Here is a 57,671-nt window from a genome sequence, read left to right as displayed (position 1 = left end):
CTTGTGGTGGCGACCTATCTGTACAAGCTGACCAACAAGCTCGGCACGCCGTCCTATCACCTGATGGCGGCCGTCGCGGTCTGCCTGGTCGCCGTCACCGTGCCGCTGGTCCTGTGCCAGCGCTGGCTGCTCAAGACGGCCAACAAGTATGTCTCGATCAAGGGCAAGGGCGCGCGCCAGAAGCCGCTGCCGCTGGGGCAATGGAAATGGATCGCATTCGGGCTGATCGCCGTCTGGCTGCTGCTGACCATCGTCGTGCCCCTGTCGGGCATTGCGCTGCGCGCCTTCGTCGCCTACTGGGGTGAAGGCGTGAATCTGCTCGACGTGCTGACCATACAGCACTTCACGGACATTCTGGACCAGCCTTCGCTGCTGCGCGCCATCCTCAACACGGTGCTGATCGGCGTGGTCGGCGGCGGACTGGCCGTCGTGTGCTATTCGGCGATTGCACTCGCGATGCACCGCAAGCCGGACGGCATCACCCGCTTTCTCGATTACAGCGTGCTGATTCCGCGTGCCGTTCCCGGCCTGCTCGCCGGCCTGGCGTTTCTGTGGGTCTTCCTGTTCGTGCCGTCCACGCTCGACGGCATGCTGAAGGGCATGGACAACAGCGTCGCGCAATGGCTGTCGGAGAATCTGATTCCGCAATTGCGCGAGCTGCGCTCGACCATCTTCTCGGTCTGGCTGGCCTACTCGGTGGTGTGGCTGGCCTACGGCTTGCGCCTGATCTCGTCCGCGCTGCTGCAGGTCGGACCGGAATTGGAAGAAGCGGCGCGCGCCGTCGGCGCCCGGCGCGGACAGGTCACGCGCGACATCACGCTGCCGCTGGTGCGTTACGGCATGCTCGGCGCCTGGCTGATGGTGTTCCTGATTTTCGAGCGCGAATATTCCACCGGCGTGTACCTGCTGTCGCCCGGCACCGAAGTGATCGGCGCAATGCTGGTCTCGATGTGGGGCTCCGGCGCGGTCGACCTGGTCGCGGCGCTGTCCTTCATCAACATCATCCTGGTCGCCATCGGCCTGGGCATCGCCTTGCGCTTCGGCGTGAAACTGCACGATTAAAGGTAAGGAACCATGAAAGAACTCTCGGTCGATAATCTGTATCTCGATTACGGAAGCGGTGCCGCGGCCAACGCAATCCTGAAGGGCGTTTCGATGGAATTGCAGCGCGGCGAAGTGGTCGCGTTGCTCGGCCCTTCCGGCAGCGGCAAGACGACGCTGCTGCGCGCGGTGGCGGGCCTGGAAAGCCCGAAGTCCGGCAAGATTTACATCGGCGAGCGTGCCGTGTTCGATCACGAACGCCGACTGGACACGCCGGCCGAGGAGCGCAACCTGGGGCTGGTATTTCAATCCTATGCACTGTGGCCGCACAAGACCGTGTACGACAACGTCGCCTACGGTCTCAAGCTGCGCAAGATGCGCGGCAGCGAGATCGCCGCGCGCCTGGACAAGGTCCTGCCGCAGCTCGGCCTCGGCCAGCTGGCGCAACGTTATCCGCACCAGTTGTCCGGCGGGCAGCAGCAGCGTGTCGCGATTGCACGCGCGCTGGTGTACAACCCGCCGGTCATCCTGCTGGACGAGCCCTTGTCCAACCTCGATGCGAAACTGCGCGAAGAGGCGCGCGCCTTCCTGCGCGAGCTGATCGTGCGCCTCGGGCTGTCGGCATTGATGGTGACGCATGACCAGAGCGAAGCAATGGCGATCGCCGACCGCATTCTGTTGCTCAACAACGGCAAGATCGAGCAGCAAGGTATTCCGCAGAGCATGTATGAAACACCCGACACCTTGTTCGCCGCCGAATTCATGGGCAGCAACAATCGCCTGCCGGGACAGGTGCTGCAACGGGACGGCGCACGCGTGAGCCTGCGGTTGGACGGCGCCACGCTGCACGGCACGGCGCGCGGCACCAATACCGGCCCCGAAAGCACGACCGTGATCCGGGTCGAGCAGGTGCTCGTAGCGGCGACGCAGGTCGACAACGCGATCCGGCTGCCGCTGCTAACCTGCATGTATCTCGGCGACCGCTGGGAATGCCTGTTTCATCGCGGCGGCACCAACGAAATCAAGCTGCGCGCCTATACCTCGCAGAAGCTGGAAGCGGGCGAATACTGGCTGCAACTGCCGGAGGACAAGTTGTGGGTCTTTTGACAGCTTCCTGAAACGAGCCTGCCCCTTCTTCCGCGCCATTGCATTTGTTTGATCTGGCCGGTGGACTTCCAGCGCTCCTTGCGAGCAAGCTTAAGAGAGCCTTAAGCTGGAGCTGCGATAAAGGAATCACGATTGGACAAGGGAGAAGGGCATGCGTCTGCTGCTGGTTGAAGACGATCCACTGCTCGGTGACGGCATCGAGAGCGGACTGAAACAGGCGGGCTTCACCGTCGACTGGGCCAGGGACGGCCATGCGGCGCAGCTTGCGCTCGACACTACCGAGTATGAGCTGGTCGTGCTCGACATCGGCTTGCCGCGCGTGTCCGGCCTGGACGTCCTGCAGCAGCTGCGCAGACGCGGCAACGATCTGCCGGTGCTGCTGCTGACGGCGCGCGACACGGTGCGCGACCGCGTTGCCGGCCTGGACGCGGGAGCCGACGATTACCTGGTGAAACCCTTCGACCTGAGCGAACTCGTGGCACGCGTACGCGCCTTGCTGCGCCGCGCGCACGGACGCAGTGCCGCGGTGATCCGCTACGGCGACATGGAACTGTCGCCGGATACCATGTGCGTCACGCGCGGCAGCGAACAGATCCAGTTGTCCGCGCGCGAATGCGCGGTGCTCACCGATTTGCTGGAACATCGCGGCACCGCCCTGTCGCGCGCGCGCCTGGAAGAAAGCCTGTACGGCTGGAACGAGGAAGTGGAAAGCAATGCGGTGGAGGTCCACGTCCACAACCTGCGCAAGAAGCTCGGCAATGAGCTGATCAAGACCATCCGTGGCGTCGGCTACCTGATCCGGAAGGAGACGCCGTGAAGCCATTCTCGATACGGCGCCGCCTGCTCGGACTGCTGCTCGGCAGCCTGGTGCTGGTGTGGACCGCCATGCTTGCGTACGGCTATGTCGAATTGCGCGAGGAAGTCGGCGAACAGGCCGACGCGCGCATGGAGCAGAGCGCGCGCACGCTGCTCCTGCTCGATCTGAAGCGGCTGCATGCGCTGGTCGGCCGGGACCGGGAACACAATGGCAAGCATGAGGACGGCGATCATGACGACAAGCATCCGAAGTATGTCGACTTCCAGGTGTGGAGCGGCGAGGGCGAATTGCTGCTGCACGCGCCCGGTGCGCCCGACGCCGCCTACGACCCGCATGTCGGGCACGGATGGGTGAGCGTGGGCGGCAGCGAATGGCGCACCTTTGCCTTGCCCGACCCGAAGCGCGGCTACCAGGTGCGGGTGTTCGAGACGCACGGCGCCCGCACCTATCTGGTCAACAAGCTGGCCTTGCGCATGGCGCAGATGTTGCTGATCGCACTGCCCTTGCTCGCGCTGCTGATCTGGCTCAGCATCCGCCGCGGCCTGATTCCGCTGACGACCATTTCGCGCGCAATTGGTTCACGCAGCGCCGACAATCTTCAGCCGCTCGATCTCGCCAGCGTGCCGACCGAGGTGCAGCCGCTGGTCGATTCATTGAACAAATTGCTCGAAAGGTTGTCGGAATCCATCGACAGGGAGCGCTCATTCACCGCCGATGCTGCCCATGAATTGAGAACGCCGCTGGCAGCGATCAAGGTGCAGGCCGAAGTCGCACTGGCCGCCGGGGACGAAGATCAACGGCGGCACGCGATCCAGCAAGTCATCGCCGGTGTCCAACGCACCACATATCTCGCGCAACAGCTGCTGCTGCTGGCGCGGCTCGACCATGTCGACGCGGCGCAACTGCAAGCGGTCGATCTCGGCCGGCTCGCGGCGGACAGCGCGGCGCGTTATGCGGATGCGGCCGAAGACAAGGGCATCGAGCTGGAGGTCGACGCGCAGGACGCCTGCAGCATGCAGGGCGATCCGGTTGCGCTCTCGGTGCTGGTCGATAACCTGCTCGACAACGCGATCAAGTATGGTCGCGACGGCGGACATGCGGTCCTGAAGGTCTGGCGCGAAGCGGGGCAGTTGGTGTTGCGCGTGCAGGATGACGGACCGGGTGTGGCAGTGCCCGAGCGCGCGCGTCTGACCGATCGCTTTTTCCGGGTGGCGGGCAGCGGTGTGGCCGGCAGCGGGCTGGGTCTGTCGATCGTTGACAGGATTGCCAGAAGACACGGCGGACGGATCAGTATCGGCGACGGCCTCGATGGAAAAGGCCTGGGCGTGACGGCGCGTTTTCCTGTTTGAAATGTCAATGTCAAGGTGGAAATTCGACGAAAAAAACATGGCGCGACGCGGCATGATTTGGGGATGCTTTGTCGGCACGAATCGTTTACAGTGTGCTGAATTCGCGTCCGACAAACGGGCCTCGCATACGTCGAAGGACGCGTCGAATATCGTTTTGAAATCAGCAGCATCGTTTTGTTTTATCGCTTCCTTATTTGCTCATGAAACCCGTTGCACCCGGCACTGTCATCTTCCATCGCTTTCGCGGCTATGGCGTCATCACCTCGGTCAATCTGCTGACCGGCTGGGTGTCTGCGCGCTTCGGCGATGAAGTGCGCAGCCTCGATCTGAATTTGTCGCATGACGATCTGCAGCACGCGGACGGCGAACCGATCCACTTCCGGCGCGACCCGCCCGACCGCATGCCGCATGCGCGGCTGATGGCGATGGTGCGCGAACTGCATCGCGCCGGCTATCAGCGCTTGTACCTCTACAGCTGGCCGAAGCCCTCGGGCTTGCACTGGCGCTGGCATCTGTTCACCGGCCGGCGCAACTGGATGGATCGCCCCTGGCGTGAAGGCTGGTATGGCTCCGGCGCGGATTACAACTTCAATCCCATCCTCGGCTGGGGCGACCAGCCCGCCGCCACGGCGAAGGAACTGGTGCGTTCGCTCGCGCAGTTCGATCCGCAGGGATTGGCACAGGCCTTGAGCCGAGATGAAGACCACACGAAGTGGTTCGATGAGATTTGCGAGGCCTTGCTGCCGAACTATGCCTACACGCTGGGCTGGGATGTGCGCGACGGCCGGGTGCCGGATCATCTGCCGGTCATTCCGGTACGGCGCGGCGTGCCCGCCTATGCCGGACCGTCGCTGCCCTGGCCTCCGGGCTGGACGCGCATGTGGACCGGCGGCAGCGCGCTGGTGAGCATGCGCTTTAAAACAGATCCCGCTGACGCCCCGTCCGGCGTCGCTCGTTGATCCGCGCGATCGACGTCTCGCGCGGGCCGGCGATCAGGGTTACCGCATCGCCGGCCTGCAATTCGCCGGGTTCGACCACGCGCAGGTAAAAGCCGGTAATCCCGGCTTGCACCATCATCTTCGCCGCGTGCGCAAAATCCATCCGTGCATTGAACTTGTAGCAGGGCTGGCGCGGTTCCGTCACCTCCAGCAGCGCCGTGCCGATGCGCAGGCGATCGCCCATGCACACATCCGATTCCCGCACTCCCTGCAGGGTCAGGTTCTCGCCCATGGAGCCGGGCGGCAGCGGCTCGTCGCGCTTCAACGCGGCAAGGCGCTGCGCTTGCCAGAATGGATAGTGTTCCGATGGATAGGCATACACCGCCTTGTTCAATCCGCCGTGCACGCTGAGGTCGGCCTGCTCGTCGCCGACAAAGCCGAGTTTCTTCAGCTGTTGCGGTCCTTGCACCGCCTGCTTGTGGATACCGCTGACGATGCGGCGCGTGCGATCCGACTGCGCAACGAACAGTTCGCCTATCGTCCCGAGGTTGACGCTCAGCACTTGCATGCGACTTCCGCGAGATGCTTCCGTTTCGAGAGATTGGCCGCGAACAGCGAAACCGCGATGCCTGCCGCCATCGGCAGCGCACCGAAGAAGGACAGGTTGGCCGTTCCCTGGGTCGATACGATCAGGCCGCCGATGAAAGCGCCGGTCGCCTGCCCCAGGTAGATCGCGGACGAATTCATCGATACCGAGGCCGACGCCAGTTGCGGCGCCATCGATACCAGCCGCGCCTGCTGCGCGCCGTTGACGGCGAAACAGCCCAGGCCCCAGATCAAAATGACGACGACAGTCACCGGCAGCGAGCCGCGCGTGAGCGGCCACAGGACGATGGCCGTGAGCATGCAACCCATCGCGGCGACGCCGACGCGCACCGGACCAACGCGGTCCATGACGCGCGCGCCGATCACATTGCCGGTCACGCCGGTGATACCGAAACAGAGAAACAGCAAACTGATGACGGTCGGCGTGGCGCCGATGAAATCCTTCAGCAGCAGAGCCATGTAGGAAAACACGGTGAACATGCCGAGCGCCTGGATGGCCGTCACCGAAATGGCCAGCAGCAAGGGGGTATTCGCGAACAGCGCTTTCCATGCCGCGCGATCCATCGGCGCGATGAACAGTCCGGACGGGATCTGCTTCCAGACGCCTGCCGCGAACAGTGCGGCGAGCAGTCCGACCATTGCCATGGTCGGACGCCAGCCGATATGCGCGCCGAGGAAGGCGCCCATCGGCGTGCCGACCACGGCGGCAATCGACCAGCCGAGGAACACCAGCCCGATCGCCTTGCCACGCGTCTCCGGCGGCACCATCAGTCCGGCGGTGGCGGCCGCCTGCGCGGTGAAAATCGCGGCGCCGATGGCGGTGACCATGCGAGCGACGAGCAGCGTGCCGTACTCCGGCGCGAAGGCGGCGACCAGGTGCATCACCGCATACAGCAACAGCGAGGCGACCAGCAGCTTGCGGCGGTCGATCGCGCTGGTCCAGCTCGCGAGAAACGGCCCGGTGATGCAGATCGTCATGGCGAAAGCGGAAATCAGCATGCCGACCCGCGCCGGGGCGATGGCAAGGTCGGCGCTCAATTCATTGAGCATGCCCGGCACGATCATGACGCCGGTGCCGATGGCGAAGTTGCCGAGAGTAAGTGACCACAATCTGGGTTGCATGGAGGCTCCGAAATAGAACCCTCCAGTGTAGCGAAAGACGAACGACCGTGCTGAAGCCGGCTTCCGGCTTCGACGGGAATCAGCGCGGTGCCTGCGGATTCAGCACGTTCTTCGGCGTGCCGTTGGCGAAGTCGACCACGTTCTGGAACGCCGCGCGGAAGTACAACTCGTAACTGTCCTTCTCCACGTAGCCCAGGTGCGGCGTCGCCAGCACGGTGGGAATGCGCAGCAGCGGCGCATCGGCGGGCAGGGGTTCGCTTTCGAACACGTCGAGCGCGGCAAAGCCGGGCCGGCCGCGCTGCAGCGCCGCCTCCAGCGCACCGGCCGCCACCAGTTCGGCGCGGCTGGTATTGACGAACAGGGCATCGGGCTTCATGCGCGCCAGGTCGGCCTCGGTGACGAGGTTGCGCGTGGCATCGGAGAGGCGCAGATGCAGGGTCAGGACATCGGCTTGCTCGAAAAAGCGTTCGCGGCTCGGCGCGGCCGCATGACCGTGACTGCTTGCCGCTGCCCGGCTGGCTTCGCTCCCCCAGACCATCACCTGCATGCCGAACGCCTTGGCGTAGCCGGCCACCAGCCGGCCGATGCGGCCGTAACCCCAGATGCCGAGCGTGCGGCCCTTGAGCACGCGCCCCAGCGTGTTCAGCTCGGGATTGATGGACGCGGTCTGCCACAGGCCGTCGCGCAGATTGGCGGCGTACTGCGGGATCTTGCGCGAGGCCGCCATGATCAGCGCCCAGGTGAGTTCGGCCGGCGCGGTCGGATCGCCCACGCCTTCCACGATGGTGATGCCGCGCTCGGTGGCCGCCTGCACATCGACGTGGCCGCTGACCTTGCCGGTCTGGGAAATCAATTTCAGCTTCGGCAGCTTGTTGAGCAGAGCAGCCGACAGGCGGGTGCGCTCGCGGATCAGGACCAGCGCATCGAACTCCGTCAGCCGGACCGCGAGTTGCCCGATGCCACGGGCACTATTCGTGAAAATCTGGACTTCGTGGCCTGCGAGCAAGGAAAAACAGTCCAGATTCCGTACACAGTCCTGATAGTCGTCAAGAATCGCAACTTTCATACGAATTTTTCAATCAATAGAAGGATTTCGTAAAAAAACGACGTTAACCGGGAGCATCAAAATGGCATACTACATTAGTCAACAATTATTACTACAATTTCTTGAGAATCATTGAGTTACGTACGCACGCCGTGTACAATCGGCGACTTATTTTCTGAAAATTTTGGTGAAATTTGCAGGCCTACCGGCCCGGGCATTATTCCATTTTTCGGGTTATGCGGTCACTACCCGACCGCCTTCGACAAGACCGCCGTACCGCTAGCGTGAGACAACTAGCCGAGCCAAAAGCTGACGACGATCCTGCCGCACAAGGACAAGACAGAATTCTTAATTGGCAATGGAGGTAGTTTATGAATCAGCCCGTTATGGGAGGTATCGCAGCTTTGAACGCGCCAACTTACGTCAAACAGCGCAAGCTGATCAGCTGGGTGGCCGAAATTGCCGCCCTGACCAAGCCGGACCGCATTCACTGGTGTGACGGCTCGCAGGAAGAATACGATCGCCTGTGCGCGGAAATGGTCGCCGCCGGCACCATGAAGCGGCTGAACGAGGCCAAGCGCCCGAACAGCTACCTGGCCTGCTCCGACCCGTCGGACGTGGCGCGCGTCGAAGACCGCACCTTTATCTGCTCGGCCAAGCAGGAAGACGCCGGCCCGACCAACAACTGGGTCGCCCCCGCCGAAATGCGCATCACGCTGAACGCGCTGTTCGACGGCTGCATGCGCGGCCGCACCATGTATGTGGTGCCGTTCTCGATGGGTCCGCTGGGTTCGCCGATCGCGCACATCGGCGTCGAACTGTCCGATTCCCCCTACGTCGCCGCCAACATGCGCATCATGACGCGCATGGGCAAGGCCGTGTTCGACGTGCTGGGCGCCCATGGCGAGTTCGTGCCTTGCGTGCACTCGGTCGGCAAGCCGCTGGCTGCGGGCGAGCAGGATGTCGCCTGGCCGTGCAATTCGACCAAGTACATCGTGCACTATCCGGAAACCCGCGAAATCTGGTCCTTCGGCTCCGGCTACGGCGGCAACGCGCTGCTGGGCAAGAAGTGCTTCGCGCTGCGCATCGCCTCCAACATGGGCCGCGAGCAGGGCTGGCTGGCCGAACACATGCTGATCCTCGGCGTCGAATCGCCCGAAGGCAAGAAGCATTATGTGGCGGCCGCTTTCCCGTCGGCCTGCGGCAAGACCAACTTCTCGATGATGATCCCGCCGGCTGCCTTCAATGGCTGGAAGGTCACCACCATCGGCGACGACATCGCCTGGATCAAGCCGGGCGCCGACGGCCGCCTGTACGCGATCAATCCGGAAGCGGGTTACTTCGGCGTCGCGCCGGGCACCAACACCGCAACCAACTCCAACTGCATGGCCTCGCTGACGGCGAACACCATCTTCACCAACGTCGCACTGACCGACGACGGCGATGTATGGTGGGAAGGCATGACGAAGGAACCGCCGGCACACGCGATCGACTGGCAGGGCAAGGACTGGACGCCGGAAATCGGCAAGGAAACCGGCCGCAAGGCGGCGCATCCGAATGCGCGCTTCACCGTCGCCGCGACCCAGAATCCGGTAATCGACCCGGCCTGGGACGATCCGGCCGGCGTGCCGATCTCGGCCTTCATCTTCGGCGGCCGCCGCTCGACGACCGTGCCGCTGGTGACCGAAGCCCGCAACTGGGTAGAAGGCGTGTACATGGCCGCGACCATGGGCTCCGAAACCACTGCTGCCGCAGCCGGCCAGATGGGCGTGGTGCGGCGCGATCCGTTCGCGATGCTGCCGTTCACCGGCTACAACATGAGCGACTACTTCCAGCACTGGCTCGACATGGGCAAGAAGATCGCCGCGTCGCCCGCAGAGCTGCCGAAGATCTACTGCGTGAACTGGTTCCGCACCGATGAAAACGGCAAGTTCGTATGGCCGGGCTTCGGCGACAACATGCGCGTGCTGAAGTGGATGCTGGACCGCCTGGCAGGCACGGCGGGCGGCGTCGAGAACATCTTCGGCATCTCGCCGCGTTACGAAGACCTGAAGTGGGACGGCCTCGCGTTCTCGCAGGAGCAGTTCAACACGATCACTTCGATCGACAAGGCGGCATGGGAAGCGGAACTCAAGCTGCATGCCGAACTGTTCGACAAGCTGAAGTATCACTTGCCGAAGGAATTGGCAGCCGCCAAGGAGCAGCTGGAGAAGCGGCTGGCGGCCTAAGCCGAAACAGCCATCTTCCGCTGAAGCGGCAGGACAGGAACAGCGCGGCAGGGCGACCTGCACGCGCTGTTTTTTTGCCTTGCGGGCAGGAATCAATTAGAAGCTTTCTTCATCGGCATTTCCAAGCACCTTGTCCCCCAATAAGATCGATTTCCACCGTTAATAAAAATGCAATAACGGCACGGGAAAATCCAATCCACACGGGAGACAACATGAAAACATCCGGATTCCTCGGCTTCGCCTCGCTGCTGTTCGCGTCCGTCCTGGCGCACGCCGAACTGGTCGCGACCAATGTCAGCAATGCCGAAAACACGCTGCAAACCAGCAACCAGCGTCTGTTCGCCTCCTCGCAGGGGGCGTTTTACGAAATCACGCTGGGCAGCAGCGGCTGGAGCAAGACGCCCCTGCCGGTCCGCTTCCGGGACGGATCCGCCCGCTCCTGCTATTTCCTCGGCATCACCGAGAGCGCCGGCATGGTCTATACCGCCTGCACCGAGGACTCGCTGAATCCGCTGGCGAAGAAGCATTTGTTCGGCCTCGACATCTTCCAGCCGGCGCCGCAGTTGACGGAAGTCGGCGAACTGCATGGCATGGCGCTGCCGAACGGGCTGGCGGCCGATGCCAGCGGCAATCTCTATGCCGCCGATAGCGGTTGGCCGCTCCTGCCCGGGACGATACAGAAGATCACCCTTGCCAGCGCCTATACGATCGCCAGCCAGACCACCTTCCACCGTTTCTTCGCCTGCAAGCCGAACGGGCTGCGCTATGCCGGCGGCAAGCTGTACGTCACGGTCAACCCGTTCAGCTATGTGGGCGTGTCGCAATTGCTGCGCTACGACCTCGGAGCGGGCGGACTCGGCAATCAGGTCTCGCTGTACAACTCTCTGGCCTTCCTGGACGATTTCGCGCTGGTGAATGGCGGCGCGGTGCTGGCGGAATACTTGGGCGGACGCATCGTGCATATCAGCGAGCAGGGCCATGAGTTGCATCGCGCCGGCTTTTCGCAGCCGACGTCGGTCAGCTTGCTGACTGCCTCGGCATTCGGTCCCGGCAGTCTGCTGGTGACCGAACGCGGGGCCGGCAACGTGCAGCATTTCGTCAACGACTGGGGACTGCAGCCGCGCCATTAAGCGAATTCTTGCAATTCAGCTAATGGCGTAACGATTCATTACAAAATAAATCTTGCCGTACGGCAATATTGTGGGAAAATAAGATGACTGTCCCGCATCATTAGAATTGTTTTTTCCGGGTGGCAGAATTCGACTGAAGATCTGCACCGCGCGAAAAAATCCTTCAATATTGCGGTCCGCTCGTTAACCTACATTTAAGCAGCAAGGAAATGGCATCCCCCTCGTCTGAAGACGCCCGCGCCAACCCGGTTCCCGCAGAGATGCGGACCGAGATCCTGCAGGAGCTCGTCGAAATCGCTTCCACTGTCGCCAATGCGCAGATTGAAGGATTTACGGAGCGCCTGTCGGATGCCTTGCTGCGCGTGTCGCAGGCGTGCGTCGACCGGACCGAGGCCAAGCTTCATCTGGATGCCGCCAACCTGCTCAAGCAGAACCGCTACCCGTTTTTCTTCGTAGTGTCCTCGCGCCTGGCCGCGGCCCTGCAGCAAGAAGTGCAAGCGCTGGAGAACGCCGCCGAGGCACGCCATGCACCGGTCGTCGCACCCAGCACCTTGCCGCCGGACATGGAGATCGACAAGAAGCTGTGCCTGATCAAGGCCGGCCGTTCCATCGAAAGCGAACACAGCGAGCGGATGGCCGCACTGAATACCCGGCTGGCACGCCTGCTAGGCCGCGAGCAGCTGAACAATGCGCACAACCCGTTCCGCCCGCATGTTTTCCTGTCGGTGATCCACGACGCCTGGTGCGAATTCCAGCCCGACCGCAGCCTTCATCACCTGGTATTCCCGCTGTTGCAGCCCAAGCTGTCCTTCGACATGGCGCCGATCCTGCATGCGATCAACTCGGCCCTGATCAAGCGCGGCATTGTTCCGACCCTGGCGCAATCCTCCCAGCCTGAAGCTGCCGTGCCAATCAAGGCAGCGGCGCAGGAAGAGCCGGTAGAAGAAGATGCGCTGACGCAGCAACTGCGCCGCCTGTTCCCGCCCGAAGAACCTGTTGTCGCGAAAAGCAGCAGCCGTCCGCTGGACGACGCCTTTCCGGTGCTGTTCCAGGAAGAGGCCGTGCATGCGGCGGCCGCGCGCAATGAATTGCTCGAATACCTGAGCAGCCTGCAACAGGCGGAATCGGAAATGCGTTCGCCCGTCGCCGGCGCCGAACAGCCGAATCTCGCCACGCTCGACGAAATGAAGCGCCGCATGCCGCATGGCATGCTCAGCCCGACGGATGAACATACCTTCGAGCTGGTCGCCAAGGTGTTCGACGTGCTGTTCGAGAACAAGAACATTCCCGCCGAGATGAAGGAATTGATCGCGCAGTTGCAAGTGCCCGCCTTGAAGGCGGCCTTGATCAACAAGGATTTCTTCTTCAAGGAATCGTTCCCGGCGCGGCGCAGCATCGAGCTGCTGGCCAGGATCAGCGTCGGCTGGGATGCGACGAAGGGCAGCAGCGATCCGCTCTACCTGCTTGTCCAGCGCAGCGTGCAACGCATCCTGCAGGAAGCCGACCACCGGATTTCCGTTTTCGCCGATGTGGCCGGCAGCCTCGAAGCCTTCATCAATCGCGAAGAAACCGCCACCGCGCAAACGCTGTCAAACACGATTTCCCATGCCTTGCAGCAGGAAAAACTGCAGCAGGCCGCCAAGGCCGCCAAGCATGAAGTGGCGCTGCGCATCGGCACCGGTGAAGTCGTCGCTTTCGTGGAAACCTTCCTGGAAGACAAGTGGGTGCCGGTGCTGACGCTGGCCTACACGGTCAAGGAAGAAAAGCCGGAAGCCGTCGACAGCGCGATCAAGACCATGGACGACCTGTGCTGGAGCGTCAAGCCCAAGATCACCATGGCCGAGCGCAAGGAATTGCTGGCCAAGCTGCCGCCGATGCTGGCGATGCTGAACAAATGGCTGGACCTGATCAAGTGGGATGAGGCCGAGCGCACACGCTTCTTCGCCGAACTCGCGCGCTGCCATGCGTCCATCGTGCGCGCGCCGCTCGAACTGTCGCCGGAACGGCAGATGCAGATCGCTCTGCAGGTCGCCAAGCGCGCAGCGGAACGCCGCCTCATGCGGCAAGCACGGCAGAAGCCGGAACCGCAACTCGACGAATTCGACGAACAGGTCGCAGGACTGCAGCGCGGCACCTGGGTTGAATTCAGGCGGCTCAACAGCGTGGCGATGAAAGTCAAGCTGGCATGGGTCAGTCCGATGGGCAGCCTCTTCATATTTGCCACCCGCGACCGCCAGGAAGCCCTGTCGATGTCGGCTGAAGAACTCGCGCAAAGCTTGCGCACGCAGCGCGCGCGCATCCTGTCGGTTGCCGGCCTGATCAATGGCGCGCTGACCGCGGCGCTCGGCATCGATACCGCGGGTAATGACGACGCGCAATCGGCGGCATAAGACCGCTTAGCAGGCTGTTGAAAAACGTAGCGAGCGGGCCGAGACTGGAACCGAGGAGCGCACGCGTACACCTGTACGCAGAGCACCGCAGGCCCCAGGATCGGCCCGCGCAGTAGTTTTTCAACAGCCTGTTAGGCTTGCCAAGTCTCGCTTAAGGCTACAAAGGCCTGTTCCCATCCGCTTCACCGAGTCGGCTTTCGCCTGGAAGCGCGCGCAATGCCTTGCCGCATTTCGCGCCGCGTCATCCATTTCCGCAACCGCACAAAAAACCGGGCACAAATCGGCCGAAACGTTGTCAGATTTGTTTGATGTCCTGCTTCACCTCCCTTCAACTACCTGGACTCCTTGCACGGAGTTCGACTGGCGCATGAAGATAGCCCAAGTATCCCCCATCTTTGAGAGTGTGCCGCCGAAAGCCTATGGCGGCACGGAACGCGTCATTTCCTACCTCACGGAGGAACTGGTCAAGCAGGGACATGAAGTCACCTTGTTTGCGTCCGGCGATTCCGAGACCGCGGCGCGCCTCGTTTCTCCCATTGCAGAAAGCCTGCGTCCCGATGTGTTGCGCCCGGCCTGGCTGGCCTACCATATCATCCAGATGGATCAGGTTTCCGAGCTGGCCGACAGTTTTGATGTGATTCACTTTCACACCGACTACCTGCATTTTCCACTGGCCAAGAGCCTGGGCAGGCCGTATGTCACGACCTTGCACGGGAGACAGGATCTGCCGGAACTGCAGCCGCTGTACCGGCACTTCCATGATGTGCCGCTGGTGTCCATTTCGAATCACCAGCGCACACCCTTGCCCGAGGCCAACTGGTGCGAAACCGTGTATCACGGCTTGCCATCGGACCTGCATTCATTCCAGGAAAGCCCAGGCGACTACTTCGTCTTCATCGGCCGCATTTCCCAGGAAAAACGGGTCGATCGCGCCATCGATATCGCCAAGCAGTGCGGCGTGCCGGTCTACATCGGCGCCAAGATCGACAAGGCCGACGAGCCCTACTTCAATGCATGCATCAAACCGCTGCTGCGTGATCCCCTGGTGCAATTCGTCGGCGAGGTCAATCAGCGCGAAAAGCGCGAGTTGCTGGAGCACGCGCGCGCCCTGCTGTTTCCGATCGACTGGCCCGAACCATTCGGCCTGGTCATGATCGAAGCCTTTTCCTGTGGCACACCAGTGATCGCTTATCGCAACGGTTCTGTGCCGGAGATCATGGAAGACGGCGTCACCGGCTTTGTCGTGACGAACCAGGACGAAGCAGTGCGCGCGGCGAAAAACATTGATGCGATCGACAGGAAAGGCTGCCGCGAAGCCTTCGACCGGCGCTTTACCGCCACGCACATGGCGGAGAATTATCTGCGCGTCTACCGGCGGATGCTGGGCTAGCGGAACAAGACCAACGAAACACGCAAGCGAACGGGAAACGCAATGGTTGAAAAAATTCAACTCGGCGAGCAATGGTATATCCTCGCCACCTCTTCGCCGGCCGATGAACGCCGGCGCGTGCTCAAGCACAACGATACCTTCGCCATGTTCGACCGCTTCGGCGATGTGCAGCCGATGGGCCTGGGCGAAGAAGGCATCTACGACGGCGACACCTGCTTCCTTTCGCAGCAGGAGTTGCTGATCGAAGGCGTGCGGCCGATGCATCTGAATTCGACGGTGCGCGACGACAACGGGCTGTTCATCGTCGAGCTGATGAACCCCGACCTCTATCCCGCCGGGAAGAAACACATTCCGAAAGGCGAACTGCATATCTTCCGTGGCAAGCTGCTGCTCGATGGCACCTGCTACGAGCATATCCGCATCGTCAACTTCGGCCTCACGCCGATCGAAGCGACGGTGTCGATGGAGTTCGGCGCGGATTACAAGGACATCTTCGAGGTGCGCGGCTTCAAGCGCGAAAAGCGCGGCGAATACCTGACGCCGCAAACCACCGATCAGGAACTGCTGCTCGGCTATCGCGGCCTCGACAAGCAAGTGCGCAGGACACGCATCCACTGCGACCCCGTTCCGAAAAAGCTGACCGCGCGGCAGGCTGATTTTGACATTGCGCTGGAGCCCAAGGCCGAGGTGCATCTATACGTGACCATCAGTTGCGAGCACAATGACCAGCAGCGCCCGCCGCCGACCGATTACTTCACCGCCTTCACCCAGGTCAACCACACGGTCAGTTGCTCGCTGCAGGGCCGCTGCAAGGTCGTCACTTCCGACCCGCTGTTCAACAACTGGCTCGATCGTTCGACCGCCGACCTAGTGATGCTGACCACGAGCCGGAAGGAAGGCGACTACCCCTACGCGGGTCTGCCCTGGTATTCCACCACCTTCGGCCGCGACGGCATTCTCACCGCGCGCGAATACCTGTGGATCGATCCCTGCCTGGCGAAGGGCGTGCTGACCTTTCTCGCGGCCACGCAGGCGACCGAACTCGATCCCGAGCGCGACGCCGAACCGGGCAAGATCCTGCACGAAGCACGCAACGGCGAACTGGCCGCACTGAATGAAATCCCGTTCGGGCGCTACTACGGCACGGTGGATGCGACGCCGCTGTTCGTCGGACTCGCCGGCGCCTATTACGAACGCACCGGCGATCTCGACTTCATCCGCAGCATCTGGGACAACATCCTGCGCGCGCTGCACTGGATCGACCATTACGGCGACCGCGACGGCGACGGCTTCGTCGAGTACGCGCGCTACAGCGAAACCGGGCTCGCGCAACAGGGCTGGAAGGATTCGCAGGACTCGGTGTTCCACGCCGATGGCCGCCTGGCGGATGCGCCGATCGCCTTGTGCGAAGTGCAGGGCTATGTGTATGAAGCGAAGCTGCGCGCGGCCGAGCTGGCGAGGCTGCTCGGCGACCACGCGCTGGCGAAGAAACTGCACGATGCCGCCATGCTGCTGAAGAAGAATTTCAATGAGGCTTTCTGGTGTGAACGCATCGGCACCTACGCGCTCGCGCTCGACGGCGAGAAGCAGCAATGCGAAGTGGCCTCCTCCAACGCCGGCCACACCTTGTGGAGCGGCATCGCCACGCCGGAATACGCGGCGCGCATCGCGGACCAGTTGCTGAGCGAGGAATTCTTCTGCGGCTGGGGCATCCGCACGATTCCGACGAAGGAAGTGCGCTACAACCCGATGGCCTACCACAACGGCTCGGTCTGGCCGCATGACAACGCGCTCATCGCCGAAGGCATGGCGCGCTACGGCTTCACCGCGAAGGCGATGGCAGTCTTCACCGGCTTGCGCTCGGCCAGCTTGTACATGGATCAGAACCGCATGCCGGAACTGTTCTGCGGCTTTGAAAAGCGTCCGGACGAAGGGCCCACTCTCTACCCGGTGGCCTGCTCGCCGCAAGCCTGGGCGGCGGCCAGCGTGTTCTCGCTGCTGCAAGCCTGCCTCGGACTGTCCTTCGACCCGCACAAGCCGGAAATCCGTTTCCGCCATCCGCAACTGCCGCCCTTCCTGGAGACGGTGGAAATCCACGACCTGTCGATCAACGGCGCGACGGTCGACCTGCTGCTGCAGCGCTATCCGAACAATGTGGGCGTGAATGTGATCCGCAAGGAAGGCAATGTGGAGGTGGTGGCGGTGGCGTAGTCGATGTCTGCGCAGGATGCTTGTGTCTGATTCCGGCACAAGCGCCCTTACATCCTTACATCATCTTCGAGCGCAACTTGATGGTTTCCCCCGCAATCATGAAACTGCCGTAGCCCCGGTGGTGCAGGGTGCGGGGATTCTTCACTGTGCGATCCACCCATGCCTTTACGACTTCAAGAACAAAGAAGCCGTATTTCGGCACCATGCTTTTGTCGGCAAGGCGGCACTCCAGGCTCGCGAAGCACTCGTCGATCAAGGGCGCGTTCACGCATTCGGCGGAGCTGGGCGTGAGGCTGAATCTCCGGAACTTGTCGATCTTTGCGCCGTGCGTGTTGCCGATGCCGACGACCTGCTTTGCGAAATCGACGGTCGGAATGTTGATGACGCATTCGCGCGACGACATCAGCATATCGCAGGAGGTGTTGCGATTGCTGATGACGCAGCCGATCAGGGGCGGCTCGAACTCGAGCATGGTTTTCCAGGACAGGGTCATCACGTTCATCTGTTCGGCGTTCGCGGTCGTCAGCAGGATGACCGGGCCGGGTTCGATCAGCGTGTACACCTTCGCCAGCGGGAACGGTTTCTTTGACATGGCAGCGCAATCTCCCAATCCATTATAGGATGCGTTTCATGCATGCAAGGCTGTGCAATCGCGCCCTGTGCGCCATGTCAAACCCATCGCATCACTCCAGCTTGCTGTCCTCCTGTTTCGCCTGCTTCATCGCTTCCGGCTCAAGCTCCTCCGCGTAACGATTGAAGCGGATGAACAGACCCCAGCCGGCCAGCAGGACACCGACCGCGATCAGTATTGCGGCGGCGTTGGGCAGCAAGGCAAGGTCTTCGCGGTTCGCCTTGAACGTGGCAACCAGGCCCTCGATCGCGACAGCGACGACGATCACGACCATGAAGCGCGACAGGAAGCGGCGCGCCCGCGTGGGGCCGCTCATGTGGACTTCACGGATCACTTCTTCCTCGCCAATGGTCTGCGCGATCTGCAGTGCGACGACCGCGACCGTGGTAAGTCCGATGGCTTCGATCACACCCTGCGCGCCGGCGCTGTTCAGCCCGTCGGTCAGCACCGCATGAAACCCGGTGTTGACGGCCATGGCGAGCAGCGTCAGCGCCGCGAGGACAAAGAGCGCGGTGATCAGGAAGTGAATGTGGGCCGACAGGCGCAGCAGCGTTTTCATCAGTGCGCTGCCGTCACGCGCCACACGACATTGCCCACGTCGTCCGCGACCAGCAGCGCGCCCTTGCCGTCGACCGCGACGCCGACCGGCCGGCCCAGCGCCTCGCCCTGCGCATTGACAAATCCGGTGAGGATCTCTTCCGGCATGCCGGCCGGCTTGCCGTCGGCGAAGGGCACGAAGATCACCTTGTAGCCGCTGCGCGGTTTGCGATTCCAGGAGCCGTGCTGGCCGATGAAGGCGCCGCCGGCATAATGTTTCGGCAGCGCGTTGCCTTCATAGAAGGTCAGGCCCAGCGAGGCGGTGTGTGCGCCGAGTGCGTAGTCGGGGACGATCGCCTTGGCGACCATGTCGGGGCGGGGCGGCTTCACCCGTGCATCGACGTGCTGGCCGTAATAGCTGTACGGCCAGCCGTAGAAAGCGCCCTCCTTGACCGCGGTCATGTAATCGGGCACGAGGTCGCTGCCGAGCTCGTCGCGTTCGTTGACGGCGACCCACAATGCGCCGCTTTGCGGTTGCCAGGCGAGGCCGACCGGATTGCGCAGGCCGGAGGCGAACAGGCGCGAGCGGCCGGTCGCAGGATCGATCTCGTGGATGGCCGCGCGCCCTTCCTCCTTGTCGATGCCGTTCTCGCCCGCATTGCTGTTGGAGCCGACGGTCACGTACAGCCGTTTGCCGTCGCGGCTGGCGATGACGTTCTTGGTCCAGTGATGGTTGATCTCGCCGGCCGGCAGGTCGGCGACCTTCACGCCGGGCGCGGTGATCTGCGTCTGTCCGCTGCGGTAGGGGAAGCGCATCAGCGCATCGGTATTGGCAACGTACAGGCTGTCACCGACCAGCGTCATGCCGAAGGGCGAATGCAGGCCGGCGAGAAAAGTGCTGCGCGTCTCGGCCACGCCGTCGCCATCGGCATCGCGCAGCAGCGTGATGCGGTCGGCGCTCTGCACGCCGGCGCCGGCGCGCTTCATCACCATGCCCATGACCCAGCCGCGAATGCCGCCATCGCCTTTCTTCGCCGGCTTGTTGGTTTCCGCCACCAGGACGTCGCCATTGGGCAGGACGGCCAGCCAGCGCGGATGATCAAGCCCTGTCGCGAACGCACTCACCGCGAAGCCGGGTGCGGCGGTCGGCTTCTCGCCATTGCTCCAGCCTTTGACGGGGGCGATATGCACGGTGGGCAGCACCGATGTGACCGGCGGCGGCAGGCTCGGCGCAGGGCCGAAACCGGCGGATTCCGGCAGCTTCGCGGTATCGGCGCAAGCGGTGAGGGAAAGCAGCGTCGAGAAAAGCGCCGGCAAGCCGATATGTCTGTGCATGAATGGCTCCGTTTTCCGAAGGTGGCGGGAATGTTCCAGCGCGCTTACATGAAACCACTGCTCTGTCCACGGAACACACGAACATCACGGAAAGAACTGGTGTTGCATTTTTTCCGTGTATTCCGTGTATTCCGTGGACAATCAATTGATCGATTGTTTTGTCTGCTCAACGCAGGCCCACATGCAAACGTCCTGGGAATATCCCTGTTCGACTTGCGCCGGATCCGCAGGTTCGGAAGGTTTGTCGGCGCTGCCGGATGGAAATTTCTTGATCTGGGAGAAGTGACCGCGCCAAAAGGATTTCCCTTGGCCGCGCGTCCGGCTAACATCATTCTTGACGACATCCCAGGAGGCGTCCATGAACATTATGGTCAAACCTCGTCCCGAGGTTCTTGCTGATTTCAACGTGTTTTGCACGATGCTGACGGAGAAGACCCCATCGCATCCATACGACATCGACAACCTGGTTTCCGCCGGCCTGGTGGAGCCGGTGCCCGGCAGATCCTTCTACCGGCTCACCGCAACGGGTGAAGCGCTGCGAGCCGCACGCGAGGAGTGAGCGGCGCTTGATGGTGTGGGGTGGGGCGGCACGGCCGGCGCGAGCGGCCGCGGTACGGTTTTGCCGCAAATGGCGGGAAAGCCACGTCACCGCGTTGAAGATCGCGCAAGTCCCGCGACCGTCCTACTTTGCGCTCTTCACCGCGTCGCTTTGGCGCTTGTAGTCCTCATATGAGCCGCTGGTGCTTGCCATGCAGCGGCTTCGCTCCGCTGCGTCGTTGATCTTGTTGCACTCGAGTCGCTGCCAACCCTGGCCTGCGCCGTAGAGTTGCTGCGACGAGCAGGCCGACAGCGAGACTGTCGCGAGTACTGCCGTTGCCGAAATCAGAAGGCGCATCTGCAATTCCTCCGGTGTTGTGGCAGGGGGAAGACGAGGTGGCGCCAAGCTTATCAGGGATCGATCACCTCTGCGCAGGCGTCGGTGGGCAGGGCGGCGGCGTGGCCGACGACCGGAACAATCTTGATGGCGGCGCTGGCGACGCGGCAGGGGGCTGCCAGCACTCCGCAGCCGGAAAGAGTTGCCGTCGTAAGCAGTGCAAGCAGCGCGGCGAGTGCGGATTTGGTCATGATGCGGAGGAGAGCAAAAGCCACGATGTTACTTGGCGGAACGCACGCTGCGGGCAAATCGGATCTTTGCTTACAAATATGTCTGCCGCGTGTCGCTACGCCGAGACAGTGTCAACGCAAAACGCTGCGCTCAACTCACAAGCCAACAATCAACGCAATTCAAGGATGCAATAACGGAACTGTTTGCAACTTTTCGCACCTAATGATTCCCCCAGGAATCGTTGAAGAAAAGGAACACATGGAACAGTCCGCCGAAGGCAAGGACATCACGCCGGATGACCTGCTTGCACTTGTCGATAAGGCAACGCGCGCGATCGAGCATCTGCAAAACGAAAACACGCGACTGCTGCGGCAGGTGAGCGAGTACAAATTGGCAAGCGACGTGGCGGCCTTTGATCTGGCCGAAAAACGCAAGCGCATCGAAGCGCTGGAGCAGGCGGAAGCCGTGATGCAGAAGGATGCGCGATGGTATCGGTGGTTTCGCGCCAAATACAGTGATTCGACCTTCTTCTCCTTCATCGAGAGAGAATTCCTGCAATCGCTGCAGTCGCCGCAGGCGGACGGCGACAAGGAAGCCGTCAGTCAGGCCGATCCCTTAGCTCAGAACAGCGACGGGCAGCAGCGACAACACGTCGCTTAGCAGCACGCGCCCCGCATCGATCGCGAAGCGCCTGCCGGTAAACAGCTCGGTTCGCACCGTGCTTGCCGTATCGGGAAGCAGCACTGCCGTGTCCTCCCATCGCGAAGGAAGAAGTGCGGGCGTGTGCTCATCGGCCAGAACATCGTCAAGCAGCGCGCCGGGAAGATGCGCGGCGATCACAATCACCGAATGCTCTTCGTGACGGCGCAGGAATGCGATCGCGTGCGGCGCCAGCGATCCGTCGATTTCCAGGGGAAGGTATTCGCCGCGCGAGAACAACTCGGGATGTTGCGCACGCAGCGTCAAGCCGTGATGGATGATCTGCTGCTTCAGGCGGCCGCTTTTCCATCCGTCCAGATCGGTCACCGGAGGCGGCGGCGTCTGCAAGGCTTGCATTCGCAGCGCATAATCGACCGGACCGCGGTTGTCGGGATCGACCAGGCTGAAATCCCACAGATCCGCGCCCTGGTACAGATCCGGCACGCCGGGTGAAGTCATGCGCAACACGCATTGCGCGAGGCTCTTGAGCACGCCGGCCGGAACCAGCCTGTCCATCCAGGCCAGGAACGCCGGCAGGAAGCTGTTTTGCGGTCCCGGTGTCAGGATCGCGTACAGGAATGTTCTGCAGGCGGCTTCGTATTCTTCATTCGGCAGGACCCAGTCGCTCACCTGTTTCGCTTCACGCAATGCCTTGGTCTGCCAGCGCTCGATGCGATCGGCGAAGCGCCGGATGCCTTGCGTGTCGCCGGCATCGAGTCCGATCGGCCAGGCGCCGGCCAGCATCTGGTACAGCATCAATTCATCGGCCGGTTGCGGTGCTGCGTTCTCGCCGGTTGAACGCAGCGGCGCATTCAAGTGCATCCATTCGCGCACCGCATCGGCCCACGCCCCGGACATTTCGCTCAATGCCGCGAGGCGGGCGCGCACGTCTTCGCCGCGCTTGTGATCGTGGGTCGCGGTGGCGAGCATCGAATGCGGGAAACACAGCGCGCGCACGCTGTTGGCTTCATGGAATTCTTGCGTCGGAATGGAAAACCGGCCCGGGTCGGCGCCTACCTCATTGCGCGAGAGCAGCCTGCCATAGCGGTAGAAGGCGGTGTCCTCGACCGACTTCGCCGCGAGCGGCGGCGTCAGTTGCTGGAAGCGCGTGATGGCGCTCTGATGCAAGCGGCGCGTCCGGGTGTTGCCGTAATCGCGCGGCGCGTCGCCGCCCAGCCAGCGGGCGACCGTATCGAGCAAGGGGACTTCGGTGCGCTCCACCGTTTGGCTTGCCTGCTCCAGCGCGCGATCGATGACGCGCTGGTCGAGTTCGTCGCGGCCGTTGGCGTCGGCATAGGTGCGGTACACCGGGAAATGCACCAGCAATTCCGCAAACACGCGCCGGATCGCCGCGAGCGAGAAATCGCGCGTGCGCAGGTCGGTGCGCGCCACCGCGTGCAGGGCACGCGCGGCCGACTCGAATTCGCCGGCGAGATTGTTCGCCAGCAGCTGGTGCCGCGCCTGGCGCACTTCTTCCGCGAATACATGTTCCTGCCCGGTCGTCTCGCGCCAGAGCGCGCTCAGCGGCGCTTCGCCCGAAGCAGCATGCAGCAGCGCGCCGACGCGGTCCATGAAGTCGTAGCCGCTAGTGCCGTCGATGCGCCAGTCGGCGCGCAACTGCTCGTCCGGCGCGAGGATTTTTTCCACGATGAGATAGGCCGGCGCGGGCGGCAGTTCATGCGGGCGCTGCGCGGTCAGCGCTTCCAGCCGGTGGCGCAGTTTGCGGCAGTAGGCGCCCGGATCGGCCAGGCCGTCCACATGGTCGATGCGCAAGCCGTCGATCATTCCCTCGGTGTAAAGGCGGAAGATGAGCGCGTGCGTGGCTTCGAACACATCGTCCTGCTCGACCCGCACGCCGGCCAGGTCGGTGACTTCGAAGAAGCGCCGCCAATTGATGCCGTCGGCCGCGCAGCGCCACCATGCAAGGCGGTAATGCTGGCGCTCAAGCAGTCCGTGCAGGGCGTCGAAACCTTGCGGCGTCTCCGCCGAAAAGGCGGCGAGCGCGGCGTGGATGGCTGTCGCGCCTTCGCTACTGCGAAACAGCGTGCGCAGCAGGCCGTGGCCGGCGTCGGCATGCTGCTGGGTGATGCCGCCTTGCGCATCCGCGCCTTCGTCAAACGCCTTGATGGCGGCATCGAGCGGCGGCGAGCCGGCGGCGCGCAGCACCTGCGCATAATCGGCCGGCGCCAGCGGAAAGCGATGATCGAAATAGCTGACGAAAAACTTGCCGCGCGTCTCGTCGAAGCGCAGCCGGATGTCGCCGGAGGCGAGCACATCGCCATAGGGCTGGCCGAGGAAGGGCGCGAGCAGCTTGCTCTGCAGGGTTTCATCCGCGGGGTGCCAGTCGATGTCGAACCAGTGCGCGTAGGGGCTTGCCTCGCCCCATTCCAGCACATGCTGCCACCACGGGTTCTCCGGGCCGATCCCCATGTGGTTGGGCACGATGTCGAGGATTAGTCCCATGCCGGCCGCACGCAGGCGCGCGACGAAGCGGCGCAGACCTTCCTCGCCGCCGAGTTCGGGATTGATGTGCGTGGGGTCGACAATGTCGTAGCCGTGCGTCGAGCCGCTGCGCGCGGTGAGGATGGGCGAGGCATACACATGGCTGATGCCCAGCGCCTGGTAGTACGGCACGGTGCCGGCCGCATCGTCGAAGCTGAAGCCCTTGTGCAACTGCAGGCGGACGGTGGCAAGCGGGATGGACATCAGGATTTATTCCCGCAGGAGCGGCCGCGATTCATGATGGCGAGGCGATGGGCGACCGATGGCGCATCGAGCAGCGATGCCGCCGGACCCGGCAGGCGACGGCGCCAGTTCGGATGGGTATCGATGGTGCCGGGGATGTTCGGCTGTTCATGCAGCCCGAGCGCGTCCTCGATAGGCAGCATGGCCAGCGGCGCGACGGTCGCGGAAAGAAAGCCGACCACCGCATCGAGCGGCGCGGCCTCGGCACGGCTTTCCGGCACGTTGCCGCCGGCGCATCCGGCGTCCTTCATCGACTGCCACAACGCAACGCGCTCATGGTCGCGATGCCGCCGCGCGTCCGCTTCCGACTTGCCCGGCTCAAGCAGATCGAGCCGGCCGGCCCAGTCGATGTCGCGCCCCTGCCACCAGCCGGCCACCGTCGGCAGGTCGTGCGTGGTGGTGGTGGCGATCGCCTCGCTGGTCCATTCGCCGGGACCGAGGAAGCGGCCGTCGTGTTGCTGGAACAGCAGCACACGGATGCCGAGCAGGCCGTGCTGCGCCAGGATTTTTTGAAAGCCCGGCGGGATGGTGCCGAGATCCTCGCCGATGACGATGGCGCGGTGCCGCCACGACTCCAGCGCGACCAGATGCAGCAGGTCATACATCGGGTATTTCAGATACGCGCCCTGCGTCGGCGAAGCGCCCTGCGGCACCAGCCACAGGCGGCTCAGGCCGAGCACATGGTCGATGCGCACGCCGCCCGCATAGGCGAAGGCCGCGCGCAGCATCTCGATGTAGGCGCCGAATCCTCTTGCCTTCATCGCCTGCGGCGAGAACGCGCCGAGGCCCCAGCTCTGCCCGCGCGTGTTGAGCACGTCCGGCGGCGCGCCCACCGACAGGCCATTGATGATTTCCGCCTGCCGGCTCCATGCCTGGCTGCCGCCATTGTCGGCACCCACCGCAAGGTCGGTGATCAGGCCGATCGGCATGCCGGCCTCGCGCGCGCTGCTCTGTGCGTCGGCGAGGCCGCGTGCGGCCTGCCATTGCAGGAATTCATGGAAGGCGACTTCCTGCGCATGCTCCTGCGCGAAGTTCTCTACCTCGGCGCTGCGTGGATCGCGCAAGCCGTTCGCCCAGCCGCGCCAGTCGCCACTCTCGCCTTTCGCCAGATGCCAGGCATGCAAGGCTTCGAAGCGCGCATGATCCTGCAAGGCGGTTCCGCTGCGCGCGCGGAAGGCGGCGAATTCGCTCTGGTCGCCGGCCGCGCTGAACTGTTCGTACAGGCGTCGCAAGAGCAGCAGTCGCAGCAGGCCGGACGCCGGCCAGTTGATCAGCGCCTCATGCTCCAGGCATGCCATGTTGCTGGCGGCGGCTTCGCCGAGTGTGGTCAAGGCCGTCGCCAGTGCATCGGGCCCGAGCACATTGGCAGGGTCGATATGCAGCACGTTGAGCAGCAGGCGGCTGGAGGGGCTGTACGGGCTGAAGCGGGTCACGTCCGCGCTGAACATGGCGTGCACCGGACTGATCGCCAGTGCGGCCGCGCCGTGGCTCGCGGCCGAACGCGCCAGTTGCGACAAGCCGGTGAAATCGCCGATGCCGCCGTCGCCGCGCCGTCGCAAGGAATACAACTGCACACCGAGTCCCCACACGCGCGGGTCGGCCTGCCGGTCGTGCAAGGCGTCGGCCACGCCGAAGCAGCGCGGCGGCGCAACCGCCAGCGTCGTTTCGCGCTCGCCCACCAGCAGGCGGTGATAGCCGTAGCGATCGATGGGCGGCAGTTCCGCCTGCGCGCCCGTCTCGTCGGGAAAGCGGCCGTCGATGTGTTCGCCGCTCTCCAGTTCGATGCGGTAGCTCTTTCCGGCGAGTTGCTGCGCGCCGGGCAAGTGCAAGGCGCTTCCGGCCACGCCGGTGACCAGCGGCGGCAACACATCCTCGCCCTGAATCGACGCCAGCCGCTGGTGGCTGTCGCGGCATTGCTCCGCTGTGGCGCAAGGCAGGTCGAGCGCGTCGAGGATCGCGCGCAGAGACTCCGGCGTGACCTGCATCGGCTCGCCCTTGGCGCTGGTCCATTCGCGGGCCAGCCCTGCCGCCCGTGCGAGATTGAAAATATCCATGTCGTTCATATCGCAGGCTCCAGCACGGCGATGAAGGCATGGCCCGGCAGTTCGCCGCGCAGCAGCGCATCCGGCACGCCTTCGGTTTCAAACAGAATCCGGCCGCCCCAGCCATCGGCCAGGGAGTCAAGCGCGACCGGGACCGGCACCTCGTGAAGATTGAAGGCGATCATCAGCACCGTGCCATCCCCCATGCGCCAGCGCGCCTTGATGGCGGCCTTGCCGAGGAGGTCGGCGCCAAGCGCGCGAGCGTCTTGCAGGCGCGGCACGATGTGTTCGCGACGAATCGCCAGCAGAGCCTTGACCCATGCGCGCCAGGCTTGCGCCGTGGCGTCCTCGGCGCGCGGAATGGAATCGAGAAAGGTTTGCTCGGCGTTCGGATCGGGAATGCGCTCGCGCGTCGCGGCATCGGAGAAATGCGCAAAGCGCGCGAACTCCTGCCGGCGCCCCTTGCGCACGGCATCGGCCAGTTGCGACGTCAGGTGGCTGGTGAAATACAGGAAGGGCTGGCTTGCGCCGATGTCCTCACCCATGAACAGCAGGGGAATCTGCGGCGACAGCAGCAGCAGGGCGCTCGCCGCGCGCAAGGCGTCGGGATCGGCCAGCGTGTTCAGCCGCTCGCCGAAGGCGCGGTTGCCGACCTGGTCGTGATTCTGCAGGAAGGCCACGAAGGCAGTCGGCGACAGGTGCGCGCTCGGCTCGCCGCGCGCTGCGCCGCCGCGGAAAGGCGAGGGCTCGCCCTGGAAGATGAAACCTTCCACCAGCCCGCGCGCCAGTTTCTCATCCGTCTGCGTGACGTAGTCCGCGTAATAGCCTTCGCGCTCGCCGGTCAGGAGCACGTGCAGCGCATGATGCAGGTCGTCGTTCCATTGCGCGTCGAACAGGCGCGGCGGCGTTTGCGACAGCGTTTGCGACAACAGTTGCGCGTAATTGTCGTCGTTTTCCAGAACGAGATGCACATGGCGCGGCGGCGCGATGCTGGCGCGCACGCGTTGCGCCATTTCCGCCAGCCAGTCCTTTTCGCTGATCGCATGCACCGCGTCGAAGCGCAATCCGTCAAAGCGGAATTCGGTCAGCCAGTACAGCGCGTTCTCGGTGAAGAAGTCGCGCACCTGCGGCCGGCGGAAGTCGATGGCCTGCCCCCACGGCGTGTGCATGTCGTCGCGGAAGAAGGCGCTGGCGTAGCTGCCGAGGTAATTGCCGTCGGGGCCGAAGTGGTTGTACACCACGTCGAGGAAGACGCTCATGTTCAAGCCGTGCGCATCGTCGATGAGGGCCTTGAGCTCCTCCGGCGTGCCGTAGGCTGCATCGGGCGCATAGGGCAGCACGCCGTCGTAGCCCCAGTTGCGCGGGCCGGGGAAATCCGCCACCGGCATCAGTTCGATGGCGGTGATGCCCAGTTCGGCCAGCGCCGGCAACTGACGCGCGACAGCGGAGAAACCGCCCAGCGCGCCGACATGCAATTCGTACAGCACGGTCTCGTGCCAGGGTCGTCCAACCCAGTCCGTGTTTTTCCATCGGTAGGCATCCGGATCGCAGACGATGCTGGCGTCGTGCACGTCCCCGGCCTGCGCGCGCGAGGCGGGATCGGGCACGGCAAGGTCATCGCTCACGCGAAAACGGTAGCGCGCACCGGCGCCGCAATCGGCTTCGCACGCAAACCAGCCGCCGTCGAGCGGCGTCATCGCCAGCGGCGGCCGGCCATCGATCTCGATCGCCACCTGCCGCCTGTCCGGCGCCCACAAGCGGAAACGCGTGCGACGCGGCGCGATCAGGCGTGCGCCGAATGCATAGTCAAAGCGAGACATGATCGGCCACCAGTAATATCGCGCTGTGCGCGGCGACCACAATCCTGTTCTGAGCCGGCTGCCGATGCGGCAGCGCGCCGGCCCGGCCACCCTCCGTCTCGGCGGCATCGATCACCGTTTGCCAGTACATCGCCGGCTGCGGCAGCACGAACTCGCGATCCTCGGAATAGGCATTGAGCAGCAGCAGGGACGCGGCGACGGTTCCCGATCTGCCCTCATGGCGATCGCCCACGATGCGGCGCAGCGCGAGCAGCCGGCCTTCCGGAAAATTCCAGCGGTCCGGCGTCATTTCGCTCCCCGTTTCGTCAAACCAGCCGGTATCGGGCACGCCTTGCAGGGTGCGCGAACTGGCGGTGAGAAAGCGCGTGCTGCGCAGGCTCGGACGTGCATGCCGGACCGCGATGCAATGCCGCACGAATTCGATCAGCGCCTTGCCGGCATCGGTCTTGGCCAATTCCCAGTCGAACCAGGAGATCTCGTTGTCCTGGCAGTAGGGATTGTTGTTGCCGTTCTGGGTGCGGCCGAATTCGTCGCCGCCGAGGACCATCGGTGTGCCGTTGGAAAACAGCAGGGTCATCAGCATCGCGCGCTTGACGCGTTCGCGCGTGTTGCGGATGCCGGGGTCGTCGGTCGGTCCCTCCGCGCCCCAGTTGCTGCTGCGGTTTTCATTGCTGCCGTCGCGGTTGTCCTCGCCGTTGGCGTCGTTGAGCTTGTGGCTGTAGCTGACCAGGTCCTGCAAGGTGAAGCCGTCGTGCGCGGTGACGAAGTTGATCGACGACCATGCGCGCCGGCGATGATGATTGAACAGGTCCGCCGAACCCAGCAGACGTGCCGCAATCGCGCCGCGCATGCCGGGGTCGCCGCGCCAGAAGCTGCGCACGTCGTCACGGAAGCGGTCGTTCCATTCCGCAATGCCGGCCGGATGGTTGCCGACCTGATAGCCGCCCGGGCCGATGTCCCACGGCTCGGAAATCAGCTTGAGCTGTGACAGCACCGGGTCTTGCAGCAGCGCATCGAAGAAGCCGGAACCGGGATCGAAGCCGTAATGTTCGCGCCCCAGCGTGGCGCCGAGGTCGAAGCGAAAACCATCGATGTGAAACTCCTGCGCCCAGTAACGCAGGGAATCCATCACCAGCTGAATCACGCGCGGATGCGACAGGTTCAGGGTGTTGCCGCAGCCGGTGTCGTTGACGAGGTGGCGATGGTTGCCGGCCTGCAGGCGGTAATAGCTGGCATTGTCGAGGCCGCGGAAGGACATGGTGGGTCCCAGTTCGCTTTCTTCGCAGGTATGGTTGTAGACCACGTCGAGGATCACCTCGATGCCGGCCGCATGCAGTTGTCGCACCGCATGCCGTATTTCATCCGGTGAACCATCGGCAAGATAGCGCGGCTCGGGCGCGAAGTAGGCCATCGTGTTGTATCCCCAATAATTGCTGAGGCCATTCATCACAAGCCGGCGATCCTGCAGATAGGCGAAGACGGGCAGCAATTCCAGCGTGGTAATGCCGAGCTTGGTCAGGTAGTCGATCACAAACGGATTGGCGAGCGCGGCAAAGGTTCCGCGTTCGCGCGGCGCAACGCGCTCGGCGAGCATGGTCAGGCCGCGCACATGGGCTTCGTAGATGACGGTTTTGTCCCATGGCACGCGCGGCGGGCGGTCGCCGTGCCAGTTGAAGGCGGAATCGACCACCACCGATTTCGGCATGGCCCAGGCGCTGTCGCGGCGGTCAAAGGACAGGTCGGCTTTGGGTGAATGCAGCCGGTAGCCGAACAGCGCATCGGTCCAGCGCACATGGCCCTGCAACAGCCGGGCATAAGGGTCGAGCAGCAGCTTGTTGGGATTGAAGCGGTGGCCGTGCTCGGGCCGGTAGGGGCCATAGACGCGGAAGCCGTACAGCGCGCCGGCATGTACGCCGGGCAGATAGCCATGCCACACTTCGTTGCTGCATTCCGGCAGCGGAATGCGCGCCATCTCGTGACGCCCTTCCGCATCGAACAGGCACAGCTCCACCTTGACCGCATGCGCGGAAAAGACCGCAAAATTGGTCCCGAATCCGTCGTAGGTAGCGCCCAGTGGGGTCGGCGATCCGGGCCGGATGGATGGCAAGGGAAGCTGTACGCTCGCCATGCTCATCGCTTGAGGACGAGCGCGGACAGCGGCGGCAGCGTGAGCACGAGCGATTGCGCCATGCCGTGGCTGGCCTGCAGCTCGCTGTGGACCGCGCCGGCATTGCCGCGCCCGCTCCCGCCATACGCGGCGGCATCGGTATTGAGCACTTCCCGCCACACCACGGACGATTGCGGATCGTCCGCCGGCACGCCGATGCGATAGTCTTCGCGCGGCACCGGTGTCATGTTCAGGACCACCAGCAGCGGCGCGTCGTCCACGTCGCCCTTGCGCAGCCAGGCGAACACGCTGTTGGCGCTGTCGTCGCCGATAAGCCAGGAAAAGCCCTCGGGCGAACAATCCTTGCGATGCAGCGCCGGCTCGCTGCAATAGAGACGATTGAGGTCGCGCACCAGGCGCTGCACGCCGCGATGCGCCGGGCTGTCGAGCAGGTTCCAGCTCGGCGAGCTGTCATGGTTCCATTCCGATTCCTGTCCGAATTCGCAGCCCATGAACAGCAGCTTCTTGCCCGGATGGGTCCACATCATGCCGAGATAAGCGCGCAGATTGGCCAGGCGCTGGGCGGCATCACCGGGCATCCTGCCGAGCAGCGAGCCCTTGCCGTGCACCACTTCGTCATGCGAGATCGGCAGCACGAATTTTTCCGAATACGCATACACCATGCCGAAGGTCAGGTCATTGTGGTGGTGCTGGCGGAACAGCGGATCGGTGCCGATGTAGCGCAGCGTGTCATGCATCCAGCCCATGTTCCACTTGTAGTGAAAGCCCAGGCCGCCTTCCGACACCGGCGCGGACACGCCGGGCCAGGCGGTCGATTCCTCGGCCAGCGTCATCGCGCCCGGGCAACGTTCTGCCACCACCTCGTTGAGGTGCCGCAGGAAGGCGATCGCTTCCAGGTTTTCGCGGCCGCCGTAGATGTTGGGAATCCATTCGCCTTCCTTGCGGCTGTAATCGCGATACAGCATCGAGGCCACCGCATCGACGCGCAAGCCGTCGACATGGAAATGCTCCAGCCATTCCAGCGCGCTGGCGATCAGGAAGCCGGACACCTCGTTGCGCCCGAGGTTGTAGATCAGCGTATTCCAGTCCTGGTGATAGCCCTCGCGCGGGTCCTGGTGCTCGTACAGCGCGGTGCCGTCGAAGCGCGCCAGGCCGTGCTGGTCGGAGGGGAAATGCGCCGGCACCCAGTCGAGGATCACGCCCAGCCCGGCGGCGTGGCAGCGGTCGACGAAGGACGCGAATGCGGCCGGCGTGCCGAAGCGCGCGCTGGGCGCGAACATGCCGAGCGGCTGGTAGCCCCAGGAGCCGCCGAAGGGATGCTCCATGATGGGCAGGAATTCGATGTGCGTGAAGCCCATGCCCTGCGCATACGGAATGAGGCGGTCGCCCAGTTCATGCCAGTTGAGGCTGCGCCCGCCTTCTTCCATGATGCGCAGCCAGGATCCGGCATGCACTTCATAGATTGCCAGCGGCGCATCCGGCCGCTGCCGCTTCGCGCGGCTTGCCATCCATGCTTCGTCGCTCCAGGCGAAGGGCGTATCGGACGCCACCACCGACACGGTCGAGGGCGGCGCTTCGGTGGCGCGCGCCACCGGGTCCGCCTTGAGCGGCAGCAGATTGCCGTCGGGGCCGAGGATCTCGTACTGATAGCGCTCCCCGGCGCCGACGCGCGGAATGAACAGTTCCCACACGCCGGCCTCGTGCCGCAGGCGCATCGGGTGCCTGCGCCCGTCCCACAGGTTGAAGTCGCCGACCACGGACACGCGCTGCGCGCTCGGCGCCCAGACCGCGAAGCGGGTGCCGGCAATGCCGTTGATGGTCATCGGATTGGCGCCGAGGCAGCGTCCCAGCTCGCGATGTTTTCCCTCGGCCAGCAGATGCAGGTCGAGCTCGCCCAGCAGAAGGCCGAAGGCGTACGGGTCTTCGGTGTACTGCACAAGCTCGCCGCCTTCGCCTTCCGGCCAGGTGATGCGCAGCAGGTAGGGCATGCCGTGCGGCAGCAGCGGCGCGGTGCTGGCAAACAAACCGCTGTTGTGCAGGTTGTAGAGGGAATCGATCACCTCGCCGGCGCCGTCGCCCCGTTTGTCGCGCGTCATCACGTCCACCGCCCATGCGCCCGGCTGGAAGGTGCGCACCACCGCCATGTCGCCCACGCGATGCGGGCCGAGCAGGCCGAAAGGATCGGTCAGCCGGCCGTGCAGCAGGGCATCGACCGTCGCCGCCTCGATGCCGGGAAGTTCTTCCGTCCGCTCAGTCATTCGGCAATTCTCCTTGCGTCGTGCCCAGCATCTGATCCGCCACCTTGGCCATGCCGTTGACCGGCACCGAAATCCAGTCGGGCCGGTTGGCTGCCTCGTAGCAGACTTCGTACGCGGCCTTCTCCAGCATGAACAGTTGCAGCAGGGCGCGCTCGGCTTCTTCCGCGGAGGGCAGCGCGCCGCCATAGGCGGCCTCCTGATAGGCCGCAAGGAAGGCCAGTTGCGATTTGGGCACGAAGTCCTTGATGATCTGTTGCTTGCGCAGCTCGGCTTCCTCGCTCAGGTCGGCCGGTCCGGCCTTGCTGGCGAAGGCCGCGGCGTAATCGAAGGAGCGCAGCAGGCCGGCGACATCGCGCATCGGGCTGCTCTTGGCGCGCCGCTGTTCGAGCGGCTTGACCGGCTCGCCTTCGAAGTCGACGATGTAGACATCGCCGTGCGCCACCAGCACCTGGCCGAGATGGAAGTCGCCGTGGATGCGCATGCGCTGCGCACCGAGGCCGGCGGCGGCGAGCATGTCCACCTTCTCCAGCAATTGATCGCGCTGGCCGAGCAGGCGTGCCACCCGGCGCTCTTCGTCGGCATTGCTCCAGCCCGTCTTCGCGCGCAAGACTTCGTAGGCCGCATCGATCTGCTGGCGCGCGCAGGACGCCCATTGCCGGGTGTGCTCTTCGGTAGCGGTTTCGGGCGCGAAGTCCGGATTGTCGGTCGGCCTGGCGAGGGCGGCGTGCATCTCGCCGAGGCGGCGGCCGAGCATGGTCGCCAGGCCGCTGAGTTCGGTCTGCGGGTCGGAAATTTCGCTGGCCAGTTCCGGCGTGCCGGGCGCTTCAGGGGCGGTCGATTGCTGCACGGCGCGCGTGAGCGTATCGAGCGTCCATTGCCAGGCATCGTCCTGGTTGTGAATGTACTCCTGCACGATCGCCAGCGTGACCTGCGTGCCGTCCTGCGCGAAGCGCGTCACCTCGCCCAGCATGAGCGGCGTGTTGGCAAAGCCGAGTGCGGTGAGGTAGCGGCCCATTTCCGCTTCCGGATGCACGCCGGGCGACAGGCGGCGGATCAGCTTGAGCACCATCTTGTCTTCGATCACCAGCGAGCTGTTCGACTGCTCGGTCGCCACGCGGCGGATCGCGGGTTCGCGCGGCAGTTCGATCCCGTCCAGCGCCTCGGTCGGGATGAAGCGGACCTCGCCGTCGTCCGAGGGCAGCGAAGTGCGCGCACGCAGCAGATCCACGATGACGTAGGCGAAGGAATCCAGCGCGAAGGCATCGGTCAGGTAGCCGACGTAGCGCCCGCGCCGCACGCGGGCAAGCGCGAGCTGTTGCGGCAGCGCGGTGACGATGTCCTCTTCGCGGATGAAGCCGAACGGCAGCAGATAGCGGTCGCTGCCGCTGGCGGTCGTGGTGTCGATTTCCACCAGCATGGTCGGCATCACATGCGGCCGCGCCTGCGACGCGGGCAGCGCCGTCGCATGGGCGATGCGCACCGCAGTGAGCTTCTCCTGCTTGGCGGCGTACCAGCGCCGCTTCGGCAGGTAGGCCGGCAAGGCGTTCTCGATCAGGCCGCGCCTCGGCGGCTCCAGGATTTCCGGCAGGCCTTGCCGCAGCACCACGGTCGACAGTTCGGGCAATGGCTCCGGCGCCGGCGTATGCCAGCCCGGCATGCGCGACTTGGAGGCGAGCAGGAACCAGTAGAAACCGTAAGGCGGCAGCGTCAGCAGATAGGGCAGCTGGCCGATGGGCGGAAAGGCCGAGCCGCCGATCATCTCGACCGGGACCTGTTCCGCATAGGAGGACAGGTCGAGCTCGACCGCCTGCGCCGAGCGCGACACGTTAGCCACGCACAGGATGGTCTCGGCGCCGTCCTCGCCTTCGGCGTAGCGGTATTCGCGCAGATAGGCGAGGATGCGGCGGTTGGTCGGATACAGCAGCGACAGGCTGCCGCGGCCGAAGGCGCAATGCTGCTTGCGCACCACCAGCATGCGCCGCATCCAGTTCAGCAGCGAATACGGATCGGCGCTCTGCGCTTCCACGTTGACCGCCTCATAACCGTACAGCGGGTCCATGATGGGCGGCAGCACCAGCTTGGCCGGATCGGCGCGCGAGAAACCGCCGTTGCGATCCGGCGTCCATTGCATCGGCGTGCGCACGCCATCGCGGTCGCCGAGATGGATGTTGTCGCCCATGCCGATCTCGTCGCCGTAGTAGATGACGGGCGTGCCCGGCATCGACAGCAGCAGACTGTTCAGCAGTTCGACGCGGCGGCGGTCGCGCTCCAGCAGCGGCAGCAGGCGGCGGCGGATGCCGAGATTGATGCGCGCGCGCTTTTCCGATGCGTAGTAGTTCCAGAGATAGTCGCGCTCCTTGTCGGTCACCATTTCCAGCGTCAGCTCGTCATGGTTGCGCAGGAAGATCGCCCATTGGCAGGCGGCGGGAATCTCCGGCGTCTGGCGCAGGATGTCGGTGATCGGAAAACGGTCTTCCTGCGCCAGCGCCATGTACATGCGCGGCATCAGCGGGAAGTGGAAGGCCATGTGGCATTCGTCGTTGTCGCCGAAGTAGGGCTGCACGTCCTCCGGCCACATGTTGGCCTCGGCCAGCAGCATGCGCCCCGGGAAACCGCGGTCGAGTTCGGCCCGGATTTCCTTCAGGATGGCGTGCGTCTCGGGCAGGTTCTCGTTGGTCGTTCCCTCGCGCTCGATCAGATAGGGCACCGCGTCCAGCCGCAGCCCGTCCACGCCGATGTTGAGCCAGAAGGACATGATGGAAAGCACCGAGCGCCGCACCTGCGGATTGTCGAAGTTCAGGTCGGGCTGGTGCGAATAGAAGCGATGCCAGTAGAAGGCATTGGCCACCGGATCCCAGGTCCAGTTCGATTTCTCGGTGTCGCAAAAGATGATGCGGGTGCCGGCGTAGGCTTCTTCATTGTTCGACCAGACGTAGAAATCGCGCGCGGCCGAGCCCGGCTTGGCGGCACGTGCCCGCTGGAACCACGGATGCTGATCGGAGGTGTGGTTGACGACCAGTTCGGTGATGACGCGCAAGCCGCGCTGGTGCGCTTCCGCGATGAAGCGCTTGGCATCGGCCATGGTGCCGTAGTCGGGATGCACGCCGCGATAGTCGGCGATGTCGTAGCCGTCATCGCGCCGCGGCGAGGGATAGAAAGGCAGCAGCCAGATGGTGTTCACGCCGAGGCTGGCGATGTAATCCAGCTTCTCGATCAGGCCGGCAAAGTCGCCGATGCCGTCGTTGTTCGCGTCGTAGAAGGACTTGACGTGCACCTGATAGATGACGGCGTCCTTGTACCACAGCGGATCCTCGTTGAAGAGCATGCGCCGGCGGGCGGCCGGGCCGCTCCTGACCGACTTGCGCCGTTCGATGTTGATATTGCCGATGTCCATGCTTACATCCCCTTATGCCGCACGCGCCAGATCGCGTACGGACAGACAAATGGGTCCAGCCTGAGTTGCTGGAACTTTCCGTGCCAGGTCATGCGGCGGCCATTGACCAGGTCCTCGAGTTCGAGCGCGCCGTCGTCCGGCAGGCCGAGCTCCCAGAGCGGCAGTTCGATGGTGGCTTCATGCGGCGCAAACGGATCGAGATTAATCGCCAACAGCACGATGTTGTCGCCGAAGTGACGCGGGCGGCCGCTGCCGACCGGCTCGGTCGACTTGAGGAAGTACAGGATGTGGTCATCGGAAGCGTTCAGAAAGCGGATGCCGAGATGCGACTGCAGCGCCGGGTTCTCGCTGCGGATGCGGTTGAGCACGGTGATCTCGCTGACGATATTGCCGGGGCGCTGCCAGTCCCAGGCGCGGATTTCGTATTTCTCGGAGTCGAGGTACTCTTCCTTGCCCGGCACCGGCGCCGCCTCGCACAGCTCGAAGCCGCTGTACATGCCCCACAGCCCCGACAGCATGGTCGCCAGCGCGGCGCGGATCAAAAAGCCCGGCCGCCCGGAGCGCTGCAGGAAATAGGGATTGATGTCCGGCGTGTTGACGAAGAAATGCGGACGGAAGAATTCGCGCACCTTGGTGGTCGTCAGCTCGGTCAGGTAGTCCGTGAATTCCTGCTTGCTGTGACGCCAGGTGAAGTAGGTATAGGACTGCGCATAGCCGACCTTGGCCAGGCGGTACATCATCTTCGGCCGCGTGAAGGCCTCGGACAGGAAGATCGTGTCGGGATGGCGGCCGCGTATGTCGGCGATCAGCCACTCCCAGAAGGGCAGCGGCTTGGTGTGCGGGTTATCGACGCGGAACACGCGCACGCCTTCGTTGACCCAGAACAGCACCACATCGCGCAGCGCCGACCACAAGCCGGGCACCGCGCCCTTCGCATAGAAATCGACATTGACGATGTCCTGGTATTTCTTCGGCGGATTTTCCGCGTAGCGTATCGTGCCGTCCGGCCGCCACGCGAACCACTCCGGATGCTCCTTCAGCCAGGGATGGTCGGGCGAACACTGGATCGCGAAATCCAGCGCCAGTTCCAGTCCGTGTTTCGCCGCTTCCTCGCGCAGACGCCGGAAATCCTCCAGCGTGCCGAGCTGCGGATGAATCGCGTCATGCCCGCCTTCCGCCGCGCCGATCGCATACGGACTGCCGGGATCGTCCGGTCCCGGCGTCAGGCTGTTGTTGCGGCCCTTGCGATGCTTCCGGCCGATGGGATGAATCGGCGTGAAATACAGCGTGTCGAAACCCATGGCCTGGATGGCCGGCAAGCGCCGGATCACGTCGTCGAAGTTGCCATGCCGCGCCGGATCGCCGCTCTGCGAGCGCGGAAACAATTCATACCAGCTGGAAAAGCGCGCGGCAGCGCGATCGACGTCGATGCGCAAGGGCGGCTCCCTGCGCACCGCGAACGGCCGCGCATCGGCCAGGCGCATCGCTTCGGCGGTCGGCTCCGACAGCAGCGCGGCGATGCGCTCGCTGTCGTGCGCATTGCCGTGCGCATCGCCGTGCTCGCCGGGCTTGTCGTTTGCCTTGTTGTTCCCAGCCTTGTCGGCGGGCGCGCGTTCCTTCAGCATCTTCGCCAGCGCCTTCAAGGGCGCGGTCGCACGCGCGATGCGCTTGCGATCGGCATAGCGTGCGGCCGACTCCACCAGCAGCCGGCCCTCTTCCAGTTCCAGCGCGACATTCAATCCGGCCGTGCTCTTCTTTTCCAGTTCGTCGCGATAGGTGGCGAAGGCATCGCGCCATGCCTCGACGGTAAACAGATAACGGCCGATGCGCGTCATCGGCAGCGTCGCGCACCAGCGGTCGTTGCCGAGCGGATGCATTCGCAGCTCGTGCCAGTCGGCCTCGTCGGCCGCGCGCCACAAGAGGCTGACCGCGATCTTTTCATGGCCGTCGACGAAGACATCGGCTTCGACATGCACCACGTCGCCGAGCGTGCGCTTGACCGGAAAGCGGCCCTCGTCCACGGCGGGCGTGATCGCTTCGATCGCGATGCGCGGCGCACGCGCTGCGGCAGTGACCGGCTGATCGCCTTCCGGCAGCGGCATCAGGATCGGCGGCAGGCGCCGCGTGCTGAAGAACTGCAAGCCGGCCGGCGCAAGTTCGATCGTGTGCATGGGCGCATCGCTTGCGGGCCAGATGCGCTCATGCGGAACAAAGCCGTCGGCGCGTTCCATCAACTGGTTTTCGCTCACGGTACACGCGTGTGACACATCGGCATTGGCGAGGATCAGCAGCGCCTTGCCGCCGGTGTCGCGCCGGGACGTCACGCTGCGCATGAGCACCGCAATGCCGGAGCCTTCGCCGCTCAGCATGCGCAGCGATGCCGCGTAAAAGCTGCCCATGCCGCCAGCAATGAACTCATTCAGGCGCGCGACCTCGTCGCTGAGATCGAATGCGGGATCGAGATCCGGCGCCACGGGCAGACCGTCGCCCGGTACGCCGGCCGGCGACGTCATGCCGTACTCGAACCCCATCGGCATCAGCATGCCATTGCCGATGGCTGCGGCAAGCCCGAGCGCACGCAGATGCATACCGCGCCGCAAGACCATCTCGTCGTAGCCCGGGATGCGCGCAATCACCGGCTCGTCCGGGCTGTCCGGAAACGCGATCGGCGGCGCGACGAGATTGAGGCGCGCATATTCTTCCGTCATCCAGTGCGAGCGGAAGTCCCACCATGCCGAGGAGGAAAAGGTGGCATCGAAGCCGCAACCCGTCAGTGCCTGCAGTTGCGGCGGCGTGCAACCCGGCGTCCATGCGAGAAAGCGTGCCGCCACTTGCGAAGTCTTCACGCTGCCGATGAACTGTTGCCAGAAGGATGGCGGCACGGCGGCGACATTCATGCAGCGAAACCCGGTCACGCCCGCGTGCAGCCACGGCCGCATGCGTTGTTGCCAATAGGCGGAGACGGCTTCGGCGATGTCCTGTTGCGCCAGGCGCAGTACCTCGGCGCGCTGCGGCGGCCCGGCCCGGCGCGGATCGGGCAGGTCGTCGAACTCGCCGCTGGAAAACCATTCAGGATGGCTTTCCATGATGAAATCGTCAGTGCCGATGGCGGCGATATCGAGATCGAGCAAGAGGCGCAACTTCTTCTTCACGCACAACCTGGCCAGCGCAGCGATCGCGTCATCGGACAGATGCACGCGATCGTCACCCGGGTGACGATGCGGGGAATGCATGGGAACGAGCAGATGGTCGAATCCCATCTTCATGCATCGGTCCAGATGCTTTTCCAGTCCGGAAGCCGAACCGGCGAGCTGCGAGGGAAGGCAATAGATTCTGGGCAGGAAAAGCGTCGATGGAACAATCGTCATGAGCTGGTTCGCTAAATTGGAAAGAGGCTGCACGTCATCGTTATAGGCAAACGCCCACGTCTTTCCAAATAGAGCATCCAAACCGGCAATTTGTTCTCAGGACGATATGCAGAAATCACAAGTTTTCTGTTGCGAGCGCGCATGCCGTGCTGTCGTTCTCGCAAGTGCGTTGCTATCGAGGAACAAAAAAGCCCTGATCCAGTCTACCTTGCTTCACAATTCCTTCGGGCAACAGCAATACTGTCGTTGTGTCGGTGAGCCGCGCATGCCCATGAAATGCGGCGCGGCCTGTCGAAATGATTTCGTTTTGCGAGACAGTCAATGATCATTTATCAGGTTTACCCGCGCAGTTTTTTTGATGCGAACAACGATGGCATCGGCGATCTCAGAGGCATCGAGAAAAAGCTTTCCTACATCAAGAGCCTCGGCGTCGATGCCATCTGGATCAGTCCCTTCTTCAAATCGCCGATGAAGGACTTCGGCTACGATGTCGCCGATTACCGCGAAGTCGATCCGATCTTCGGCAGCATGAACGATTTCAAGAGCCTGCTGCACAGCGCGAGGTCGCTCGGCCTCGGCGTGATCGTCGACATGGTGATCTCGCACACCTCGGAAGAACACGCGTGGTTCGTGCAAAGCCGCGCGAAGGAAAACAACAAGGCGGACTGGTATTTGTGGGCCGATCCGAACCCGGACGGCACGCCGCCCAACAACTGGGTATCCGTGTTCGGTGGTCCCGCATGGCAATGGGATGCCGGCCGGCGCCAGTATTACTTTCACTCCTTCCTGCCGAGCCAGCCCGACCTGAACATGCACCATCCCGATGTGCAAAAGCAGGTGCTGGCCGACATGCGCTTCTGGCTGGAGATGGGCGTGTCGGGTTTTCGATTCGATGCCTGCAATCACATCTTTCAGGACCTGCAATTGCGCAGCAATCCGCCGCGCGAAGACAACAGCGGCGCACTGCATCCCTATGGTTACCAGGTGCATGTGTACGACCAGGCGCAACCGGAGATGCTGCCCTTCCTCGAAAAGGTGCGTGGCCTGCTCGATGAATACGGCGCATTCAGCCTGGCCGAAGTGGGCGGGCATGACGCGCTCAAGCTGATGGGCGAATACACCGGCGCGACGCGCCTGCATTCGGCCTACAGCTTTGCCATGATGCGCCCGGAAAGCAGCGCCGCGTATGTGCGCAATGTGATTGCGACGCTGGAGGATTCGATCAAGGTGCCGGCCTCGCCCTGCTATGCGCTGAGCAATCATGACAAGCCGCGCGTCGCGACGCGCTGGCTCAACGGCCGCGATCGCGTGCTGACCGCCAAGCAATTGCTTGCGATGCTGTTCGCGATGCGCGGCGATATCTGCCTCTATCAGGGCGAAGAACTGGGATTGCCCGAAGCGAACGTGCCCTACGAGCGCCTGCAGGACCCCTTCGGCAAGAACTTCTGGCCCAAGTTCAAGGGCCGCGACGGCTGCCGCACGCCGATGCCGTGGACCAACCACGTGCACGGCGGCTTCAGCCAGGTCGAACCGTGGCTGCCGGTGGACGAGGTGCATCGCGAACTGAACGTGGAAAGCCAGGAAGCGCGATCAGGTTCGGTGCTGAACTTCGCGCGCCAGATGATCGCGCTGCGCAACGCGCGCCCGGAATTGAGCCAGGGAACGATACGTCTGCTCGATGCGCCGGAAGGCGTGCTCGCCTTTTCACGACAGCATGAAGGACACGAACTGGTGTGCCTGTTCAACATGGACGTCATGCCGAAGCAGATGCCGGCACCGGTCTTCACCGGCACGCTGGCGGGACAATGCGTCACTACCCACAAGCAACAGGTCACACTGGGCGTGTGCGGATTCTGTTTCCTGGAGGTGGCCGGAGCACCTAGTTGATCGCCCGAAACAGCCTTGCGGAACATGGCGCTCGTCGCAATTCCCCTTTGCGGGAACCAACATTTCCATCCCTACACTCACTGTCATCCGGTGCCGCACCTGCGCGGCATCGAGGTAGAAGCCATGCGCGGTGTGCTGGATTCGGCCGAGCAATTGCCGAACTCATTGATCGATTCGCGCGCCTGCCCCGGTAGTCGCCCCCTAGCCTCGGCCCCGCCGCCCTGCGGCCGCACGGCGACACACACCGCATGACGAAATGCCGGGGTTGAAGGAACCGGCTCTTCCGCACTTCCCACATAGTTTCCATTCACCGGCTATCTCGCCGTATTGAAGCCAGTCATCCGTGTTCATGCTCCTTGGTGCATGCAGAAGGCGTGGCGCAGGCGATTGCCGTCACCTCAACCGATGAAAGGACTGTATGAAAAGGCCGAGCTTGCCTTTACAGGTTCCCTCGCCGGCGCCACGCCTTCTGGCAATTAGATTCCATAACAGGCGGACTGGCAGGAACCGGCCTTCACTACACATGTGGACGAGCTGTCGTCGGAGCGGCAACTGCAACTGCCTGCCGTGCATGCCGCGCTGGACGTCACCTCAGAATGGCAGCCTGAACACCGCAAGGTGATCGTGGGGATGCTTGCCGAAAGCGTACCGGCCATCCAGGACCATCATATGGAAGCCTTGCGTACCATTCACCTTTCCGCCCGGACCTTGCCACAAAGAGACCATGGCAAGGTGCTGAGTTCGGTGGTGAACCGGCTGGATCTCTTTCCCGAGCGTGTACGCGGTGAGGCGTCCGTCGAACTCAGGGAGCGCGTTGCGCGCCTGCGGCAGGAACAGCAGCAGTAGCCAAGGGCTGTGATGCGCACCGTACCCCGCGTACGGTATTGCAGAGACTGCCGGCGGCATGCATCCTCTCATATAGTTGCCATTTAGATAATTATTGTGTTTTAATCAACGCCTCTGAATCTTGCCCTCCGAGGTGTTCCATGTCCGACCTGTCGCACGGCGCCAGCCTGTTCTACGCGCCTTTGGCCGCGTTCACTTCCGACACCCGCCTGTACGACATCGACACGCCGCTGGGCAAGGACGCGCTGCTGGTGGAACGCTTCACCGGCAAGGAAGAACTTTCCGCATTGTACGAATTCCAGGTCGATTGCCTCTCCACCGATACGCACCTCGAACTCAAGTCCCTGCTCGGCAAACAGGCCGTGCTGCACACCCGCCTGGCCGACGGCAGCCAGTGCGCGCGCTCCGGCTATGTCTCGGCCGTCGCCCAGCTTGGCGCCGACGGCGGGCTGGCGCGCTACCGTCTGACGCTGGTCCCGTGGCTGGCGCTGGCGCAATATCAACGCCGCTCGCGCGTGTTCCAGGACATCGCGGTGCGCGATCTGATCGACGACGTGCTGGCCGCCTACCGTCCCCGCGGCAATTGGCGCTTCACCCCCGATGCCGACGCCCTGCTCGCCGGCCTGCGCCCGCGCAGCTACTGCTGCCAGTATCGCGAAACCGACTATGCTTTCCTGTCGCGCATCCTCGCCGAGGAAGGCATCGGCTTCACCTTCGAGGAAGCCGGCGACGACAGCGCCACCTCGCATCATCGCCTCGTCCTGTTCGCCGATTCCACCGCCTTCGAGGAAGACCCGGCCACGCAGGGCGGCATCCGCTTTCACCGCAACGCCGCCGTCGAGCAGGCCGACAGCATCCAGGCATTCGGCGCGCAACGCCGGCTGCAGGCGGCCACCACCACCATTGCCAGCTGGGATTACAAGGCAAAGCGTGTGACCGCCACCGCGCTGCCCACCGCGCAGCAGTTCGCCGACGAGCAGGTCGCCCGCATCGAAAGCTACGACTGGTCCGGTGCCTATGCATTCGCCGACCACGACGAAGCCGAGCACTACGCCGGCCTCCTGCGCGAAGCCGCCGACGCGCGCTTCAAGACCTGGTTCGGCCACGGTGCGGTGCGCGCATTCCGCACCGGCACCGCCTTCACCCTGACCGGCTCGCCGCTGGACCAACTGGATAGCACTGCTCCGCACCGCTTCACCCTGCTCGAGATTCGGCACGCCGGCGTCAACAATCTCCCGGCCGAAATGAAACACCCGCTCGACGCGCAGCCGGACGATGATTCCGACGGCTGGGACGGCTTGCTGCGCAGCGCCGCCGCTACCGGCTACGCCAACCGCTTCAGCGCGATTCGCGCCGACATCCGCTGGCGTCCCGCGCTCGCCGACGACACCGGACTGCGCCTCAACCCCAGGCCCACTGCGCTGGGCAGCCAAAGCGCCATCGTGGTCGGACCGGACGGCTCCTGCGCGAACGCCGGCACGGTCCATACCGACCACCTCGGCCGCATTCGCATCCGCTTCCACTGGCAACAGGAAGAAAGCAACAGCTGCTGGGTGCGCGTCCTGCAGATGGCCGCCGGACCCGGTTACGGCGCCCAGTTCATCCCGCGCATCGGCCAGGAAGTGCTCGTCAAGTTCCTCGACAACGACATCGACCGCCCCATCGTCGCCGGCGTGCTCTACAACGGCCAGGGGCAGGACGATGCCGGCGCCTTCGCGCAGGCGGGTGACCACTCGCCTGCCGCGCAGGACAACAAGATCGGCAACGGCGCCTCGCCCGCCTGGCATGGCGTCGCCGCCGACCACCGGCATGACGCTTTCCTGTCCGGCTTCAAATCGGTCGCCCTCGGCGCCGACGGCTATGGCCGACAATCCAACCAGCTCGTCTTCGACGACAGCAGCGGTCGATTGAGAACGAAATTCGCCACCGACACCGCCGCCACGCAACTGAATCTCGGCCACCTGATTCATCAAGCCGACAACTACCGCGGCAGCTTCCGGGGAACGGGCTGGGAACTGCGCACCGACGCCTACGGCGCCATTCGCGCAGGCAAAGGCATCCTGATCAGCACCTATGTCGGCAGCACACCCGACGGCCAGCCGGAACCGGCCGGCGACAACGCGCCCGGCATCGCCCTGCTCAAGCAGGCCCAGGGATTTGCCCAAACCTTCAACCAGGCGGCGGCCACACATCAGACGGTGCAATTCATCCTCGTCAAAGGCGGCGCGCTCAACGACGCAAAGTCGCAAAGTCAACTGGACGACAAGCAGGCGCCGATCGACGCGATGCTCAACAAGATCTCCGGCATGGTCGACGCGCGCGACGGCAGCATCGGCGCAAACGGCGAGCAGATTCCGCATATGCACGCACCACTCGTGGTTGTTACCGCGCAGGCAGGCATCGGCGTGGCGGCGTCGGATGGCTTGCATATCGCATCCGGCGAAGTCGCTCACCTCGCCAGCGGGCGCGACATGCAGTTGGCCGTGGGCGACACACTGACACTGCACAGCGGCCAGGCAATCGGGCTGCTGGCCGGCGCGGTGAGCGCCGGCGAAGACAACACTGGCATCAAGCTGTATGCGAGTCAGGGCGATGTGGAATTGCAGGCGCAAAGTGGCGAGATAAGGCTGGCGGCGAAGGAACTGGTGACGCTGGCGAGCGTGAGCAGCCATGTCGATTTCGCCGCCGCCAAGAGCATCACGCTGTGCACGGAGGGTGGCGCGAGCTTGACGATTGAAGGCGGGAACATCACGTTCGCCTGTCCGGGAACGATTTCGATCAAGGGGACGAGCAAGAGTTTTGCGGGGCCGGCGAGGATGAATCCGCAACTTCCCGAGTTGCCCGTCAGCGATGCGCCTCATACAAGAAAATTCGTGCTCCATGGACTGGATGGAATACCAATCGAAGACGCGCATGTCGCCGTATTCGATTCCTTCGAAAGAACTCGGATATGGTCGAGTGAGCTCGCACCAAACGGGCACTCCCGCCTTATGCCAGAGCAAAACACGCCCGACCAGTACGCCGCAGTGATCGGACTCAAGGAAAGTATCTTTCACTTCTACGACACGCATGAGGATTTCGCCGAAGACGACGATGAAGTGTTCGAAGACGAACACCATGATCGCCATGGCGAATAACCAGGAGAATCAGACATGGAAGGCCGCTACTACACCGTCAAGCGAGGTGACTCTTTATGGGGAATCGCCAAACATTTTGGCTACAGCGTCGAACAGTTGGCTGCACGCAACGGCTTGACAGGGAAACGAAAGAAATTGATCGGCATCGGCCAGAGAATCTATCTGCCGGATGGAAAACCGGAGCCGGACTTGTGGCTTGACGTAAAGATTATCGGCTTGAGCAGCAAACCCGTAAGGCACGCCAAAATTCGATTGACGCACGACGGCAAGACGTCTGAAGCGAAAACAGACGAGCAAGGCTGCCTGCACGCACTCTCCATTCAGGATCACGCCAAGGGCTTGAAAATTGAATTTGAAAACATCGAAGGAAAATGGCAATCAATCTTCGACGCGGAGATCCTTCCATTAGGAGAAAAACTCCTGCAAATCAATATCGGCACCGATTTGCTGAAAGACCGAACCGCGCGCAAAGCCGGCCCGACAATCATTCCGGATAAACGTATCGGAGCTGATATCAAACAGCAAACGCCCCAGCCTACTGCAGCAACCAAGTCGTCCCGACCTATACCGGATCTGCCTGCCGCTCCGCTAAAAATGGATTCGCGCACGGACGACGGTGTCCCCGCAACGATCGTCGCCCCATTGTTCGCGAGCGAAAACCTTTATCTCCAAAAGGGGAATGAGAAATTTCGGCAGGCAATTATTGAGTCGGCCAAACACTACCATTTCACTCCGCATGCGCTTGCCGCAATTATTCATGCTGAAGCGGCGAAGGGAGCAGGTGGAGGCTGGAAGGAAGCATCTGCCGCGGGTGGCTCTTCAGCGCGAGGGCTCGGGCAGTTCTTGCCTGCTGCCTGGTTTCAATACATCGCAAAGCCCGGAACGCTGGGCAACGCCGAGGCACTGAAACTAACCGGGGCAACCAAATTGGAAGCCGAAGCAGGCAGTCTCTATCAGGTCGCCGGCTCGAAAAAAAATGAAATCGGCGCGACGATGCGAACAACCATTCTGAGCTGGCGCGATCACGGAGGATATTCAATCGATGCGATTGGTGCATATGCACAAGACAATCTTTTCCACCTCAAGAAGCATGGCATTGATGCTACCAATTTGCCTCCCGATGAACAGGTCAAGGTTGCTTACATAATGCATCATGAAGGGCCGCGAGACGGACTGCTATACCTGCAGGGGAAACTGGGAAAAACTCAATCATCCAAACCCGATAACGTGCAAGAAAAACTCATCAGCCAATTCAGGACAAAAAAAGATGATGGAACAGCCAAAGCGAAGGCACTAGCCGACCGGTTTGGCGGCGACTATGTGAAGGCCTATTATTATTTTCTGGCGAACCATACTGAAACAATGGTTCAGACAAAGAATTTCATGCTGAAGCGTGCAGGATTTAAAGAACGCTCTGTCTACGATATCGTTCATGCCGTTACAGGCATCACTATTGAGAAACCAGTTGATAAATCCCCAGGCCTTCAAAGCACGACCAAAACAGAACCGCCCGCCTCACAAAACAAAATCGAAAAAAACGAAGAAGTTTTACCAACGCTTGGTGTAGGCGGTAACCCCTGTTGGATCGATCCGTTGGATCAATGCGCCATTCGAGTAGGCGGGTATAGCGACAGCGAAAGCAATCCGGAGAGCGCTCGTAGGAAATCATCGTTTGGTGGGCGCGGCGGAAGGCACACAGGAATTGATTTATGTGCAGTTCCTGGCACTCCTGTTAAAGCGGTTGCCAACGGCGAGATCATTTATGCTCGCCCTGGCGCAAACTACGGAAACGTAATCTTGCTGAAGGTGAACGTTAACGACCTTCCGCCGCCTCAAAAGCAATACGTCGAAAGCATTAATCCGAAAGTGCAAGACAATACTGTGTATTTCATGTATGCACACTTAAGCGAATTAAGCGTGACAATCAGCGGCAAGCAACCGGCTATCGTCAACGCGGGGAAGATCATAGGAAAGAGCGGTGACACCGGAAATGCCAAGGGGATGATTGCCGTCGGCCCCTACCGCGCCGAGAAATATGGGGCGCATCTTCATTTTGAAGCTCGTCGTAGCTCAAGCCTAAGAAAAGGTGAAGGGAAATGTTTTGATCCAAAACCATTTCTAAATCATTGCGATTAACAAACACAACTGTTTACCGAAATCATGCGCACCACTCCCAAGAAATTTTGTTTTGTTCTCGCGGCCACTGTATTGAGTGCAGCAGCCTCATTCGCTTCATCACAAAACCCTCAGCCACAAAAGGTTTACACGGAAAAAGAGCGACTCGCTGAAGAAGCAAGAATTCGCAAGGACATTGAGGAAAAACTTGATTGGCGAAACAGAACAAAAGAAACGCTTGATGACTACGACGATGCACATCGAATGTTGTATGGCACATTGAACGAGTCCATTCTGCTGCATCAAGCCACTGGCGAACGATTCGGCATCTTCGAGTCGATCAACGAGAAGACACATACCAAGAGATTGGAAATCCGTCTGCATGAAAAGAACAAGCTGACGGACCGGTTCCTCTCCGGTGCTGTGTATTGCGATACTCCGGCTATTTCAGCAGATAAAGTCACGACAAAGTTTGTTCTCTACCGGGAGGTTTGCTATCGGAATAATGTGCCGAGTCACACGCTATATCTCTTCGATTACGCCAGCCGCAACTTGTATTGGGTTTATACCAATGAAGTTACCTATTCAAGAAAGCCCACCGTCGAGTATCAAAATGGCGCATACACCATACGCTGGAATGTTAGGGTAACTGGGAGTACCAGCGACAGCCGAGTTGTTCGACATTTCAAGATCTCCAAGGACACCAACGGGGAGTGGAGCGTTAAAGATCTGCCACCGATCAATGATGAAACTGATGGCGCCACTCCCGTAGAAAAACTACCTGTCAAGAGTGCCTATGATTTACCTGCCTTCGTGACGGCGTGGGGAAAGCGCTGAAGTTGAAGGAATCATGAAGGATCTTCGTCATATACGACTTACTTCGCTCTTGGGTATTTGCTTGTTACTTCCATCCATCGCGTCGATGGAAGTCAAAATTTTTTAATGTTTCCAGATTCGCCCGCAGACGGCGCTGGTAGCTGTGGTAGTGATCGAGAATGGCGATTAGTCATCCACTACTCGTTAGATGGAGGAAAAAAATTTGACTATTTCCGTTCATGGTTTTTGAGTACCGATCTAAAAGAAGCATTTGAAAAATCCAAACACATTACGGTGACACTGAAAGGCAATCAAATGTTTTTGGGAAATGATATCTACGCATTTTCCCATGACCTACATAAGGGCATGACAGGTGCAGGAAATGTTGTTGAAGGTGGGCCAAAGCTGTACCCCACGCTAAAACACCTTCCGGCCAGGATCACATCACTTGCGACGACAACATTCGACCGAAAGAAATCACAAAGTAAGGATGACGTGCCCTTTCACTCACTGCAATTCCGGCGGAGGAATATTGCGAGGCCATCTAGGCCTTCTGCGCACAGAGTGACCTCAAGCCGCTAAGACCGTGATTTCCAGTTGGCATAAACAACACTGCTCTCTGTCGAGCAATATCGTGTCCCGCCCTGATTTCTGCTCATTATTTCTTATTAAATAAAGCGAGTACCGTCGTTGCTGACTAATGTACGCGCACCATCACGATGAATGGGATGAGCGCAATAGCGCGCGCAAGATCTTGCCCGTCTTCTTACACAGGATCGCGATAATGAAGTATTCAATGCAACGGCGATTACTGCCTTCCGTCGTCGGCTACGTGCCGCTACTGGCGGCAGTAATGTTGAATGGATGTCAGAAACAGGAGCCGGCGCCTCAATCTTCAAGCCTGAAGCGAGAGGTATTAATGGGTGTCGCGTTTCCAGGATGGCAGCCGGTAGAAGAAAAAATGCGACAGATGGTCGTGCTGCCGATGCCAAGCGATACAGGAAATGAAATTGCTCAGAAGGTGCAAGCGCGTGTAGAGCCGATCTATGTTGTCAAACTTGACGAACAGCATGCCGTCATGCTCACACACAGTCTACCTCTTGATGATAGCGGTGAACTGATGGTCTGCCATGCGTGCAGCAATTATGTAGGTGCCTACTTCTTTACCCGCGACGGAGCCGGATGGCGCATGAGTGCGCGCCAAGATAGTGCGGCACGAGTTGGGCTGGAAGGCTATCTCGGCAAGACTGAGATCGTCGAATTCGGCCGTCGAAACTACGCGTTCGCAGCCGAGTGGGCAAGCTGCTGGCAGGGAACCTGCGGCTCCTGGCTTGTGCTTCTGGGCCTTAAGCCCGACCAGGCAAAAATTCTAGCTAAAGGCATCCCCACAGCCGCTCGGAACACGGGGTCGTATCCGGCGTGCGATGAAACAACGGCGGATAAATCAAAAACCGAGACGGTCGACTCAGAACCGGAGCAAACATGTTTTGAGTTCGTAAGCACATGGAAGCCTAGCGGAGAGCGGATGACGGTGCATTTTAGAGGCATGACCTGGGGCACAGGAAAAAAACACCTTCCCGTGGTAATCGATGAAGTTGCAATCTATCGGATCGAGAACGGAAAATTTACCTTAGAAACCGGAAAAAATCCGGTGCCGAAGCTGTAACTGAGGCTTACCGGTTAATGCCGGATCCTCGACCGGGTCGATGCCAGCATGATCAAGATGACAGCGACCAATGCCGTACCCCCACCTCACTCACTCGCCACCCTATTCGCCAATAACACCACACTGTGCCCCTGCACCTCGATCGTCGGCTCTTCCACAATATGCGTCGCGGCCTCCGGTACCGCGCTATTGATCAGCAGATGCCAACGGACGTCAGACGACGGGAAGCTGAATCGAATCGGTTCAGGCCCACCGTTGATGAACATCAGCACTAGCTCCAGCTCTCCATCGACGGCGACGCCCGCCCGCCGCACCGACAGCGCGCGCGCTTCGGAGTTCTGCCATGCCTCTTCCGACAGGCCATGGCCCTGTTCGTCGAACCAGGCGATGTCCGGTACGCCAGGTGCGACTTCCTGGCCATGCAGGAAGCATCGTGACTGCAGCAGGGCGAAGCAGTGGCGCAGCTCCGCGAGGCGTCCGACGTAGGCGGTCAGCGATTGCCCCTCCGGCCTTGTCGCTGCCTTCCAGTCCACCCAGGAAATTTCATTGTCCTGGCAATAGGCATTGTTGTTGCCACCTTGCGTGCGGCCGAATTCGTCGCCGGCGAGAAGCATCGGCGTGCCTTGCGCGAACAGTAGCGTGGCCAGCATGGCGCGCTTCACCTTGTCGCGCAGTTCCCGGATTGCGGGATCGTCGCTCGCGCCTTCCGTGCCCCAGTTCGCGCTGTGGTTTTCGCTATGCCCGTCGTTGTTGTCTTCGCCGTTGGCTTCGTTGTGCTTCTGCGCATAGCTGACCAGATCCTGCAGCGTGAAGCCGTCATGCGAGGTCACGAAGTTGATGGATGCCCACGGCTTGCGGTGGCGCCGGTCGAACATGTCGGCCGAGCCGCTTAGGCGCCTGGCGAGTTCGGGCCGCTGTCCGGCGTCGCCGCGCCAGAACTGCCGGACGCAGTCGCGGAACTTGTCGTTCCATTCGGCGAAGCGCGGCGGATGGTTGCCGAGCTGATAGCCGCCGAGGCCGACGTCCCAGGGCTCGGAAATCAGCTTCAGGCGCGATAGCACGGGGTCTTGCAGAATCGCGTCGAAGAAGCCGGCGCCCGGATCGAAGCCCGTGCCTTCGCGCCCGAGCGTCGCGCCGAGGTCGAAGCGAAAACCGTCGATATGAAATGAATCGGCCCAGTAGCGCAATGAATCAAGCACCATCTGCAGCACGCGCGGATGCGAGATGTTGAGCGTGTTGCCGCAGCCGGTTTCGTCGATGTAGTAGCGTTCGTTGCCGGGCACGAGGCGGAAGTAGCTGCCGTTGTCGAGGCCGCGAAAGCAGATGGTCGGCCCCAGTTCGCTGCCGCTGGCGGTGTGGTTGTAGACCACGTCGAGAAGCACTTCGATGCCCGCCGTATGCAGGCGCCGGATCGCGAAGCGCATGTCGCGCAGTCCGCCGGTGGACAGATAGCTCGGTTCCGGCGCAAAGAAGGACAGCGGGCTGTAGCCCCAGTAATTGCGCAACCCGCGCCCCAGCAGAAATTGATCCTGCAGGAAGGCCTGCACCGGCATCAGCTCGAGGGTCGTCACGCCGAGCTTGTGCAGATGCTCGATGAAGCGCGGATTGGCCAGCGCTGTGAAGGTGCCGCGCAGATCGGCGCGCAAGTCCTCGCGCAACATCGAGATGCCGCGCACATGCGCCTCGTAGATCACGGTCTTCGACCATGGAACGACTGGCCGCCGGTCATCGCGCCAGTTGAACACGTCTTCGACCACGACCGCTTTCGGCATCGCCGCCGCGCTGTCGCGCCGATCGAAACTGAGGTCGGCACGCGAAGAACCGATGCGATAGCCGAACAGCGCGTCGGTCCAGCGCAGCGGCCCCGAGAGCAGACGCGCATAGGGATCGAGCAGCAGCTTGTGATGATTGAAGCGATAGCCGCGCTGTGGTTCGTACGGCCCGTGGGCGCGATAGCCGTAGAGCAGGCCGGGATTGGCTTCGGGCAGATAGCCATGCCAGACTTCGTCCGTGCACTCGGGCAAGGGCAACCGTGCCAGTTCCTTGCGGCCGGCCGCATCGAACACGCACAGCTCTATCTTCTCGGCACTCGCCGAGAACACCGCGAAGTTCACGCCCGCACCGTCATAACTCGCGCCGAGCGGATAGGCCTGCCCCGGCATCAGCCGGTCCGGAATTTCAAAGAACATGCATCAGGCCTCCCGGCGCTTGCGATTGCTGCCTGGACAAACTTCGAGCTGCCCGGTAATGCTATCGTTCCCGCGCGACTGGGATTCGGGGAAATATCAATGGTCCTGACAGACTGGTTCCGAACGACAGCCGGCAGGATTGCCCTGCGGCTTCATGCCTGGTCCGCCGGTCTTATTGGCGCCGGCCCTTGCGCGGGTCGGGCTGGCCGAACTTGATGGGCGATGCGTATTCAGGTCGCAAGCCGCGCACGCTGCTGTACACATCGCGGATGCGTGCGAGGTCGGACTCCAGATCGCCTGACAGCGCGATGTAATCCACCAGGCGCACTTCCTTCTTCTGGTAATCGATGCAGGCGATGCCGAGCGGCACGCCGGCGGTCAGGGCGATGTGATAAAAACCGCTGCGCCAGGTATCGCGGTACTTGCGCGTGCCTTCCGGCGCCAGCGCGAGCCAGTAGTGGTCAGCCTGCTTGATGCGCACCGCCAGCCGCTCGATGGCGCCGGTGGACGCGCCGCGCTCGATCGGCTCGCCGCCCCATGCGCGGAACAAGGGGCCGAGCAGCGCGCCGCACACGCCACGAAACAGAGCTTCCTTGCCGAGCCAGCGGAACGGCACGCCGACACCCCATTTCGCAAACAGGCCGATGACAAAATCCCAATTGGAGGTATGCGGATACACGATCACGACGCCGCGCGGACCGGGCAGGGGGGCGAAATTCACGCGCCAGCCAAACAGGGCCAGTGCCCGGACCGCGAAGCGTTGCAAGGAGGAGGAGACGGAGCGGACAGTCAGATAATGTTCGGCCATGGTGTTCTCGTAGCAGCCGAAATATTATGCCTGTTTACGTACGGAAATGTTTTCGTGCGACTGCCAATATTCGCCGGTGGAGAAACAGGCCTAGCGATTTTTGCCATTCTGGCTCGCGTTCGGCGGACAGGTGGCGCACCGCCACTGGTCCGACCAATTCAATCCTCACCTGTATCCGGCCCGAGGCGGCTGCGCACGTAATCGATATGGGCCTGCATGGCCGTGCGCGCCTCCTCCGGCCGGCGCGCGCAGATGGCGTCGCACACGCTGCGATGCTGCTGCAATAACTGCTCGGGGACGGATACTTCGAGCTCGCGCAGGCCGGCGACGTTGAGGGTGATGTGTTCGCGCAGCATGCTCATGATGCTGCTGTGCAGGTGCAGGAACATGCTGTTGTGCGAGGCGAGCGCGATCGCGTCATGCAGCCTGACGTCGATGCTGGATTCGGTCTCCTTGTCGTCGCTGCTGCGGGCTTGTTCCAGCGCCTGCATCAGGCCGCTGATGCGGTCGATGTCTTCGGCGCTACCGCGTAAAGCGGCGAAGTAAGCGGTCGCTCCTTCCAGTACGCGGCGGAATTCGAGCATGTCTTCCCGCACGGCTGGATGATCGGTAATCAGTTGTCCCCACGGCGAAGCAATACCGGTGCGAAGCTGGTCCGACACGAATACGCCGGCGCCGCGCCGGCTGCGTACCAGGCCGCGCGCCGCGAGTCGCTGGATGGCCTCGCGCACGGTGTTGCGGGACACGCCGTAGCGCTCCGCCATTTCCCGTTCCGAGGGAAGCCGTGCATTGGCCGGAAAGCTGCCGTCCAGCATCGCCGCCTCCAGTCGGCGCATCACTTCCTCTACCCGTCCGCTCGCCTGCCCGCTGCCCATTGCCTTCTCCAATACCTCTTGTTCGCCGGCTGGTCCGACCAATTTGTGTGAGTCGGCTGCCTGCTGGGATTATGCGGGCACAACAAGAAATACGCAAAGACACGCCTCGCTCGACGCCCCGCATCGAGGCTCACAGGAGACGATTCACGCAACACCACCATTCCCGCTGCGCCTTGCCGCCCGGTTCACCCGCCGTGCCGACGCGATCGTCGGCGGAGACCATTCGAACAAGTACCCGCGCAAGGACGCCGCACGCACCGATTCATTGATTGATTTGCTGGAGGAGAGCTTCATGGTTTGGCAACAGGTTTACGACCCATTTGGGAACATGGTCATTTCGACCATGCTGGCGGCGATACCGGTAGTGGTGATGCTGGTGTCGCTGGGTTTTCTGCACATCAAGGCGCATCTGGCCGCTGGTCTCGGCCTGCTGGCGGCATTGATCGTTGCCGTATTTGCGTACGGCATGCCGGCCGCGATGGCAGGCAAGGCAGCCCTGCTCGGCGGCTTCACCGGCCTGCTGCCGATCGGCTGGATCGTGCTCAACATCATCTTCCTGCAGCAGTTGTCGGAACAGAACGGCAGCTTCAAGGTCCTGCAATCCTCGCTGTCGGGCATCACCGATGACCGCCGCCTGCAACTGCTGCTCATCGCCTTCTGCTTCGGCGCGTTCTTCGAAGGCGCGGCCGGTTTCGGCACGCCGGTCGCCGTCACGGCCGGCATCCTGATCGGACTCGGCTTCTCGCCGCTCGCCGCCTCGGGCCTGAGCCTGATCGCCAATACCGCGCCGGTGGCCTTCGGGGCGCTGGGTACGCCGGTCATCACGCTGGCCAAGGTGCACGGCTACGACCTGATGGATGTCACCGCGATGATCGGACGCCAGCTGCCGTTCTTCTCGCTGCTGGTGCCGTTCTGGCTGATCTGGGCGTTTGCCGGCCGCAAGGCGATGATGGAGATCTGGCCGGCGCTGCTGGTCACCGGCCTGTCGTTCGCGATTCCGCAGTACCTGGTGTCCAACTTCATCGGGCCGGAACTGGTCGACATCATTGCGGCGATCGTGTCGATGGTGTCGCTGATCCTGTTCCTGCGCGTCTGGCAGCCCAAGAAAATCTGGCTCTCGCCCAACCTGAAGGGCCATGAGGACGACGGCGGCCACGTGTCTGTACCTGTACCCGAGCCGGTCCAGCACTACTCGCGCGCCGAACTGGTTCGCGCATGGACGCCGTGGGCCATCCTGACCGCCTTCGTGTTCGTCTGGGGTCTGCCCCCGGTGAAGGCCTTCCTGGACAAGCTGTTCGTCGCCAAGTTTCCCATTGAAGGCCTGCACAATCTGATCATGAAGATGCCGCCGGTGGTGCCGAAGGCGCATCCGGAAGCCGCGGTGTATGTGCTCAACCTGCTGTCCGCAACCGGCACCGGCATCCTGCTGGCCGCCATCGTCGGCGCGCTGGTCATGAAATACAAGCCAACCGAGATCGTACGCACTTTCGGGCGCACCTTCTGGCTGGTGCGCTATTCGCTGATCACCATCGTGCTAATGCTGGCGCTGGGCACGCTGACGCGCTTCTCCGGCACCGACACCACGCTCGGCCTGGCGTTCGCCAACAGCGGCGTGCTGTATCCGTTCTTCGGCACCCTGATGGGATGGCTGGGCGTGAGCATGACCGGTTCCGATACCGCATCGAATGTCCTCTTTGGCGGCATGCAGCGCGTGGCAGCCGAGCAGCTCGGCCTGTCGCCCAACCTGATGGGTGCGGCCAACAGCTCCGGCGGCGTGATGGGCAAGATGATCGATGCGCAATCCATCGTCGTAGCGTCCACCGCCACCCGCTGGTTCAACCACGAAGGCGACATCCTGCGCTATGTGTTCTTCCACTCGATCGCACTCGCCGCCCTGGTCGGCCTGTTCGTGACCCTGCAGGCCTATGTCTGGCCTTTCAGCGCCATGGTCAAATAAACAAGGAGAAAAAATGAGTAAACGTATTTTTGCCGCCATCGACGACAGCAGCACCTCGCAAAAGGCACTCGATGAAGCGGTTCGCCTGGCCAAGGCGCTGGGCGCGGAGCTGTGCATTGCGACGGCCATCGACGAAGGCCCGTTGATGCAGCACGGGATGGGAATCGGCACCTTTGTCGACATCGACAAGATGAAGCTGGAAATGCGCCAGGCCAGCATGGCACTGCTCGAGCAGGCGGTCGCCAGCGCGGCGGCGGCGGGTTGCCGGGCCGAGCACATGCTGATCGAACCGGATCAGCGCCGGATCGCGGAAATGATCGCCGATGCAGCCGGTCAGTGGAACGCCGACCTGGTCGTCGTCGGCACGCACGGCCGGCGCGGCTTCGAACGCATGCTGGTCGGCAGCGTGGCGGAGAACCTGGTTCGCATCGCCACCACATCGCTGATGCTCGTCCGGGAGAAATGAGGCAGGCGGAAGCAGGGTGGGTCGCGCATTAGTGTATGCGGGATGAACTTCCGGATGAGGATAGATTCGAGTCCGGCAACTAATCGTGCTTTGTCCCCCAATACACACTCGACAACGGGGCGCCAATGTTTCGGCAGGGTTCTCAGTATATGTGCCGCCGAAGAAAAAACGGGATCGCATCGACGATCCCGTTTTTTACAGCATATCTCCTGCAAAGTTCTCGCTTTCCATTCGCACTTTCTCACGGACTTCTACATGTCGACTGCCACGATGTCGGAAGCCGTCAGTGCTTTCTGCCCCGTGAGCGTGAGGATTTGTACCGCGGCATAAGCTGTATCAGCCCCGTCGCGATCGAAATACAGCGCGCCCGTGGTCGTGTTGTAAAGGAATTCCGGTGCGGTTCCGGTCGCCATCGGTGTCGTGGAGCCTGACAGCAGCGCGATCGCACTCACGACGGTCATTCCAAAGTTACCAGCCACAATCTGGACTTTGTCTGTCCCCGATGTGAAGTCTGAAATGCTGTCAACGCCTTGATCAGGACTGACAAACCTGAAGATGTCGTTACCCGCGCCGCCAGACAAGGTATCGTTACCTGCACCTCCCTCAAGTGTGTCGTTCCCGCCATCGCCAGTCAGATAATCATTGTCCGCGCCGCCGCTGAGCACGTCGTCGCCGTTCAGTCCGTACATGGTGTCAGCGCCACCCTGGCCATACATTACATCGGCACTGATGGTTCCGCTCACGACTTCCCCTGCCGCTGTCCCGGCAAATGCCTTGGCCGTGATGGTGGCAAGATCCCAAATCGTACCGTCATCGAACCTGACTTGCTGCAGCGGGCTGTAGGGATTGCCCGGATTGCTGTCGCCAAAGAAGTAGCTGGCTTTCACCGTATCCGTCGTGCCTCCGATGCTCAGTATCAGGTCGTTGCCCGAGCGGGCCGCATACACCTCCGACGGCAGCACCCCACTCTTGAACTGCAACACATTGAGCTTGGCGGCGGAGATGTCATAGTCGCCGTTGATGGAGTCCTGGCCATCGCCTTTGCCAAACAGGTAGGTGTTGTTGCCGGCGTTGCCGCTCATCATGTCGTTGCCGGCACCGCCGTCCAGAGTGTCGTTGCCGTTGCCGCCCCACAGTGCATCGTTGCCGTCTCCACCGTATAGGGTGTCGTTGCCGTTCTCGCCCTGAATGGCGTCGTTGCCCGTGCCACCGCTGACCACATCGTTGCCGTCGCGGCCATACAGATTGTCTGCACCGGCTTGGCCATTGATGACATCATCAGCAACGGTTCCGGTGATGTTGTCGACAGCGTCTGTTCCTGCAAACACCTTCGCTGCGATTGCTGCCACATCCCAGCTCGTCCCATCCGCAAACACCACTTGCTGGATCGGGTTGTTCGGATTGCCGAGCGTGTCGCTGTAGAAGAAGCCGCCGATGGTGATCTTGTCCGTGGTGCCGGCAATGCTCAATACC

The 57,671-nt window shown here is 62.4% G+C and carries 41 protein-coding genes (1 of these 41 running past the window's edge); 21 read left to right on the top strand and 20 right to left on the bottom strand.

The features are described 5' to 3' along the window. The 5 genes from VJ651_RS05860 to VJ651_RS05840 all read left to right on the top strand — a co-directional run. A protein-coding gene (locus tag VJ651_RS05860) for an iron ABC transporter permease (RefSeq protein WP_324106535.1) crosses the window boundary here: on the top strand, nt 1-1,062 show its 3' portion. 699 nt of this gene lie to the left of the window's left edge; the window shows 1,062 of its 1,761 coding nt (coding positions 700-1,761); its start codon lies off the left edge, out of view; its stop codon occupies nt 1,060-1,062. Between the two features lie 12 nt (nt 1,063-1,074). Continuing rightward, a complete protein-coding gene (locus VJ651_RS05855) occupies nt 1,075-2,148 on the top strand; it encodes an ABC transporter ATP-binding protein (RefSeq protein ID WP_324106534.1) in 1,074 nt (357 codons plus the stop codon). A 151-nt stretch (nt 2,149-2,299) separates the two neighbouring features. After that, nucleotides 2,300-2,965 carry a response regulator gene (locus VJ651_RS05850; protein ID WP_324106533.1) on the top strand — a complete coding sequence of 222 codons (666 nt, stop codon included), beginning with the start codon at nt 2,300-2,302 and terminating at the stop codon, nt 2,963-2,965. Further along, a complete protein-coding gene (locus VJ651_RS05845; protein WP_324106532.1) occupies nt 2,962-4,314 on the top strand; it encodes an ATP-binding protein in 1,353 nt (450 codons plus the stop codon). The genes VJ651_RS05850 and VJ651_RS05845 overlap by 4 nt, the downstream gene beginning before the upstream one ends. A gap of 200 nt (nt 4,315-4,514) precedes the next feature. Next, entirely contained in the window at nt 4,515-5,273 is a 759-nt protein-coding gene (locus VJ651_RS05840) for an L-asparaginase (protein ID WP_324106531.1), read from the top strand. Here the strand turns inward: VJ651_RS05840 and VJ651_RS05835 are convergent. The 3 genes from VJ651_RS05835 to VJ651_RS05825 form a co-directional block, all read right to left on the bottom strand. After that, nucleotides 5,230-5,820, bottom strand: a complete 591-nt coding sequence (locus VJ651_RS05835) for an MOSC domain-containing protein (protein WP_324106530.1) — start codon at nt 5,818-5,820, stop codon at nt 5,230-5,232. The genes VJ651_RS05840 and VJ651_RS05835 overlap by 44 nt on opposite strands. Beyond that, nucleotides 5,808-6,980 carry an MFS transporter gene (locus VJ651_RS05830; protein WP_324106529.1) on the bottom strand — a complete coding sequence of 391 codons (1,173 nt, stop codon included), beginning with the start codon at nt 6,978-6,980 and terminating at the stop codon, nt 5,808-5,810. Before VJ651_RS05830 ends, VJ651_RS05835 begins: the two co-directional genes overlap by 13 nt. Before the next feature lie 79 nt (nt 6,981-7,059). Next, nucleotides 7,060-8,046 (bottom strand): D-2-hydroxyacid dehydrogenase family protein, encoded by a 987-nt coding sequence (locus VJ651_RS05825; protein WP_324106528.1) that lies wholly within the window; start codon nt 8,044-8,046, stop codon nt 7,060-7,062. 350 nt (nt 8,047-8,396) lie between these two features. Here VJ651_RS05825 and VJ651_RS05820 point away from each other — a divergent pair, with 350 nt between their 5' ends. The 5 genes from VJ651_RS05820 (at nt 8,397) to VJ651_RS05800 (ending at nt 17,374) form a co-directional block, all read left to right on the top strand. Further along, nucleotides 8,397-10,253, top strand: coding sequence for a phosphoenolpyruvate carboxykinase (GTP) (locus VJ651_RS05820; protein ID WP_324106527.1), 1,857 nt, complete (start codon nt 8,397-8,399; stop codon nt 10,251-10,253). Between the two features lie 212 nt (nt 10,254-10,465). Further along, a complete protein-coding gene (locus VJ651_RS05815; RefSeq protein WP_324106526.1) occupies nt 10,466-11,383 on the top strand; it encodes a hypothetical protein in 918 nt (305 codons plus the stop codon). Nucleotides 11,384-11,592: 209 nt separating this feature from the next. After that, a complete protein-coding gene (locus VJ651_RS05810) occupies nt 11,593-13,773 on the top strand; it encodes a DUF1631 family protein (RefSeq protein WP_324106525.1) in 2,181 nt (726 codons plus the stop codon). 367 nt (nt 13,774-14,140) lie between these two features. Next, nucleotides 14,141-15,163 (top strand): glycosyltransferase family 4 protein, encoded by a 1,023-nt coding sequence (locus VJ651_RS05805; protein WP_324106524.1) that lies wholly within the window; start codon nt 14,141-14,143, stop codon nt 15,161-15,163. A gap of 42 nt (nt 15,164-15,205) precedes the next feature. After that, a complete protein-coding gene (locus VJ651_RS05800; RefSeq protein ID WP_324106523.1) occupies nt 15,206-17,374 on the top strand; it encodes an amylo-alpha-1,6-glucosidase in 2,169 nt (722 codons plus the stop codon). Between the two features lie 55 nt (nt 17,375-17,429). Here the strand turns inward: VJ651_RS05800 and VJ651_RS05795 are convergent, their stop codons facing one another. The 4 genes from VJ651_RS05795 to VJ651_RS05780 form a co-directional block, all read right to left on the bottom strand. After that, nucleotides 17,430-17,966, bottom strand: a complete 537-nt coding sequence (locus VJ651_RS05795) for a flavin reductase family protein (protein WP_324106522.1) — start codon at nt 17,964-17,966, stop codon at nt 17,430-17,432. A gap of 91 nt (nt 17,967-18,057) precedes the next feature. After that, nucleotides 18,058-18,564 (bottom strand): hypothetical protein, encoded by a 507-nt coding sequence (locus tag VJ651_RS05790; protein ID WP_324106521.1) that lies wholly within the window; start codon nt 18,562-18,564, stop codon nt 18,058-18,060. Next, nucleotides 18,564-19,877 carry a sorbosone dehydrogenase family protein gene (locus tag VJ651_RS05785; RefSeq protein ID WP_324106520.1) on the bottom strand — a complete coding sequence of 438 codons (1,314 nt, stop codon included), beginning with the start codon at nt 19,875-19,877 and terminating at the stop codon, nt 18,564-18,566. Before VJ651_RS05785 ends, VJ651_RS05790 begins: the two co-directional genes overlap by 1 nt. 141 nt (nt 19,878-20,018) lie before the next feature. Continuing rightward, complete coding sequence (locus VJ651_RS05780) at nt 20,019-20,243, bottom strand: hypothetical protein (protein WP_324106519.1); 225 nt, start codon at nt 20,241-20,243, stop codon at nt 20,019-20,021. Here VJ651_RS05780 and VJ651_RS05775 point away from each other — a divergent pair. Next, nucleotides 20,236-20,436, top strand: a complete 201-nt coding sequence (locus VJ651_RS05775; RefSeq protein WP_136420129.1) for a hypothetical protein — start codon at nt 20,236-20,238, stop codon at nt 20,434-20,436. The genes VJ651_RS05780 and VJ651_RS05775 overlap by 8 nt on opposite strands. 123 nt (nt 20,437-20,559) lie before the next feature. On the opposite strand, the gene VJ651_RS05770 is transcribed toward VJ651_RS05775, so the two are convergent. Both VJ651_RS05770 and VJ651_RS05765 read right to left on the bottom strand, forming a co-directional pair. Next, nucleotides 20,560-20,772: a hypothetical protein gene (locus tag VJ651_RS05770; protein WP_136420130.1), complete on the bottom strand. Its 213-nt coding sequence runs from the start codon at nt 20,770-20,772 to the stop codon at nt 20,560-20,562. A 53-nt stretch (nt 20,773-20,825) separates the two neighbouring features. Then, entirely contained in the window at nt 20,826-21,002 is a 177-nt protein-coding gene (locus VJ651_RS05765) for a DUF6726 family protein (RefSeq protein WP_324106549.1), read from the bottom strand. 238 nt (nt 21,003-21,240) lie between these two features. On the opposite strand from VJ651_RS05765, the gene VJ651_RS05760 reads away from it, so the two are divergent. Next, on the top strand, nt 21,241-21,642 hold the full coding sequence (locus VJ651_RS05760; RefSeq protein ID WP_324106518.1) for a hypothetical protein: 402 nt from the start codon (nt 21,241-21,243) through the stop codon (nt 21,640-21,642). On the opposite strand, the gene treY is transcribed toward VJ651_RS05760, so the two are convergent. The 7 genes from treY to VJ651_RS05725 are packed head-to-tail and all read right to left on the bottom strand — an operon-like array spanning nt 21,598 to nt 39,436. Next, nucleotides 21,598-24,387: a malto-oligosyltrehalose synthase gene (gene treY / locus VJ651_RS05755; protein ID WP_324106517.1), complete on the bottom strand. Its 2,790-nt coding sequence runs from the start codon at nt 24,385-24,387 to the stop codon at nt 21,598-21,600. The two genes, VJ651_RS05760 and treY, sit on opposite strands and share 45 nt — an antisense overlap. Continuing rightward, nucleotides 24,387-26,489: a 4-alpha-glucanotransferase gene (malQ, locus tag VJ651_RS05750; protein ID WP_324106516.1), complete on the bottom strand. Its 2,103-nt coding sequence runs from the start codon at nt 26,487-26,489 to the stop codon at nt 24,387-24,389. The genes treY and malQ overlap by 1 nt, the downstream gene beginning before the upstream one ends. Beyond that, nucleotides 26,486-28,288 (bottom strand): malto-oligosyltrehalose trehalohydrolase, encoded by a 1,803-nt coding sequence (gene treZ / locus VJ651_RS05745; protein WP_324106515.1) that lies wholly within the window; start codon nt 28,286-28,288, stop codon nt 26,486-26,488. Before treZ ends, malQ begins: the two co-directional genes overlap by 4 nt. Beyond that, on the bottom strand, nt 28,275-30,416 hold the full coding sequence (gene glgX / locus VJ651_RS05740; protein WP_324106514.1) for a glycogen debranching protein GlgX: 2,142 nt from the start codon (nt 30,414-30,416) through the stop codon (nt 28,275-28,277). The genes treZ and glgX (VJ651_RS05740) overlap by 14 nt, the downstream gene beginning before the upstream one ends. A gap of 2 nt (nt 30,417-30,418) precedes the next feature. Next, complete coding sequence (gene glgB, locus VJ651_RS05735; protein ID WP_324106513.1) at nt 30,419-32,674, bottom strand: 1,4-alpha-glucan branching protein GlgB; 2,256 nt, start codon at nt 32,672-32,674, stop codon at nt 30,419-30,421. Beyond that, nucleotides 32,667-36,068 (bottom strand): maltose alpha-D-glucosyltransferase, encoded by a 3,402-nt coding sequence (treS, locus tag VJ651_RS05730; protein ID WP_414691314.1) that lies wholly within the window; start codon nt 36,066-36,068, stop codon nt 32,667-32,669. Before treS ends, glgB begins: the two co-directional genes overlap by 8 nt. 2 nt (nt 36,069-36,070) lie before the next feature. Continuing rightward, nucleotides 36,071-39,436, bottom strand: coding sequence for a maltotransferase domain-containing protein (locus tag VJ651_RS05725; protein ID WP_324106512.1), 3,366 nt, complete (start codon nt 39,434-39,436; stop codon nt 36,071-36,073). A gap of 321 nt (nt 39,437-39,757) precedes the next feature. Between VJ651_RS05725 and VJ651_RS05720 the strand changes: the two genes are divergently transcribed. The 7 genes from VJ651_RS05720 to VJ651_RS05690 all read left to right on the top strand — a co-directional run bounded on the left by VJ651_RS05720 (nt 39,758) and on the right by VJ651_RS05690 (nt 49,903). Further along, a complete protein-coding gene (locus VJ651_RS05720; protein WP_324106511.1) occupies nt 39,758-41,323 on the top strand; it encodes an alpha-amylase family glycosyl hydrolase in 1,566 nt (521 codons plus the stop codon). 525 nt (nt 41,324-41,848) lie between these two features. After that, nucleotides 41,849-42,169, top strand: a complete 321-nt coding sequence (locus VJ651_RS05715; protein WP_324106510.1) for a hypothetical protein — start codon at nt 41,849-41,851, stop codon at nt 42,167-42,169. A 140-nt stretch (nt 42,170-42,309) separates the two neighbouring features. Beyond that, nucleotides 42,310-45,306 carry a type VI secretion system Vgr family protein gene (locus tag VJ651_RS05710; RefSeq protein WP_324106509.1) on the top strand — a complete coding sequence of 999 codons (2,997 nt, stop codon included), beginning with the start codon at nt 42,310-42,312 and terminating at the stop codon, nt 45,304-45,306. Between the two features lie 15 nt (nt 45,307-45,321). Further along, nucleotides 45,322-47,442 (top strand): peptidoglycan DD-metalloendopeptidase family protein, encoded by a 2,121-nt coding sequence (locus tag VJ651_RS05705; RefSeq protein ID WP_324106508.1) that lies wholly within the window; start codon nt 45,322-45,324, stop codon nt 47,440-47,442. Nucleotides 47,443-47,466: 24 nt separating this feature from the next. Beyond that, the gene (locus VJ651_RS05700) at nt 47,467-48,258 is read left to right on the top strand and encodes a hypothetical protein (protein ID WP_324106507.1); all 792 of its coding nucleotides are present in this window, start codon (nt 47,467-47,469) and stop codon (nt 48,256-48,258) included. A 105-nt stretch (nt 48,259-48,363) separates the two neighbouring features. After that, entirely contained in the window at nt 48,364-48,819 is a 456-nt protein-coding gene (locus VJ651_RS05695) for a hypothetical protein (protein WP_324106506.1), read from the top strand. Between the two features lie 202 nt (nt 48,820-49,021). Further along, a complete protein-coding gene (locus VJ651_RS05690; RefSeq protein ID WP_324106505.1) occupies nt 49,022-49,903 on the top strand; it encodes a hypothetical protein in 882 nt (293 codons plus the stop codon). Between the two features lie 86 nt (nt 49,904-49,989). On the opposite strand, the gene glgX (VJ651_RS05685) is transcribed toward VJ651_RS05690, so the two are convergent. From glgX (VJ651_RS05685) to VJ651_RS05675, 3 genes are all read right to left on the bottom strand, one after another. Then, a complete protein-coding gene (glgX, locus tag VJ651_RS05685) occupies nt 49,990-52,092 on the bottom strand; it encodes a glycogen debranching protein GlgX (RefSeq protein ID WP_324106504.1) in 2,103 nt (700 codons plus the stop codon). Nucleotides 52,093-52,264: 172 nt separating this feature from the next. Next, nucleotides 52,265-52,900, bottom strand: a complete 636-nt coding sequence (locus VJ651_RS05680; RefSeq protein ID WP_324106503.1) for a 1-acyl-sn-glycerol-3-phosphate acyltransferase — start codon at nt 52,898-52,900, stop codon at nt 52,265-52,267. 158 nt (nt 52,901-53,058) lie between these two features. Continuing rightward, nucleotides 53,059-53,775 carry a FadR/GntR family transcriptional regulator gene (locus VJ651_RS05675; RefSeq protein WP_324106502.1) on the bottom strand — a complete coding sequence of 239 codons (717 nt, stop codon included), beginning with the start codon at nt 53,773-53,775 and terminating at the stop codon, nt 53,059-53,061. 292 nt (nt 53,776-54,067) lie between these two features. Between VJ651_RS05675 and VJ651_RS05670 the strand changes: the two genes are divergently transcribed. After that, nucleotides 54,068-55,732: an L-lactate permease gene (locus VJ651_RS05670; RefSeq protein ID WP_324106501.1), complete on the top strand. Its 1,665-nt coding sequence runs from the start codon at nt 54,068-54,070 to the stop codon at nt 55,730-55,732. A gap of 13 nt (nt 55,733-55,745) precedes the next feature. After that, nucleotides 55,746-56,198: a universal stress protein gene (locus tag VJ651_RS05665; protein WP_324106500.1), complete on the top strand. Its 453-nt coding sequence runs from the start codon at nt 55,746-55,748 to the stop codon at nt 56,196-56,198. Nucleotides 56,199-56,449: 251 nt separating this feature from the next. Here the strand turns inward: VJ651_RS05665 and VJ651_RS05660 are convergent. Beyond that, nucleotides 56,450-57,671 (bottom strand): calcium-binding protein (locus VJ651_RS05660; RefSeq protein WP_324106499.1); only part of this gene is annotated, 1,222 nt, incomplete at its 5' end.

Source organism: Noviherbaspirillum sp. (assembly GCF_035254865.1).
Taxonomy (GTDB): domain Bacteria; phylum Pseudomonadota; class Gammaproteobacteria; order Burkholderiales; family Burkholderiaceae_D; genus Noviherbaspirillum.
Note: the sequence above shows the minus strand (reverse complement) of the source record. Positions and strands in the feature narration are given on the sequence as shown.

Coding starts and splice junctions, on each gene's coding strand:
- treZ (WP_324106515.1), bottom strand. CDS start 28,288: ATGTCTCGCTTTGACTATGCATTCGGCGCACGCCTGATCGCGCCGCGT.
- VJ651_RS05850 (WP_324106533.1), top strand. CDS start 2,300: ATGCGTCTGCTGCTGGTTGAAGACGATCCACTGCTCGGTGACGGCATC.
- VJ651_RS05770 (WP_136420130.1), bottom strand. CDS start 20,772: ATGCGCCTTCTGATTTCGGCAACGGCAGTACTCGCGACAGTCTCGCTG.
- malQ (WP_324106516.1), bottom strand. CDS start 26,489: ATGAACGACATGGATATTTTCAATCTCGCACGGGCGGCAGGGCTGGCC.
- VJ651_RS05840 (WP_324106531.1), top strand. CDS start 4,515: ATGAAACCCGTTGCACCCGGCACTGTCATCTTCCATCGCTTTCGCGGC.
- VJ651_RS05805 (WP_324106524.1), top strand. CDS start 14,141: ATGAAGATAGCCCAAGTATCCCCCATCTTTGAGAGTGTGCCGCCGAAA.
- VJ651_RS05775 (WP_136420129.1), top strand. CDS start 20,236: ATGAACATTATGGTCAAACCTCGTCCCGAGGTTCTTGCTGATTTCAAC.
- VJ651_RS05760 (WP_324106518.1), top strand. CDS start 21,241: ATGGAACAGTCCGCCGAAGGCAAGGACATCACGCCGGATGACCTGCTT.
- VJ651_RS05785 (WP_324106520.1), bottom strand. CDS start 19,877: ATGCACAGACATATCGGCTTGCCGGCGCTTTTCTCGACGCTGCTTTCC.
- VJ651_RS05835 (WP_324106530.1), bottom strand. CDS start 5,820: ATGCAAGTGCTGAGCGTCAACCTCGGGACGATAGGCGAACTGTTCGTT.
- VJ651_RS05820 (WP_324106527.1), top strand. CDS start 8,397: ATGAATCAGCCCGTTATGGGAGGTATCGCAGCTTTGAACGCGCCAACT.
- VJ651_RS05680 (WP_324106503.1), bottom strand. CDS start 52,900: ATGGCCGAACATTATCTGACTGTCCGCTCCGTCTCCTCCTCCTTGCAA.
- treY (WP_324106517.1), bottom strand. CDS start 24,387: ATGTCCATCCCGCTTGCCACCGTCCGCCTGCAGTTGCACAAGGGCTTC.
- treS (WP_414691314.1), bottom strand. CDS start 36,068: ATGGACATCGGCAATATCAACATCGAACGGCGCAAGTCGGTCAGGAGC.
- VJ651_RS05725 (WP_324106512.1), bottom strand. CDS start 39,436: ATGACGATTGTTCCATCGACGCTTTTCCTGCCCAGAATCTATTGCCTT.
- VJ651_RS05665 (WP_324106500.1), top strand. CDS start 55,746: ATGAGTAAACGTATTTTTGCCGCCATCGACGACAGCAGCACCTCGCAA.
- glgX (WP_324106514.1), bottom strand. CDS start 30,416: ATGGCGAGCGTACAGCTTCCCTTGCCATCCATCCGGCCCGGATCGCCG.
- VJ651_RS05780 (WP_324106519.1), bottom strand. CDS start 20,243: ATGTTCATGGACGCCTCCTGGGATGTCGTCAAGAATGATGTTAGCCGG.
- VJ651_RS05830 (WP_324106529.1), bottom strand. CDS start 6,980: ATGCAACCCAGATTGTGGTCACTTACTCTCGGCAACTTCGCCATCGGC.
- VJ651_RS05825 (WP_324106528.1), bottom strand. CDS start 8,046: ATGAAAGTTGCGATTCTTGACGACTATCAGGACTGTGTACGGAATCTG.
- VJ651_RS05790 (WP_324106521.1), bottom strand. CDS start 18,564: ATGAAAACGCTGCTGCGCCTGTCGGCCCACATTCACTTCCTGATCACC.
- glgX (WP_324106504.1), bottom strand. CDS start 52,092: ATGTTCTTTGAAATTCCGGACCGGCTGATGCCGGGGCAGGCCTATCCG.
- glgB (WP_324106513.1), bottom strand. CDS start 32,674: ATGACTGAGCGGACGGAAGAACTTCCCGGCATCGAGGCGGCGACGGTC.
- VJ651_RS05675 (WP_324106502.1), bottom strand. CDS start 53,775: ATGGGCAGCGGGCAGGCGAGCGGACGGGTAGAGGAAGTGATGCGCCGA.
- VJ651_RS05810 (WP_324106525.1), top strand. CDS start 11,593: ATGGCATCCCCCTCGTCTGAAGACGCCCGCGCCAACCCGGTTCCCGCA.
- VJ651_RS05720 (WP_324106511.1), top strand. CDS start 39,758: ATGATCATTTATCAGGTTTACCCGCGCAGTTTTTTTGATGCGAACAAC.
- VJ651_RS05690 (WP_324106505.1), top strand. CDS start 49,022: ATGAAGTATTCAATGCAACGGCGATTACTGCCTTCCGTCGTCGGCTAC.
- VJ651_RS05855 (WP_324106534.1), top strand. CDS start 1,075: ATGAAAGAACTCTCGGTCGATAATCTGTATCTCGATTACGGAAGCGGT.
- VJ651_RS05795 (WP_324106522.1), bottom strand. CDS start 17,966: ATGTCAAAGAAACCGTTCCCGCTGGCGAAGGTGTACACGCTGATCGAA.
- VJ651_RS05670 (WP_324106501.1), top strand. CDS start 54,068: ATGGTTTGGCAACAGGTTTACGACCCATTTGGGAACATGGTCATTTCG.
- VJ651_RS05710 (WP_324106509.1), top strand. CDS start 42,310: ATGTCCGACCTGTCGCACGGCGCCAGCCTGTTCTACGCGCCTTTGGCC.
- VJ651_RS05695 (WP_324106506.1), top strand. CDS start 48,364: ATGTTTCCAGATTCGCCCGCAGACGGCGCTGGTAGCTGTGGTAGTGAT.
- VJ651_RS05815 (WP_324106526.1), top strand. CDS start 10,466: ATGAAAACATCCGGATTCCTCGGCTTCGCCTCGCTGCTGTTCGCGTCC.
- VJ651_RS05705 (WP_324106508.1), top strand. CDS start 45,322: ATGGAAGGCCGCTACTACACCGTCAAGCGAGGTGACTCTTTATGGGGA.
- VJ651_RS05800 (WP_324106523.1), top strand. CDS start 15,206: ATGGTTGAAAAAATTCAACTCGGCGAGCAATGGTATATCCTCGCCACC.
- VJ651_RS05700 (WP_324106507.1), top strand. CDS start 47,467: ATGCGCACCACTCCCAAGAAATTTTGTTTTGTTCTCGCGGCCACTGTA.
- VJ651_RS05765 (WP_324106549.1), bottom strand. CDS start 21,002: ATGACCAAATCCGCACTCGCCGCGCTGCTTGCACTGCTTACGACGGCA.